Origin of the sequence: Psychromonas arctica (assembly GCF_036697365.1) — a bacterium.
GTDB classification, from domain to species: domain Bacteria; phylum Pseudomonadota; class Gammaproteobacteria; order Enterobacterales; family Psychromonadaceae; genus Psychromonas; species Psychromonas arctica_A.
This window is the reverse complement of record NZ_JBAHZA010000008.1, coordinates 1-57,671: the sequence shown is the minus strand read 5'-3', so window position 1 is coordinate 57,671 and position 57,671 is coordinate 1. Positions and strand designations below refer to the sequence as shown.

Genomic DNA, 57,671 nt, shown 5'->3' with positions numbered 1-57,671 from the left:
TTCAAAAATTGGCTCTGTAACTTATTTGGTTCAAGTGTAGTTTAAATAGGGAAAGCGCATCAGGTATATCACACAAAATCAAGAATATTAGATTAGGTAAAGATGTGATGTAGACCGATCATATTCATTAATTACTGTATTTGAAAATAACAGTAATGCAATTAAAAATTTTATTAACTAATTGTTTCTTATTTGGTTTTTATTGTTGGTTTCTTTATGATTAATTAACAATACTATTGAATGAATAATAATTAGGTAATGATAATATTGGGGTAATAATCAGTACAAGTTATGCCAGTATCATAGGTATGTTAGCTCGTATGCTGCATATGAATCTAAAAGTTTTTTTAGATTCAATTAGGATTCTCGTGCTCAATAGCACGAAAAAATCATCATAAAAAATGAGGTAATGGAAATGCAAAAAACGAAACTTATTAAAGCCCTTTCACTGACTGCTGGCTTAGTGTTATCTACCAGTGCGTTATCGGCTACTTGGAAAATGGCTGTAGGAGATGGTGGTGGTAGTGCTCAAGAAGAGCTAGGCATCAAGTTCTCAGAAGTATTAGCTGAAAAAACCAATGATAAATTTAAAACAACTATTTTTGTTAATGGTCAGTTAGGTTCTGAGCAAGCAACAGTAAATGATGTTGCATTAGGCACATTAGATATGTCTATTATTGCAGCTAATAACTTAGCACCATTTAGCCCATCAGTTGGCTTACTTTCTTTACCGTATATTTTTGAAGACATTGATCAAGCTGAAAAAGTAATTAACAGCGATATTGAAAAGCGTTTAACAGAAACGACGCTTAAACAAGCAAATGTACGTATTGTTGCTTGGAGCTACTCTGGTTTCCGTATGTTAACTAACTCAAAGCGTCCAGTTAAAAATTTAGACGACTTAAAAGGCCTATTTATCCGTGTCCCAAAAAGTGATTTGATCATCAAAACATATCAATCATTTGGTGTTAACCCAACGCCAGTCGCATGGTCTGAAACATTTACTGCATTACAACAACAAGTTGTTGATGGTCAAGAAACACCTTATGCAGCTATTCACTCTATGAAGTTTGCAGAAATCCAAAAATACCTAACAGAAACACACTATTTATTTGCTCTTGAGCCTTTAATTATGTCTGAGTCTCTTTTCCAAGACCAATCTAAAGAAGTTCAAGCAGCTATTTTAGAAGCAGGTAAAGCAGCAACTGAACACAGCCTTGCTTGGATTAAAGAACAAGAAGGTAGCATTAAAGCAGAGCTTGTTTCTAAGTACGGTATGGAGATTGACCAATTAGAAGATGAAGCTGAATGGGTTAAAAAAGCACAAGCAGGGGTATGGCCTGAGTTCTACGAGCAAGTTGGCGGTAAAGATAAGATTAATGAATTACTTGGCCTCTTAGGTCGAGACAAAATTTAAAAAGTAGTTTGAAAAGGGAGTGGAAACACTCCTTTTTTATTAGGCAGGCTACAACCGCATTACAATTTATTTTAAGAGCAAGGTGCTGCTCTCTTTTAAGGGAACAGGGACACAATGATGAAAATAATTTTTAAAATATTCGATAACTTAGAAAGTTATCTATGTAGAGCATTATTAGTAACATTTGTTACGCTACTTTTTGTTCAAATACTTTCCCGTGAGCTTTTTGGTCACTCTATTACATGGAGTGAAGAACTATCTGTTTACCTATTTGTATGGTTTGTTTTTCTTGGTTCAAGCTATGCGGCAAAATTGTCGGCACATAACCGTGTGACTTTTCACTACAAATGGCTACCACAAAAGCTCAGTACCTTTTTTGAATTGGCTTCTGATGTCTTATGGGTAAGCTTTAACAGCTACTTTATTTACTTAAGTTATGACTTTGTTTTTAATCGAATGAATTTATTTTGGAAGTCACAAACGCTTGGCATTCCGATGAAATATATATACTTAATTTTGCCAATCGCTTTTGTATTAATGACGATCCGCATCATACAAGTAAATTACTTGAAGTTTATTAAAGGGATGGAAGTTATTGACCCTGAATCACAAGAAATGAACGAGCTAATGAGTCATGAATTATCCTCTGATGAAGAAATTAACGACAAAACAGAGCAGAAAAAATCAACAGGGAAGATGGAGAATAACTTATGAGTGAAACATCCATTGTAATGGTTCTGTTTGGATCATTCTTAGCCTTATTAATCCTTGGTGCACCGGTAATGGTGTCATTAGGTATTGCTGCTTTAGCATCATTTTTTTACTTGGATGAAAACCCAATAAAGTTTGTACAAATAGCTTTTAATTCTGTGGGCTCATTCCCGCTAATGGCTTTACCTGCTTTTATTTTAGCTGGCGCATTGATGGAAGCCTCCGGGATATCCAAACGCTTAGTGACTTTAGCTGAAAGTTTCGCAGGACCAGTAACAGGTGGGATGTCTGCTGCTGCGATTTTAGCATGTATGTTTTTTGGTGCTATTTCAGGATCAGGCCCTGCAACAACTGCTGCGGTTGGTATGTTAATGATTCCTGCCATGGTAAACCGTGGCTATGATAAGGGTTATGCGTCTGCAGTAACTGCATCTTCTGGTGGGTTAGGAATTGTTATTCCGCCTTCAATTCCAATGGTTATTTTTGGCATTTCAGCACTTGGTTTAACTGTGCCTTTGGACGCCATTGCAAAACACGGTGAATTTCAAAGTATTTCCATTCCAAAAATGTTTATTGCAGGCTTTTTACCAGGTGTAGTGATGTCTGTTGGCTTAATGACTTTAAATTACATTCAGTGTCGTCGTTATGGTTTTAAAGGCAGCGGTGAAGGTTGGTCTGTTGCTCAAATTGGCAAAGCAGCTCGAAATGGCATTTGGTCTATTTTAGCGCCATTAGTGATTTTAGGTGGTATCTACTCAGGTTTCTTTACCCCAACTGAATCAGCGATTATTGCTATTTTCTACACGCTTTTTGTTGGTATCTTTATACACAAAGAATTGAAGATGAAAGATCTTATCCATTCTTTAGAAACAACGACTTGGTTGTCTGGGCGTGTTCTACTCATTTTATTTACTGCAACTGCTTTTGGTCGTATTTTGGTAGAAAATCAAATTCCAGGCATTGTAGCTGAATCAATGTTAAGTCTAACTGATAACTTGTATTTAATTTGGTTATTGATTATTGCTTTCCTATTGTTCGTGGGCATGTTTATGGAAACTCTGGCGGCAATTATGATTTTAACGCCAGTATTGTTACCTGTTGCTTATACACTAGGCATTGACCCAGTTCACTTCGGTATTGTAATGGTTTGTAGTTTATCAATTGGTTTTTCAACACCACCATTAGGTGAAAACTTATTTGTTGCTTCAGGTATTTCGGATACACCATTAGAAGAAGTGACCGCTAAAGCATTACCATTTGCGCTTGTCTCTACAATCATGGTTATTATCATTGCGTATATACCGCAAATAGCGTTAACCATGCCAAGCCTATTAGGCTATTAGATTGTTTAATCACCCACTTTAGGCAACTAAAGTGGGTTAGCAATAAAGGGATCGATTATGTTTCAATTTGATAAAATACTATACTGCACAGATTTATCGCAGGGCTCTAATGAGTGCTTTAAATATGCCGCTTTTTTAGCTAAAAAAACAGGTGCTGAAATACACGTATTACATGTTGTAGAAAAGCTTTCAAATGATGCAAAAATGGCCTTAGAAAGCTATGTGATGGACTCTGTACAACGCGCTGAAATGCTAGGGTCTCGCAAACGCCAAGCAAAAGCAAAACTGGCCACCAAACAAGAAGACTTTTGGGCACAAGTCACAGACGATGAAGATCTTGCGGTCAGAAAGCAGATTAAATCTATTAATATCATTGAATCTTTTCCAATGGAGGCCATTTTAAAAGCATCAAGGGAGAGAGAAGTGGACCTAATTGTAATGGGGACACATGAGAAAGGATTTGTTGAAACTTTTTTGGGCAGTGTCGCTAGAAATGTATTAGCTCGATCTCGTATTCCTGTATTAGTCGTGCCGCTTAAAGAGCGCAAAAGGTAATTTTTTAGTACATTAGCTAACAGATGATAAATAAAACCATCTACTGCTATTTAACAACTACAATAGACTCGTTTATTAATATCATTGCTATTAAAGCCAAGTTAATTGATTAACTTGGCTTTTTTATTGGCACCACGTGTTGTCAGAGACACTTAAGCAATTATCTGTTCATGCTCTTTCAGCTAAGTTATAGCACTTTCCAATAAACAGCTTATCTATTTACTTGTTAAAACAGCCGATTTTTTATTACAAATATAGATAATATATTTAATGCAATCTGGATTAATGAGGTTATCGTTACTAATAACATTAACTTATTCTTAACTGTATTTTTTTAAAGTGCCGCTAAAAATTGCTATGTACTTCTATTTATATCTTAAATTACGCTGTTTTATTACATGAAATGTAACTTATTTATTTAATATAATTGCTACTATCACTGCTTCGCTCTTTTACCTGGTAAGGTGACATATTATGGAAAATACATTCTCAATTTTCTCAACAGCTATTTTATTGTTTTTTATTTTAGACCCATTCGGTAGTGTTCCTTTGCTATTGAGCATCTTGAAAAACATAGACAAAAAAAGACACTCAAAAATCATTATTAGAGAAATGTTAATTGGACTAGCAATCTTGATTATCTTCTTGTTTTTTGGAGAGCAGTTCTTAAGCTTATTTCATTTAGAAACTCCCGCGATTAGCTTAGCTGGTGGCATAATTTTCTTCGTCATCGCCCTCAAAATGATTTTTCCTAGTCCCGGTGGTGGTGACTTATTTGCTACGAGTAAAGGCGAAGAGCCATTAGTTGTGCCAATTGCTATTCCAATGATTGCCGGCCCTGGTGCCTTAGCGACCTTGTTAGTGTTAGCCAAAACTAACGCAGAGCATGTTGGTGGATTATTTACTGCGCTGTTATTAGCTTGGGTGCTAGCTGTGGCTGTGTTGTTATGTTCACCACAGCTTTACAAAATCTTAAAAGATAAGGGGTTGAAAGCATTAGAACGTTTAATGGGGATGTTGTTATTAATGATGTCAGTACAGATGTTTATTGATGCTATTCGTGTTCTGTTACCTACGTTTAAATAGGTTATAAAAGGCGTTTAACAACTAAGTTGTTAAACTAACAAAGCTATTCGCCATACCCAATAATGCAACGACAACCATGATTGGTAAAGCAAAGCTTTTTAATGATGTTGGCGGTTTTTTATTAAATAGATACTGACCATATTTAACTGCGATGAGTGCAGGAAGGATTAAAATTAATACTGCTTTAGGGAGTGTACTGTCTGTCAACCCGCCACTGATTAAAGAGATAACAGCAAGCCCTTCACTAGCAATAAAGAATAAAATCATGGTTGCGCGTTGTGTACTGGTGCTTAAGTGACTTGAAAGCATATAATAAACTATCATTGGTCCTCCAATAGAAGCACTTGCAGTGCCTGCTCCAGAGGCTAAACCAAAACCTATTTTAGTACGATTCTTATCAGCGTTAAAAGGTCTAAAGCTAGAAAAAAGTAGCATTGCTAAGCCAAGAATGGCGACACAAATAAGTACTTTGAGGATCTCTGCCGGAATAAATAATAAGAAACAATAACCGATGGGGATCCCTAAAATGGCACCAAAAATAAGTTTACGTAATGTTGGGAAATCAGCTTGTTTTACGGCTTGCTTCCACAGGTTAATGCTACAAAGTAAATCAAGGGATAATACAATCGCGACACTTTGTTGAGGCTCAAAAAACAAATTCAAACCAACCACTGCAATCACGGCAAATCCAAAGCCACTATATCCGCGCACTATTGCTGCAAATATTACAATAGGCATTACGTACCAAATTTGTTCCACTTATCTTCCTTAATATTAGTCATCTTCGACATTACTATCCTGATATTTAATTAGTAAGAGTAGGGCCAGAAAAAATTAATCGTAGAGCCATATTTATCAATAAGTTTTAAGTTTTTCAGTTATCAAAACTGGTGCTATCAAATAATCATGTTGGCGCTAGGGGGAGATAAACTTTCTGAGTTAATGTGAAATGGACAGTATTTGCACATTATTCAAGGAGAAGGGTAGATGGAAACACAAACACGCACGTTAATTGAACAAGATCGTAATCATGTATGGCACCATTTAAGTCAACATAGTGTTTTAAAAAATCAAGACCCATTGGTGATGGTGAAAGGCGAAGGATCTCGCATTTGGGATGCAAAAGGGAACAGTTATCTTGATGCTTCTTCTGGTGGTGTTTGGTGTGTGAATGTAGGCTATGGTCGAACTGAAATTGCTGATGCGGTACGCGATCAAATCGCTAAACTTAATTTTTTTGCAAGTACTGCAGGTACTCAGCCAGTAGCTGAATTTTCTGAAAAACTTTTAGAAAAAATGCCAGGCTTGAGCCGCGTTTATTACGCTAGCTCAGGGTCTGAAGCAAATGAAAAAGCGTTTAAAATTGTACGCCAAATCTCTCAGCAAAAATATGGCGGCAAGAAACATAAAATATTATATCGTGAGCGTGATTATCATGGCTCAACGATTGGAGCGCTAAGTGCAACAGGGCAAGAAGAGCGTCGCCAACATTATGGTCCATTTGCATCAGGTTTTGTTGAATTTCCTCATTGCTGTGAATACCGTAGTCAGTTTGGAGACGTTACTGATTATGGCGTGTTAGCAGCCAAAGAATTAGAAAAAGTTATTTTACGAGAAGGTCCAGATACGGTTGGGGCTGTAATATTTGAACCAATAACTGCGGGCGGCGGAGTTATTACTCCTCCTGATGGTTATTGGCCAGCAGTCATGGATATCTGTAAAAAATATAACGTGTTGATTCATATCGATGAAGTAGTATGTGGAATGGGTAGAACCGGTGAGTGGTTTGGTTATCAGCACTACGGTATTAAGCCTGATCTAGTGACGTTAGCAAAAGGTGTGGCATCAAGTTATGCGGCAATATCATGTCTAGTGACCACCGAAGCTATTTTTGAAGAGTTTTTATCGGAAGGTGAAGATCGCGAAGTGTATTTTCGAGATGTTAGTACTTATGCTGGCTGCACTGCAGGCCCTGCTGCTGCGTTAGCAAACCTTGAAATACTAGAAAGAGAAAATCTAGTCGAAAATAGTGCCAAGATCGGGGAGTACTTACTAGAAAAATTTCATGGTCTTGCAGAAAAACATCATATTATTGGTGATGTACGCGGTAAAGGCTTGCTTTTAGGGATAGAGTTAGTGAGTGACCGTGCACTTAAAACACCAGTAGTGGAGGCAGTTACGGTTAAAATTGCTGGCGCATGTATGAAAAAAGGACTAATAATTGGACGAACCAATCGCTCATTTAAGTATCTCAACAATACTCTATGTTTTTGTCCGGTGCTAACGTTAACCAAGACAGAAGCTGATTTTATTGTTGATACATTAGATGCTGTATTGACGGAATTTACAGAACTGTAACTTTGTTCATTATTATTATCTTGATAGGATTAATAGCAAAATGGTAATGGTATATTTAACTGTACTTTACTGGTCTTTATTATAGTTGTTCAGGGCTTTATATTAATTAACTGAACCCTTTTTTATTTGTATTTTTAAGGAATCTCATATGACTGCATCACAACGTCCTGTAGTACTTATCACCGGTGCAACTGCTGGCTTTGGTTTAGCAACAGCGAAAAAATTTGCTCAGCAGGGTTATCCTCTTGTTATCACTGGCCGAAGAGAAGAGCGTTTAAAGGCATTAAGTGAAGAATTATCACCTTTAACTAGCGTTCATTATGCGGTATTGGATGTACGTAGCAGTGAAGCGGTTGCAGAGTTTACTAACAACCTACCTGAAGCGTTCAAGCAAGTTGCTATTTTAGTTAATAATGCTGGTCTTGCGCTAGGTGCTGAACCTGCTGATCAAGCAAGTCTATCTGATTGGCATACTATGATAGATACCAATGTTACTGGCTTAGTAAATGTAACACATAGCCTATTACCAACATTAAAAGCACAAAAGTCTTCTACTATTATCAACTTAGCAAGTATTGCAGGTAATTGGCCTTATCCTGGTAGCCATGTTTATGGGGCAAGTAAAGCATTTGTCGCGCAATTTTCTCGTAATCTACGTAGTGACTTTGCAGGTACAGGAGTACGAGTAACAAGCTTAGAGCCTGGTATGGCTGAGAGTGAATTTAGTTTGGTTAGGTTTAAGGGAGACCAAGATAAATACGATCAAATTTATCAAGGTGCGAATGCAATTCAACCAGAAGATATCGCTGATATTATTTTATGGATTGCCGAGCAGCCGGCCCATCTTAATATCAATAGCCTAGAAGTGATGCCAACATCACAGGCGTGGGACAACTTTAAGATTGTCAAAAAATAAATTGGTTAAACTATTGATAGACCTAAATGCTTTAGGTCTATCAAAAAATATTTATATCTGATTTTATATAATACTCTGCTTCCATTCACCAGAACTGACGTTAATTGGGGATATTAATTGTGGTGAGGTATTTTACTTCTTCCATGACTACATAAGTTTTAGAGCTCTTGATGTTAGGAAGTGATAGCAATGTTTCACTGAGTACTTTTCTGTAAGCTGACATATCTGCTACGCGAGTTTTCAGAAGGTAATCAAAATCACCAGAAACCAGATGACATTCTAAAATTGAATCTAGTTGTTTGGCCGCTTCGTTAAAGCGTTCAAATACATCGGGGCTAGAACGTTTTAACGTTAATTCGATATAGACTAATAAAGAGGCACCTAAATGCTCGGGGTCAAGTAGCGCGGTGTAAGACTGAATTACTTTTTGCTTTTCTAAGCGTTTAACACGCTCTAAACAAGGTGTTGGGCTTAATCCTATTTTTTGCGATAATTCTACATTCGAAATTCGACCATTTTTTTGTAACTCTCGCAATATATTTCTATCTATCCTGTCTAGTGACATAAACTGCTTCCTTTCAATATTGTAAAATTATTAACTGCAATAATACTTTTTTGTAAATTTATAATCTACATAAATGTTAATAAATAAAGAAATATAGGGGATAAAACTATTTATTAATCTTTATACTATCGATAACGCTTATTTATTAACCAAGTCACTATCATTCTAAGGAGCAGTATATGATTATCGGCGTACCAAAAGAGATTAAAGTTCACGAATACCGTGTAGGTATGACACCTGCTAGTGTAAAAGAAGTAACTTCAGCTGGGCATACCGTGTATATCCAACAATCAGCAGGTCAAGGAATTGCCTGTAGTGACCAAGAATACATTGATGCAGGTGCAGTAATACTTGCTACAGCTGAAGAGGTCTTTGCTCAATCAGAAATGATTGTAAAAGTAAAAGAACCATTAGCTGTAGAGCGCGCTATGCTTCGCCCTGATCAATTATTATTTACTTATTTACATTTAGCACCTGATCCGGCACAAACTCAAGATTTGATTAACAGTAAAGCTGTATGTATTGCCTATGAAACAGTCACTAGTGATAATGGTAGTTTACCATTATTAGCCCCAATGTCAGAAGTAGCTGGACGTATGTCTATTCAAGCTGGTGCTGCTTGTTTAGAGAAATCACATGGTGGCGTTGGCCTATTGCTAGGTGGGGTAGCTGGTGTGGCTCCTGCTAAAGTAGTTATTATTGGTGGTGGAGTAGTTGGGTGTAACGCAGCGCAAATGGCGATTGGCCTAGGTGCTGATACTACTATTGTTGATAACAATATTGATACTTTACGTAAAGTAAATGCTCAATTTGGATCGACTATTAAAACTGCTTACTCCAATAAATATAATCTTGAGTCTTTGGTTTTAGATGCAGATTTAGTCGTCGGTGGTGTATTGATTCCAGGCGCAGCAGCACCTAAATTAGTGAGTGCTGATATGATTAAAAAAATGCGTGCCGGTTCAGCTGTTGTTGATGTTGCCATTGATCAAGGTGGATGTTTTGAAACATCTAAAGCAACCACGCATAGCGACCCAACTTATATTATTGATGATGTGGTGCACTATTGTGTTGCAAATATGCCGGGAGCGGTTGCTAGAACGTCTGCATTCGCACTAAATAATGCGACACTACCGTACATATTACGTCTTGCTAAATTAGGTTATAAAGAGGCTTTATTAGCTGATGACCATTTGAAAAACGGCTTAAATGTAATACATGGTAAAGTGACTAACCTGAGTGTCTGTGAAAGCTTAAATATCCCTTATGTTGCAGCGGATGAAGCACTAGCAACACCTTTTTCTGCTTAAAAAATATGCCCACTTAAAGTGGGCATTTTCATTTTACTCTCATTAGTTTTAACGCTAATTTGTAATATTAACAACCACACGTCCGCGAACTTTACCTTGAATAAGTTGTTCAGCAGTATCAATAGTTTCTTCTAAGGTAATTTCTTTAGCAATATCACCAAAGACCGAAGCATCCAAAATATTAGCTAAACGATCCCAAGCCTCAACTCTATCTGCTGTTGGACGCATTACACTATCAATACCTGCTAAAGTGACGCCGCGCAGAATAAATGGCATTACTGTAGTGGGTAAATCCATACCCTGCGCTAAACCACATGCTGCTACTACGCCGCCATATTTAAGGCTGGCACAAACATTAGCCAAAGTATGGCTACCAGCTGTATCGATAGCAGCGGCCCAGCGCTCTTTAGTTAATGGACGACCTGGTTCAGTCAATAGTGCTCGATCAATTACTTCTGATGCGCCTAGTTTAGTTAGGTACTCAGCTTGATCCATACGGCCCGTTGAAGCCACCACTTGGTAACCTAACTTTGTTAAAATACTAATCGCAAAACTACCAACACCACCATTTGCACCGGTCACTAAAATCTCACCACTGTCAGGGGAGATACCATGTTTTTCTAATGCAATTACGCATAACATTGCGGTGTAACCAGCAGTACCAATAGACATTGCCTGACGAGCAGAAAAAGCGTTAGGTAAAGGAATCAACCAATCACTGTTTAAACGTGCTTTTTCAGCTAGCCCACCACAATGGACTTCACCTACACCATAACCGTTAAGTAAAACCTGATCGCCTACTTTAAATTTATTACTAGTCGTCTCTTCTACCGTGCCGACTAGATCTATTCCTGGTACCATCGGAAAATGACGGGCAACCGGTCCTTTACCGGTAATGGCTAATGCATCTTTATAATTCAGGGTGCTATATGCGACTTTGATAGTGACATCACCGTCCGGTAACACACTCTCTTCTATTTGTTGTAAAGCAGAACGGTATCCTTGTTCATCTTTTTCAATTAAAACGCCTTTGAACATATATTGCTCCTATTAGACCGATCGTCTATTAAGGTTTAAAATAAATTTTAGCGCGGTAATCCCGCCATAAAATGATAAAAATAGTTATCTATTGGTGTCGTATCTTGAGTTAAACGTGTTCGGCTTACAGCACCTTCCCAACCAATCCAGAAGTATTCTGCTAGCTTTTGCGTATCTGCACTTTGCGATAGATCATGGTTTGCTTTAGCAAGTTCTAAGCAGGCCGCGATACGATTCTGCCATGCAATAAAAACATCACTTAGAATAGGTCGGAAACTTTCAGGTAACAAATCAACTTCTTGCCCTAAATTACCAATTAGGCAACCGCGTTTAAACTGATGGTGTGCTAAGCCAGATTTAGCGTCCGCTACAAAGTTAGCAATGCGTGTTAATGCTGGATAACTATCATCTAATAGATGCGTATCCAGTTTGTGCGAAAAATAGTTTGCATAGCTATCAATTACTGCCAAACCAAAGGCTTCTTTGCTGTTGAAGTAATGATAAAAAGAGCCTTTAGGTACACCGACTTTCTTCAAGATAGGGTCAATCCCTGAAGCGGAGAATCCACTTTCAGTGAGTTGTTCGAGTCCACTACGTATTAATTCTGCACGTGTATCTCGGTTACCCGATTGATTTTTTGGTGGCCTACCACGACGTGGTTTAGTGATTGATATTGTCATATTCAATATAATAGACCGATCGTCTAGTTAATTCAAAATATTTATGAGGGAAGTGTAAGAATTTTAGAGTATCTATTGTAAACTCTCGCTGTTTATTAACTTGGCATATACTCTTTTAATAAAGTCTATTCATATTTAAATTGTCTAACCAGTTTGTTCAATTCGATTACATCCGCTTTAAGGTTTTCTCCAGTGGAATTCATCTTACTTATATTGTTTGCATTGGAATTAGAAGCTTCTGAGATCTTAACAATATTTTTTTCAACCTCAGAAACGACCTGATTTTGTTCAGCAGTAGCAGAAGCAATATGCGTATTCATTTGGTTTATATTTTTAATATTTTTTGAGATCACATTTAGTGAAGCAGATAATTCCTCTACTTGGCTATGTGATTGTTCTGCATTTTCTTTGCTCACTGAAAATGTATTAACAATTTCTCCTACATTTTCACGTAACCGACTTACTATATCTTGTATCTCTTGTGTTGACTCTTGAGAACGCCCTGCTAGTGATCTCACTTCATCGGCTACTACTGCAAAACCTCTTCCTGTTTCTCCTGCTCTCGCCGCTTCAATTGCTGCATTGAGTGCTAGTAAATTTGTTTGTTGTGATATTGCGACTATAACGTCTAACATACCTCCAATATTGGCACTATCATCGCCTAAACGTTTAACAACTTCTTGTGCGGATGACATTCTTTTAGATAGTTCTCCTATTTGCAATGTTGTAGTTTTGCAAATATTAATACCATTTTCTATATGTTCATTTACAACAATTGTTTCATTAGAAGCATCAACAGTATACTGAGCGACTTCTTTAGACGAAGCTGTGAGTTGATTCATTGCGTTTGTTGTTTGTTCTATTTCACATAGCTGAATATGCATGTTGTTTTTCGCATCGTTTGCAGAGTCTTGCAAAGACCCTGATGTTTGATTTAATTCTTTAATTGTTTCACTAACGGTTTTAATAACAGCCTGTGTTTTTTTAATGAAACTATTAATATGTAAAGACGCGATACCAAGCTCATCGTTATTCGATTCAGAAAGCCTTTTTGTTAAATTACCTTCTCCATTTGCTAATTCATTAGCCATATTCTTCATAGAATCTAATGGCTTTAATAAGCCTTTTAAAGTCATTATGTATATTATAAATAATACTGTTAAAAATAGAAAAGTTAGAAAGTAGATTGAAGATTTTATTTTGGCTGAGTTTTCGCTTTGTTTACTGAGATTTTTTTCTGAACGTTCTCTTGCCATCGACATTACTTGCTCTACTTGTGTTGTGATAGCTTCTGCAGTTGCATCGAAATTTGGCATTATTTTATTTCCACCTTCTGGTCCAAATTCTATATAAGCATTAGCCATTGCTTTACCAGTTATGAAATAATTCTCAAGAGTAGGTAGCATATCTTTATAAAATGTTGCATTGTCGTAGTCGATTATCGCTAATTCGGATAATAACTTTATTGCAACTTGACGATTTACTTCTGCGACTTCGATTCCGTCATTTAAGCCATCCATAGCTCTTGTTGCACTTATATCCGTTAGCCATTGTTGAACTTGAATCACTGCTATTTTAAGTTCATAGTTTTTGAAAAGAATAGGCTCAATGGTATTTGCTATATTGATCGATGCTTTATGAATTCGGTCACTCTGATAAAGCATAAATGCCGATTGAAAAATGACTACTGTTACTAAAAAAAATAAAACTAGGTACATTTTTCTTCTTATCGTCATGATTAACTTCGCTATATAGTTTTTAATTTAAGTATTAAGTTATGATATTTCAAAATATTAGTCTAATTTTTAAAAAAAACTAAGGACCTAGATCAAGTTAATACATAAGTGTACATTTATTTATAAAATAATTACTATTTGTTGATTTAAATTCTGAGATTTATCTATTTAGACCTGTGTCTCGGTTACAGGGATATTCGGAGGGCTTACAATGATCTGGTTTTGTAATTAATATCGCCATATTTACCAGGTATGGCTGCTCGACTATTTAATGGTAGGTGCAATTTATAATTGCGGGGGGGTCTAGGGATAAGGAACTAGGACTCAAGTCGGTAATTTTCTGTATAATCTAAGAACTTTTGACCTGGCATAGGTTTACTGAAGTAATAACCTTGTACGTAGTCACAACCCAACTCATTCAAAATATTAAGTTGTTCACTGATCTCTACGCCTTCAGCAACCACTTTTAAACCTAAGCTATGGGCTATTGCAATACTTGCTTTAACCAAATCCCGGTCTTCTTTGTTAATGGTAATACCATTGACGAAGCTTCTATCAACTTTAAGTACATCGAAGTGATATTGTCGTAAATAACTGAGTGATGAATAACCTGTACCAAAGTCGTCCATCGATAATTTTACACCTAGTTCCTGTAGCTCAATTAAGGCCTCTGTGATGTAAGATTGGCCTGTCATTAATACACCCTCAGTAATCTCTAACTCCAAATTGTCAGGGCTAAGGTTGGCATTTTTAAGTGCTTTTTTAATTACTTTAAGTAACTTTTTATCTCGAAACTGACGAGGAGATAAGTTGACAGCCATGACAAAGTCACCATTTTGCTGAGCTTGCCATGAACTTAAAAAATTAAGAGATTCGTTGATCACATATTGACCAATTGGAACAATTAGACCTGTTTGTTCAGCAATTGGGATAAATTCATCAGGAAAAATATTACCCAAGGCGGGGTTGTGCCAGCGTAATAAAGCTTCTGCTCCAATGACTTTCTGTGTCTTTGAATCAAATTGTGGTTGATAAAAGACCTCGAACTCATCGCGTTCAAGCGCGTTACGCATTTGCTCTTCTACTTCAAACCGACGGATCATTGCGGTATTCATCTCTTTTGTGAAAAAAGAGTAGGCATTCCGGCCTAAAGTCTTAGCTTGATACATAGCTGTATCTGCATTACGTAAAAGATCGGAAACTGTCTTACCATTATCTGGAGAAACTGCCACACCAAGGCTTAATGTAATAATTAATTCCCTACCATCGATATGAAAAGGTTGACGGAAGACTTCAAGTAAGTTTTGTGCAATGACTTTGATACTCATATCATCGTGTATACCTGGCGATAATAAAATAAATTCATCACCGCCTAATCTACCTACTGTATCTGTTTTGCGAATTGCTTTTGTTAAACGTTTAGCTGCCTCAAGTAATAGTTTATCGCCTACTTCGTGCCCTAAAGAGTCATTTACTTTTTTAAAGTCATCTAAATCAAGAAAGAAAACCGCCACATTTTCATTACTGCGCTCTGCTTCAGTGAGCATTTGCGATAATCTATCTAATGATAAAAAGCGATTAGGTAATGCTGTAAGCGTATCATAATAAGCATGTTGTCTGATTGTTTGTGATGTTTGATGCTGTTCAGTAATATCTCGAACAATAATTAATACTTGTTGATATTCAGACACGTAATTAATGCGTGCTTCAAAATAGGTTAAACCATGGGGCAGCATAAGTTCATATTCAAAAGTACATGGCTTTGTGTCTTTAATCACTTTGTTAATATATGTATGGTATTTTTTAACAACGTCGGCAGGTAATACTTCTTTTATTTTATAACCAATAAACTCTGAAGGCGGCTTGTATAAATTTTTACTGCTGCCTGCATAATAGTCAATGATTGTCCCGTCTTTCTCTATTAAGAAAAAAAGATCTGGAGTCGCTTCAAAAATGGTTTGTAACATGTGCTCTTTAAGTGACACTTGAGCCTGTGCACTTTTGGTTTCTGCCATATTAATATCTACACAATACATTTGTTTTTTACTGTGTTGATTGGTGAACATAACATGGCTGGAGAATACATCCACGTCGCAACCATCTTTGCCGTGGAGTGTAATTTCTGATGCGGGAATTTCTATGTTTTGTTTAACCCAAGCGCGATGCGCATTGATGACGAATTCACTCATATCTTTAGGTATAATTAGGTCTTCAATTTTTTGACCCAAGGCTTCTTGTTTTGTGAAGCCATAAAGAATCTCACTGCCTCTGTTCCAATAAATAACTTGACGATCTTCGTTGTAACCTTGAATAGAAATTGCCTCCACTGCATCAAATAGTTGATGTAATGGATCATTCAGAATTGCTTTTTGCAGAAGTTCGTACTTGTTTATTGATTTCATAGTTCTCGCAACAAAAACTCAGATCATAATAACACTATAGTTAATTGATTATTATTTTTCAGATTAAAGTGAAAAATTTATGAGCTAGGTTACTATACACTGGCCCAAAACATGAAATTGCGATGATACTTACTTTTAGGTACAAGGTAAACTAACCTTCTAATATTCTGATTGAAATAGCAGCTGCAGAAGTTCGATTATCCACTCCTAACTTCTTGAATATCTGTTCTAAGTGCTTATTTACAGTGCGTGGGCTCATGGTCAATATTTGAGATATCTCCCAACTGGTCTTACCATAGGAAACCCAATACAGCACCTCAGATTCACGTTTGGTAATAGGTAGCTTTAGCTGTAAGTCAGAAGCTGATTTTTGTGTTTTATTTTGCACTATTCTCAATAAATGCATTTGTTGCTGTTGGCGTTCATAGGCAATACTGAATTTGTTAGCGAAGCAATTAACTACTAATTCAGTATTCGTATCCGTCGCGAGCCACTTCTCTATTAATGGCGCGAGGGTTGCCCAAGGACTCGCATCTTTTTCAGAAACTTGATCAAGTAACTCATGAACATGTGGAGTTGCCCAAGATAAACGACCCAAAGGGCTAACACAAAAAACGGTCTTGCCTGCATGGTCTAATGCATCTTGGGCGCTGAGTGCTAGTTTAGCTGTTTCAATATGGCGTTTGATACGAACAATTACCTCATCAGGAGAGATAGGTTTAGTGACATAATCAACGCCTCCCGCTTCAATACCTTTTACGATATCTTCTACATCAGTTAACCCTGTCATAAAAATAATAGGCGTATTAGGCAATAATGTTTTTAAACGACGGCAAGTTTCAAAACCATCCATTTCAGGCATCATTGCATCTAATAAAATTACATCAGGTGGCACTTTCTCGGCTATTGCTAGTGCTTGTTGGCCACTTAATGCAACCAGTGCTGTGTAGCCTTGACTATTTAAAGCAACATTGAGCATACCTAATGATTCTGGTGAATCATCAACTACCAGTACTACATCACTACTATTATGATCCATCATTTAACTCATTTAAATATTCAATTATTTTAGGGAAATTACAAACTTCAACATATTCAATAATTTGTGACTCCCCGCCAGCGGGGTAGCGGTATTCACTTTTTATTTCTTCAAACTTATTCTTAAAGCCCGATAAATAGCCAATTTCTGCCATCGCAATTAAAGCTTCGTATTGTTCAGCACCTAGTTTAGGTTTGTTTAGTTGTGAGCCTTTATTTTCAAGGGCATTTTCAGTCCATTTATACTGCCATTGTAAATCTAATAATTGCGCTATTTTTCCTAATAATGCATCTAAATTGAGTGGTTTAGCAATATAACCGTCATGATATCCTTCTGCTTGTTGATTATATTCCGCATCTCGTGCATTGGCTGATAGCATCAATATTGGCATATGGTAATGTCGTTCGCGTAGCGTTTTGACCATTTCCCATCCATTGATATTAGGCATTTGTACATCCATTAAAATTAGATCAACGTTTTGCCGTTGTAGTTGTTGGTAACCCTGCTCTGCATCTTCAGCTAATAATATGTTAAAGCCAATTGGCGACAAAAGGTCTGCCATTAATTCTCGTTGATTGAGGTTGTCGTCAACCACTAGGATTGATTGTACTGGTCCATCGTAGCCAATTGCTTCTGATTTGGTTAATTCCGGTTCTTTTGGGTCTTTATGTAGTTTGAATAACATTAAGCGAAAATTAAAAGTACTACCTTGGCCGAGTTGGCTGTTTAAAGTTATTTCGCCTCCCATTAATTCTGCAAGAGAACGCGAAATAGTTAAACCCAACCCTGTCCCACCAGTTGCTGGAGATTGTGAGTGACGAATTTGCTCAAAGGGTTTAAAAATGATCTCTTGGTCATGAAGGGCAATGCCTGTACCACTATCAATCACACTGAAATTTGCAACTTCGCTACGATAGGTGACTTTAAAAGTGACCGATCCTTGCTCGGTAAACTTAATCGCATTAGAGATTAGGTTAATTAGAATTTGTCTAAATCGTTGTTTATCTGTCGCTACATAATCAGGTAAATTGGGACTACTGATATAATTAAACTTAATCCCTTTTTTACTTGCTTGCATTTGAAACATATCAACTAATTGCTGCAATATGGCTTTCAAATTAAATTCATCACGCTGTAACGTAACGCGACCAGCTTCAATTTTAGATACTTCTAGTAAACTCTCAATTAAATCAGCTAAGTGTTGGCCGTTACGACGGATAATAGCGATGGTTTCCTGTTGCTTAGGGGGTAAAGCTTGATCTCGTAATAACAGTTGAGCATAGCCTAACAGTACATTTAAAGGAGTACGAAGTTCATGGCTCAAGGCTGCTAAATAACGACTTTTTGCTTGATTCGCAGACTCTGCAACTTCTTTGGCGCTTTGCAAAGCTGAAGAAGTGGTTTCATGGGCATCCACCTCTTTTGCAAGCGCTTTAGTTTGTGAGCGAAGCTCTTTTAATGCATTTTGATTACCGTCTCGCGCGAGAATGAATAGCCAACTAATGATGCCAATAATAATGATTAACAGAAAAAATGTTTTAATCAGGGTGTTAGCAAACACCTGTTTTACCTGTTCATCTTCAAGCGGAACTTGTAGATAAACGAGAAATAAAATAGTGGCACTGATCAAGCTTAACACTAAGGTTAACGCAATAAACTGTGTTAACGGTGTGGTTAGCATTTTTAAGACCTTTTCACTGACAAATCGAGTAAAGAAATCGTGTGCCTGTTGTGAAATCGTTGCATGAGGGCGACACTGGTCTGCACAACGTACGTCTAGGCTGCAACATAAAGAGCAAATAGCTTTACCGTAAGCAGGGCAGAAGGTCATATCTTCTTGGTCAAAGCTATTTTCACAGATATGACATTCACAAAATTGCGTAATCTGTAACTCTTGATTATCAGTTAAATAGTATTTCCCCTGCGTTAACCAGCCAATTAAAGGCACGGTAATAAAAGGCAAAAAACAGGCAATAAAAGAAGCTAATGCTTCCGCTGTTTCACCATATAAACCCATATGTGCAGTGAAACCAGCAATCGACGCTAGTAACATCGAGCCAACACCCACTGGGTTAATGTCGAATAGGTGTGAGCGTTTAAATTCAATATGTTTAGGACTGATCCCTAAGGGTTTATTAATAATTAAATCAGCAACTACTGAGCTTAACCAGGCTAATACCAAAACGGAATAAACTGATAGCATACTGGCAATAGTCTGATAAATACCTAACTCCATTAATAAAAGTGCAATAGCGACATTAAACACCATCCACACTACACGTCCGGGGTGATTGTGAGTGACGCGTGAGAAAAAGTTAGACCATGCTAAAGATCCTGCATAAGCGTTAGCTACGTTAATTTTTAATTGGGATAAAATAACAAAAGTACAAGCCACAATCGCACTCATAGTTGGGTTATCAAACACATAACCATAAGCCAATTGATACATATGTGCTGGATCGCTTGCAAGGTTCGCGGGGACGCCTTGCTGTAAAGCAAAATAAGCGAGAAAGGAACCTAAAAATAGTTTTAATGCGCCAAAAAACATCCACCCTGGCCCACCGACTAGTAATGCGATCCACCAGCGGCCTGATTTATGTTGAGGCTTTTCAGGTAAAAACCGTAAAAAATCCACTTGTTCGCCAATTTGTGCCACTAAGGCTAATAATACTGCCGAAGCGCCACCAAACAGTAATAAATTAAAATCACCACCAGTAGCCCCTGCATTACCGTTAAAAGAGATCCATTCATTGAACTGGCTATCACTATGAGTAAAAACATAAAACAATGGTAATAATTGTAAAGCGACCCAAATAGGGGATGTCCATACTTGAAAACGACTAATATAGGTAATGCCGTGTGTCACTAAGGGAATAATAATAATAGTACTCAGGATATAACCTACGGGTAAGGGGACAGCAAATAGAATTTTTAAAGCCATTGCCATGATCGCGGCTTCAAGAGCAAAAAAGATAAAAGTGAAAGATGCATAAATGAGTGAAGCAATACTTGAACCGATATAGCCAAAGCCAGCACCCCGACTAAGCAAGTCAATATCAACACCATATTTAGCGGCGTAATAACTGATTGGTAGACCGGTTAAAAAGACTACCAAGGTGACTGCAAGAATAGCCCAAGCTGCATTGGTAAATCCAAACTCTAAGGTTATCGCTCCTCCGATTGCTTCTAATACTAGAAACGACACAATCCCTAAAGCTGTCATGGAGATGCGATTTAAAGACCACTTTCTGGCTCGCTTGGAAGTAAAGCGTAAAGCAAAATCTTCCATCATCTCATTAGCAACTAATTTATTATAGGTACGGCGCGCTTTTAGTATTTTTTGGTTTGATTCCATGGTGATTGATTATTCCCTTAATCATCTTGTTTCCATCCTAGCGTATCTTAATCGCTTTACCATCTTTGTTTAAGTTTAATAGCTTTGTTGATTTTGGTTGAATGAGATTTTTCATATTTTACTGGGCAATACCTTTTTTATATATGCGCATAATTACGTAGTCCATTGCGCGCTTCTGCGCATTCTTTCCTTGCCATTATTCCTAGATACTAACCTCACTTGGAAAAGGGCGTGATTGATACATTTGCCAAGTACAAATACTAATCACTAAAGACTAAAAGGAAAGGAATTACCTATGAAACTGAAGAAGCTAATAGTTGCAAGTTCGATTGTTGCAACAGGTTTAATGACTAACTTTGCGTATGCTGCAGACACTATTAAAGTTGGTGTTTTACATTCTTTATCAGGCACGATGGCGATCAGTGAAACGACACTGAAAGATACAGTCTTGATGATGATTGAAGACCAAAATGCAAACGGTGGTCTATTGGGCAAAAAAATTGAACCTGTGGTTGTTGACCCAGCTTCAAATTGGCCTCTATTTGCGGAAAAAGGACGTGAGTTATTAGCGAAAGATAAAGTGGATGTTATCTTTGGTAGCTGGACTTCAGTTTCACGTAAATCTGTATTGCCAGTATTAGAAGAGCTAAATGGCTTAATGTTTTATCCAGTGCAATATGAAGGTGAAGAGTCATCTAAAAATGTATTTTACACAGGTGCAGCGCCTAACCAACAAGCTATTCCAGCAGTTGATTACTTAATGAATGATATCGGTGCTGAACGTTTCGTTTTACTTGGTACTGACTACGTTTACCCGCGTACAACTAATAAAATATTAGAAGCTTATTTAATGGCAAATGGCGTTAAAGCTGAAGATATCATGATTAACTACACGCCATTTGGTCACTCGGATTGGCAAAGTATCGTTTCTGACGTTAAACGCTTTGGTTCAGAAGGTAAACAAACTGCCGTTATCTCTACTGTAAACGGTGATGCAAACATCCCATTCTACAAAGAGCTAGGTAACCAAGGTATTTCAGCTGAAGATATTCCAGTTATCGCATTTTCTGTTGGTGAAGAAGAGTTATCTGGTTTTGATACAAAACCTCTGGTTGGTCACTTAGCTGCATGGAACTACTTCCAAAGTGTTGATACTGAAGAGAATGCTGAATTTATTGCAAAATGGAAAAAATACATTGGCGATGATAAGCGTGTAACCAATGATCCAATGGAAGCCACTTACATTGGTTTCAAAATGTGGGTTAAAGCGGTAGAAAAAGCCGGTACTACTGATGTTGATGCTGTTGAACAAGCGATGATTGGTGTTGCGGTGCCTAACTTAACTGGTGGTATTGCTGTAATGAACGCAAACCATCATTTATCTAAGCCTGTCCTAATTGGTGAAATCCAAGAAGATGGTCAATTTGAAGTGGTTTGGGAAACGCCAGATACAGTAATTGGCGATGCATGGTCAGACTTCTTACCAAGCTCTAAAAACCTAGTATCTGATTGGACTGCTCCAATTAAATGCGGCAACTTTGATGTAACAACAGCAAAATGTTCTGGTCAAAAATTTTAATCATAAGATAACTTTTTAACCACCTAATGGGAGGGTTCTCCTCCCATTTTAAGCACCTGAATAAATATAAAGGAACAGCTAATGTTGCGTCTATTTCCCCTGTTATTTTTCTTTGTCTTATCATTTAACGCGTCACATGCTGTTAGTGATACTCAAGGTGAATCAGCTCTTCCTGCACTGATAGAGCAGTTACCTTCTACCAAATTAAATAAAATGGCGCCGCTTATTGAGAAAATAGCGGCGACATCTGCACCACAAGTAAGTCAGCTACTAAAGCCACTAATGACTGGTGACTTATATTATTTAAAAACGAATAAACAAGTCGTTACAGCTTATAAAAATGAGCAAGGACAATATGATTTAAAAGACGTATTTACGGGTGAGCCTCTTGCTTCAGTAAAAAAATCAGCGATTAAGAAAGTAAGGACCAATAACCGTTTACGTGGCCAAATTCGAGATTTACTCGGTAACTTAGATCTAACGAGTCAAGATGACGATGTTCGAGTTGCGGCATTAAAATTATTATTAGATAAACCTAATCAAGCAGGCTTAACTTCTGTTAATCAATTATTTAAAGGCGAGCAAAATGAAGAAGCTCGCGACCTAATGTCAGCTATTTTATTAGTAGATCAATTAAAAACTGGTTCATTAACAGAGCAATTATCGGCGACAAAACAACTATCAGGCCGTTTAGAACCAACGGTAAAAAATGCACTTGTTAAACAGTTAGCTAACCTACCTGAAGAAGAGCAAACAAAAGCATTACGAGCAGAGTTAACCAATGCCATCGATGATATTGAACAACAAGCCAGCGTATTTAGCTTGGTAGAAAATCTTTTCTTTGGATTAAGTTTGGGCTCAGTTTTATTACTCGCTGCAATTGGCCTTGCTATTACCTTTGGTGTGATGGGCGTTATCAATATGGCTCATGGTGAAATGATGATGTTGGGCGCATACACCACTTATGTTATTCAACAGACATTTCCAAATTTAATTGAATATTCTTTATTAATGGCAGTACCTGCTGCTTTCTTAGTCTCTGGTTTTGTTGGAGTCTTGATTGAGCGTGGCGTTATTCGTTTCTTAAAAGGTCGCCCTCTAGAAACACTATTAGCAACGTTTGGTATTAGTTTAATTTTACAACAGTTAGTGAGAAGTGTTTTCTCTCCACTCAATCGTCAAGTTGAAGCTCCGTTATGGATGAGTGGCTCTCTAGAAATTAACCCGATCTTATCTATTACCTATAACCGCTTATATATCATCATATTCTCATTGATGGTGTTCTTTTCATTATTGATGATTTTGAAAAATTCATCGTTAGGGTTACATGTTCGTGCAGTTTCGCAAAACCGGGATATGGCAAGAGCATTGAGTGTAAAAAGCTCATGGGTTGATGCTATCACTTTTGGTTTAGGGTCTGGTATCGCGGGTGTAGCAGGTGTTGCATTGAGTCAATTAACTAACGTAGGACCTAATCTAGGACAAGCTTATATTATTGATTCGTTCTTGGTAGTGGTATTCGGTGGAGTAGGTAACTTATGGGGAACCTTAGTCGCAGCAATGACAATGGGGACATTTAATAAAGTATTAGAGCCATCAATGGGGCCAGTACTAGCCAATATTATTGTGTTAGTAAGTTTAGTGTTGTTCATCCAAAAACGACCTAAAGGACTATTTCCACAAAAAGGGAGAGCGGCAGAATAATGAATACTTTATTTGATTCACCTAACGTGAAAAACATTTTTAAAAAAATGAGCAGTTTACATACTGTAATAGCAATATTATTTATATCCACTTTATATGTGACTATTTGTAATTTGTTATTCCCAGAAGGCTCATTTTTACACGTCAGTAATTATACGGTTAGTTTATTAGGTAAATACCTTTGCTATGCATTACTTGCGTTAGCCGTTGACCTTGTTTGGGGATATTGCGGCATATTAAGCCTAGGACATGGTGCTTTCTTTGCACTCGGTGGTTATGCAATGGGCATGTATTTAATGCGTCAAATCGGTGACCGCGGTGTTTATGGTAACCCTGAACTACCTGACTTTATGGTGTTCTTGAATTGGACTGAACTACCTTGGTATTGGGCTGGTTCTGATAATGTCTTAGTCATGATTTTGTTAGTCTTTGCTGGCCCTGGTTTATTAGCATTCATTTTTGGCACATTAGCGTTTCGCTCTCGAGTAAGTGGTGTTTACTTATCGATCATGACGCAAGCGATGACTTATGCTTTGTTGCTTTCTTTCTTTCGTAACGAAATGGGCTTTGGTGGTAACAATGGCTTAACTGACTTTAAAGAGATATTTGGCTTCTCATTACAATCACCAGATACTAAGTTAGCTTTATTTATTGCGACTGCTGTGATGCTTGCAATCGGATATGCAATTAGTCACTTCATTGTTAACTCAAAAATGGGGCGTGTGGTAACAGCAATTCGTGATGCTGAAAATCGAGTTCGTTTTGCTGGCTATAAGCCGGAACATTATAAAGTATGGATCTTCGTGGTATCAGCTATGTTAGCTGGTGTGGCTGGTGCACTTTATGTTCCGCAAGTAGGGATTATTAACCCAGGTGAATTCTCTCCATTAAATTCAATTGAAATTGTTATTTGGGTCGCTATTGGTGGTCGAGGGACTTTATATGGTGCATTGATTGGTGCGATTGTCGTTAGTTACGCAAAAACACGTTTTACTGCAATTATGCCTGAAGCTTGGTTATTTGGTTTAGGTGGATTGTTTGTACTCGTTACATTATTACTGCCTAAAGGACTTGCTGGCTTAGTGATGGACCTGATGGATAAAGTAGAGTCATCTGCGAACAAACAAGCTACACCAGCAAAGATTGAAACTACTGCGGAGAAAAAATAATGATAGTTGATAAAAATGGTTCTCCGCTTACATCAGCAGATAACTTAAGCCCAGATACTCGCCACGGAATGATTTTATATGTGGAGGATGTCAGTGTTAGTTTTGATGGTTTTAAAGCGCTTAATGATTTAAATCTCTATATCGGAGATGGCGAATTGCGTTGTTTAATTGGCGCCAATGGGGCAGGCAAAACGACCTTGATGGATGTAATTACTGGAAAGACTCGTCCTGACACAGGTAAGGTTAGTTTTGGACAGCAAATTAACCTGCTTGAATTAGATGAGTCTGAAATCGCGCGAGCAGGTGTTGGACGAAAATTCCAAAAGCCAACCGTATTTGAAGCGTTGAGTGTATTTGAAAATATTGAACTCAGTCTTTCTGGTGATAAAGGGATCTGGACATCTTTATTCCACAAACTAAGTGGCGAACAAAAAGATAAAATTGATGAAGTATTAAATACTATTGGTTTAGAGGCGGAACGTAATTATCCCGCTGGTCGTTTATCTCATGGGCAAAAACAATGGTTAGAAATTGGTATGTTGTTAGCTGCGGAACCAAGATTGTTATTAGTTGATGAACCTGTGACAGGGATGACAACTCAAGAAACTGAACGAACAGCAGAATTATTAACTTCACTTGCGGGTAAGCATTCTGTGGTGGTGGTCGAACATGACATGGCCTTTGTGCGTTCCATTGCCCGTAAGGTAACCGTATTACACCAAGGTACGGTATTAGCGGAAGGTTCAATGGATGAGGTTCAGGCCAATAAAGATGTAAGGGAAGTTTATTTAGGCGAGGAGCAAGACTAAGATGATTGAGTTAACATCAGTAGATCAAAAATATGGTGATACCCAAATCCTATGGGATCTTAACCTGAAAATAGAAAAAGGCTCTCGTACTTGTATCATGGGACGCAATGGCGTCGGTAAAACAACGTTATTAAAAACCATTATGGGGCTGTTACCTATTAGTGCTGGTAGCCTTGTTATCAATGATATTGATATGGGACGTAGTAGTGTTGAGAAACGCCCTGAGATTGGTGTTGGTTATGTTCCTCAAGGACGCCATATATTCCCTCAGCTAACAGTCGAAGAGAATTTGAAAATTAGCTTAAATTGCTCAAGACAAAAAAGTAAAACAATACCGCATCATGTTTACAAATTGTTCCCTGTTTTAAAAGAGATGTTGCACCGTCGTGGTGGTGATTTATCTGGTGGGCAACAGCAACAGCTCGCTATTGCTCGTGCATTGGTGTTAAACCCGGATATTTTAATTCTTGATGAGCCCAACGAGGGTATTCAGCCTAACATAGTACAATTAATCCGAGATGTGTTATTAAAACTAAATAAAGAAGAGGGGATGACCATTATTTTGGTAGAGCAAAAACTGCCTTTTGCTCGTGCAGTTGGAGAAAATTTCCATATAATGGAAAAAGGACAAGTTGTTGCATCTGGCTTAATGGATGAGCTCAATGACGAGATAGTAGGTAAATACTTAGCGGTATAATACAAACTAGTTTAAGGAAAAAATGAATACAATAGTCGAAGTCCCTATTACTTCAGCAGTAAAAGCGCCATTGAAAAATCAATGGTTTGCTCATCTAGCGTTAGAGTTTGGCTACACCTCGATTGGTACGCAATTAACGCGCACTCAACGTAAAGGCCCGCTTTCTGTTCAAAAAGCGTTTTATCCAGAAGGGCGCGATTGTGCACATATTTATTTGCTGCATCCTCCTGCTGGCATTGTCTCTGGTGATGAGTTGCGCATTAGTGTCGCTGTGAAAGAAAAAGCGCACCTATTGTTTACTACACCTGGAGCAGGGCGTTTTTATCGAGCTCGAACCAACCTTGATATTGGTGATACAAAGCAAACACAAATCACTCACTTTGCACTTACAGCTGATGCTAAGTGTGAAAATTTCCCGCAAGAAACCATTGTTTACGAAGGTGCTGATGGCTTTAATACAGTGGATATCGAGCTAACTAGTAGCAGTGCTTATTTAGGCTGGGATATCACTTGTCTTGGACTGCCTGATTCAGCACAACCATTTGTTGAGGGTAAATACTGCCAACTCAACCGTTTATTTTGCGATGGCAAATTGATTTATCATGATCGTATCGCTTTATCACCTGCTAACCAATTATTAACTCACCCTGCAGGCTTGGCTGGTCAGAGTGTGTTTGCGACTTTTCTTGCTTATGCCCCAGAGAAATTAAGCAATAAACAACAACGCACAGAGTTAGTTGATCTACTACGTCAAAAAGTCATTGATGTAGATGCTCAAAGTACAATTAGTATCACCGATATTGAAGGCCTAATAGTGATCCGCTATCTCGGTTCTCACGCACAACAATGTAAACAGCTTTTTATCCATTTATGGGAAATATTACGCCCTGTATTAATAGGGAAAGCGGCAAATCAACCAAGAGTTTGGCATACATAAGAAGAGATTATTATGGATTTATTACCAAGAGAAAAAGACAAGTTATTGCTTTTTACTGCGGCATTACTAGCAGAGCGTCGATTAAAGCGAGGCGTAAAACTTAATTACCCAGAAGCAATGGCATATATTTCTATGGAGATCATGGAAGGCGCTCGTGATGGTAAAACTGTCGCTGAAATGATGGATTACGGCCGTACTCTATTAACGCGAGATCAAGTGATGGATGGTATTGCTGAAATGATTCCTGAAGTGCAAGTAGAAGCAACTTTTCCTGATGGTACAAAGTTGGTAACAGTTCACAACCCAATCATTTAATGGAGTAAAGCTTATGATTCCAGGTGAAATTATAACGGATAGTGGTGATCGAGAGTTAAATATTGGTTGTGAAAAAATAACCGTGAGTGTTGCTAACTCAGGTGATCGACCTATTCAAGTCGGATCGCATTATCATTTTTACGAAGTCAATAAAGCTTTAATTTTCGAGCGTGAAATAACTAAAGGTTATCGTTTAGATATTACTTCAAGTACCGCTGTACGTTTTGAGCCAGGGCAAAAAAGAGACGTTACTTTAATTGCTTATCGCGGTAAGCGTCGTGTATTTGGTTTCCGAGGCGAGATTCAAGGAGATATTCAAAGCGGTTCAGAGGGAGATAGATAATTATGGCAACGATAGATAAACATGCTTATGCGCATATGTTTGGTCCAACAGTGGGTGACCGCGTCCGTTTAGCTGACACTGACTTGTGGATTGAAGTAGAAAAAGATTTTACTGAATATGGCGAAGAGGTCACTTTTGGTGGTGGTAAAGTTATTCGAGATGGCATGGGGCAAAGCCAAGCGTCATGTTCGGAGACCGTTGATTTAGTGATCACTAATGCATTAATTCTGGATCATTGGGGAATTGTCAAAGCGGATGTCGGTATTAAAGATGGACGTATCGCTATTATTGGTAAAGCAGGCAATCCTGATATTCAAGATAATATCGATATCGAAATAAGCGCTGGTACTGAGGTTATTGCAGGAGAAGGACAAATTCTAACGGCTGGTGGTATAGACGCTCATATTCATTTTATTTGCCCACAACAGATCGAAGAAGCACAAATGTCAGGTGTGACTACTATGATCGGTGGTGGTACTGGACCTGCAACGGGAACTAAAGCGACAACCTGTACGCCTGGACCTTGGAATATTCATAAAATGTTGCAAGCCACCAATGACTTTGCAATGAACTTTGGTTTTTTAGGTAAAGGAAACGTCAGTTTACCAAAAGCTATTGAAGAGCAAATTGAAGCTGGAGTGTGTGGGTTAAAACTGCACGAAGATTGGGGAACTACCCCAGCAGCTATTGATAATTGTTTATCGGTTGCTGAGCGATATGATGTACAAGTTGCTATTCATACTGATACTTTGAATGAATCTGGTTTTTTAGAAGATACACTCGGTGCATTTAAGGGCCGTACTATTCATACTTACCATACTGAAGGTGCTGGTGGTGGCCATTCACCAGATATCATCCGCGCTTGTGGCGAGCCCAATGTCTTACCTTCATCAACAAACCCAACAAGACCTTATACGGTTAATACCATTGATGAACATTTAGATATGTTGATGGTTTGTCATCATTTAAACCCTTCTATTCCTGAAGATATTGCCTTTGCCGATTCACGTATCCGTAAAGAGAGTATTGCTGCTGAAGATATCATGCATGATTTAGGGGCTATCAGCATGATTTCATCTGACTCTCAAGCGATGGGGCGTGTTGGTGAAATGATTACGCGTACTTGGCAGACTGCCCATAAAATGAAACAACAACGAGGTCCATTATCACCTGATACAGAAAGAAATGATAACTTCCGAGCAAAACGATACATCGCTAAATACACTATTAATCCAGCCATTAGTCATGGGGTTAGCCATGAAGTTGGTTCGATTGAAGTCGGTAAAATGGCTGACTTAGTGTTGTGGAAGCCGGCATTTTTTGGAATTAAGCCCTCAATGATCATTAAGTCGGGTTTTATTGCTGCAGCCCCAATGGGCGATGCAAACGCTTCAATTCCAACACCTCAACCCGTTTATTACCGTCCAATGTTTGGATCATTTGGCAGCGCAGCAGCTAAAACATCAATGACTTTTTTATCGCAAGCAGCCGTTGACAAGAATGTTCCGGAGGCCGCGGGTATGACGCGTTTAGTCGGTGTATGTAAAAATACGAGAAATGTTGGCAAAAAAGACATGGTTCATAATGATTGGATGCCGAATATTGAAGTTGACTCGCAAACTTATGAAGTACGCGCGAATGGGGAACTATTAACTTGTGAGCCTGCGACGGAGTTACCGTTAGCACAGCGTTATACCTTGTTCTAATTTATTACGTGCGTTATAAAAATCACAATAAAAACAAGATAATAGGAAACTGGTAAACAATGTTACAAGTATTTGAAAGGTTGGATCATACTCATGAACCAATAAATGATTCGATTACATTGGATCATGATACGCGTAAGAAATCACGCATTAAAGGTGTTACAGATAAAGGCCTCGATATTGGTATCTTTGTAGAGCGAGGCCACCCGTTGTTAGTAGGAGAGATTCTTAAAACAGAGTGCGGCTTATTAATCGAAGTGAAAGGTCAAACTGAAGAAGTGTCTACTGCAATAGGTCAAGATTGGTTAACCTTTAGCAAGGTTTGTTATCACCTAGGTAATCGCCATACTACATTACAAGTTGGTGAATTATGGGTACGTTTTAAACCTGATCATGTGTTAGAAGAGCTCGCTGAAAACTATGGGTTAACTATTGATAAAACACCTGCAGTTTTTAAACCTGAAAATGGAGCCTATGGGAAACGAAATGGGCATGCCCATAGCCATTCTCATAATCATAGTAGCCATCATCATGAGCATTAATATGGAAAATCCTATTAAGCTTAACCGTTTATTACAATTATGCAGTGCTAACTTACCTGTTGGTGGATTCTCTTTCTCACAAGGATTGGAATATGCAACTGAAGTAGGCTGGGTAAACAACCAAAAAAGTACTTTTGATTGGATTAAGTTAAATCTTAACGAATCTATTGCTCGCACTGATTTAGCACTATTAAAAAGGTTGTATCAAGCATTAGAGCAAGATGATTTCGCAAGCTTTATAACCCATAATCAACATCTTATTGCTTGTCGTGAAAGCAGTGAATTACGTCTTGCAGATGTTGCAATGGGCAAAGCATTAATTCGTTTATTAAAGCAATTAGATGGTATTGATAGCGATCCTTACAACGAGCTATTTACACAGTCAGATAGCAGTTTTGTCAGTATTTTTGCAATTGCTGCTTACCTTTGTGAATTGGATTTAATTTCTGCACAAAGCGGGTATTGCTGGACATACCTAGATAATCAAGTGGCGGCAGCGACTAAGTTAGTGCCATTAGGGCAAACCCAAGCACAAAATTTACTTTTTGAATTAAGCGACAAAGTCTCTGACGCAATCAATATCGCCAATCAGCTTGATGATGTGGATATTGGTGCAAGTTTACCACGACTAGCGATGGCTAGTGCTTGGCATGAAACGCAATATACACGCTTATTTCGTTCTTAATACCTGATTTGAAATTGATAAAAGTACTTTAGAAAAGTGAGAAAAATGCAATGAGAAAGAAACAATTACTACGTATCGGAGTCGGTGGTCCTGTCGGCTCTGGTAAAACGGCTTTATTGAGTCAATTATGTTTAGCGCTACGTGATAAATATGAAATGGCAGTGGTAACAAATGATATCTATACCCATGAAGATGCACAGTTTCTAACACGTAATGATGCACTCTCTGCTGATCGTATTATGGGAGTGGAAACGGGTGGGTGTCCACACACTGCTATTCGAGAAGATGCTTCTATGAACTTGGCGGCGATCGATGAGTTACATGAACGCCACCCCGATCTAGATTTTGTTTTAGTGGAAAGTGGTGGTGATAATTTAAGCGCAACCTTTAGTCCAGAATTATCGGATTTAACTTTATATGTTATCGATGTTTCTGCGGGTGACAAAATTCCACGTAAAGGTGGTCCTGGCATAACTAAATCAGACTTGTTGATCATTAATAAAATAGATGTGGCGGATTTAGTAGGCGCTTCGTTGGAAGTGATGGATCGAGACGCGAAAAAAATGCGTGGAGATAAACCGTTTATTTTTAGTAATATGAAAACACAGCAAGGTTTAAATGATATTATCGACTTTATTGAAACACAGGGAATGCTGAAATAGCGTTCTTTTTAAAATTAACAAGGAAAATACATGAAATTTTTAACTTTTATCTTTAGCTTATTATTAACCTCTCAAGCTTTTGCACATGCAGACCATGCATTAGGCGATGGTGCTTTGCATATGCTTTATCATGCTGTTTTTTGGGCGTTATTTGCAGTAGTTGCGGTAAAAGCATTTACTTACTTTAAAGCTAAAAAGAAACAAAACAGTAAATAATCAAAGAGCATGACTACCTTTAAAGTCAGTTTAAAGGTAGTTCGCTGGACAAGCTTAGCTGAATGAAAATAGCGTAATAAAATAGGATTTATCGTAAACATTAGTTGACTTAAGTAAGGGTTCAGATACTATAAAGGTCAGCAGAAATAAAGCCTATTGTTTACATTCTCCATTTCGTTGTTTTAGTTATAATACCTCGTTTGTAGTTTTTAAGTTCCAGCCTAATTTACGCTACGCAAGCCTATTAAAGGCAGTTTTCAAATATACAAACAGGATAATTATTATGTCTAAAGTTCAAGGTACAGTTAAATGGTTCAACGAATCTAAAGGTTTTGGTTTCATCGAGCAAGCTGCTGGTCCAGACGTATTCGCACACTTCAGTGCAATCGTAAGCGAAGGTTTCAAAACTTTAGCTGAAGGCCAAAAAGTAGAATTCACAGTAAGCCAAGGTCCTAAAGGTCCTCAAGCTGAAGGTATCGTAGCACTTTAAGTTGCTGTGATATTTTAGCCGCTACAATAAGCTGCTAACTATTCTAAGAAAATGGTAAATCCGCAAGGGTTTACCATTTTTTTTGCGCAAAATTTAGAGCTTTTATTTAATACTAATTGTATTAAATAAGTGTTCTAAATTTTGCGCAGGAAAAATGACTTAATTCAGGCGTAATTTAAGCCTTTCATCGATTAACTTCGTTAATAGTCTATCGGAGAATTAGCGGTAAGATGTTAATTCTTTAATCGTTGTTCTATTTGCGAAAATTACTTCGTGTGATTGGTATTACTTGGAGGATCTTGGAAAGTGAAGGTTTTATTGTGCTACTTCAGATAAAAGCAGCACATTAATTTTTGCACATTTTGAATGGTGCGAGTCTTATTAAGTGATAACTTGATAAGTGCTTTTGAGAAAGCTAATAAGGTTAGAGGCACCTTATACTATTTGCATATTAAATCTTGCTTCAACTGATATTCTTTAATCAGTTTGATGTTAACCGAGCGGGGCTAATCTGCTCTTGTTAAAGTCTTTATTATATTGCTTAATTTTGTGCTGCTACTTCTTTCTCTTTTATTACTTGTTGGTTTTCATCTTTGTTAAGTTGGAACCAAAATCTTTTTCTACCTGTAGAACGAGCCATATATTTTCCTTATGGTTTTATACCAAAACACTTAACTTGGCTATTTTACTTGTTAAAAAAATTTACTTTTTGTTTTAAGTTTCGTTAAAAGAACAGTTCTTCCTTTCAACTCACGCCTTAATAAAATTATTTCTATTACGTAAAATTTAGCTTCGTTATTTAATAAGCTTGGTATTATTTCCCATCACTTTATGTAAAGTAATTGGGACAAAATCGTTACTGTACTTAATTTATTACCGTACAAACGAAAAGTTAATTGCAAAATTGCATACACTGAATTGGGGATTATTGAATGATTTTTATCAAGCTGAGGGAAATACTAAGGACAACGAAAACGATGTAGCAGAGGATATCTTGGACTTTATTTTGACATTAATAACGCTTTAATTTCAGAGCGAAATTCATCATAAGTGATTTAAATATATAATACTAGTAATATCTGCATTTTATTTAAACAAATAGTGCTAAAAATTTATACCTTCATTGATAACTGATAATTTTTTATTATTACTTTCCTATTACTTTCCTATTAGTAATAGTGCTCGTGGTGATCTTTTACAGATCACCAGACTGATAACGTTAATGTTAGATTTTATCTAGCGGTAACCAATCAACGGTTACACCTGATTGATTAAACATATCTTCACTGAGCTTAATCTTATCACCCCAACGGGATAAAAAGTCTTCACTTTGCGCTGGGCAATGCACTGCCTTAATACCTGTTTGAATAATTTTAGCTGCGCAATTAGGGCAAGGAAAATGAGTGACCCAGATTTCACAACCATTCAAATCACGTTTTGCATAAAGGATAGCATTTTCTTCTGCATGTAATGTTTTAAGTAATTTAATTTCACGTTGATCTGTTTCCGCACTATCCGAAATACCTTGAGGGTAACCATTAAAGCCTAATGACACGATGCGATTTCGCTCTGTGATCACCGCACCTACTTGTGTTGACGGATCTTTACTCCAAGACGCAACTAATTCTGCCATTTGAATGAATCGAGGTGCCCATTTAGAAATCATATTCAAGTTAATCCTTATGCTGGTAGGTTATTATCTTGTGTTCAGTTTTTATTAACCTTTGATTAAATTCTTTCGAATATACTTAATCTTGGTGCTTTTATATTATCTGCTATTCAAATTAGGAGGTAATGATGATTAGTGATATTAGCAAAATACAATGTAATAAACATATTATTCTATTCGCTGTTGTTGGCGCTCTATGCTTATCTCCTATTATCTCATCACCAATCGCACTAGTGTTAGGTTTTACACTCGCTACTCTAGGGTTTGTACCAACTCAAATTGATATTGCTTTGTTAACAAAACGTCTATTAGCTATTTCTATTGTTGGTTTAGGCTTTGGTATTAATGTTGATCAAGCTATCCAGGCAAGCTCGGGTAATATCGGCTTAATTGTTGGTTCTATTTTTAGCACTTTGTTAATTGGTACTTTATTGTCTAAAGCATTTAAAATGGATGCTAAAACAGGACATTTAGTCTCATCAGGAACCGCTATTTGTGGAGGAAGTGCCATTGCAGCAGTGGCTCCTGCTATTCAAGCCAATAACGAACAAACCTCCCATGCATTAGCTACTGTGTTTATTTTAAATAGTATTGCGTTATTTGTATTTCCATTAGTTGGCCATGCTTTAGGAATGAGTCAATATAACTTTGGTTTGTGGAGTGCTATCGCGATTCATGATACCTCATCTGTCGTAGGTGCTGCATCAGCCTATGGTGATGAAGCTTTAGAGATTGCTACAACGGTTAAGTTAGCGCGTGCTTTATGGATTGTACCTGTGGCTTTTATCAGTGCATTTATTTTTAAAGGTGATAGTAAAAAAGTGTCAGTACCAATGTTCATTGTGTATTACTGCATTGCTATTGCCATTGCACATTTTTTACCGCAATTTCACGGGGTATATCAAGAGGTATTCTTCATGGGTAAACGTTTATTAGTGGTTTGTTTATTCTTGATTGGCTGTGGGATAACAATAAAAACGATTAGAAATGCTGGATATAAACCAATGTTACTAGGTATCTTATTGTGGGTCAGCGTGGCATCTGTGGTGTTAGGATATATTCAATTTACGTTGGCATAATATGCCTAGACTCTTTATCTGATTCCTTTTATGCTAGCCCTAATTATTTCTTAGGGCTTAATTTATGACAAATAACGATCAAAACAATCCGAGTAAAACTGAATTGAGTGGTTTAGAACGCCGTTTTTATGAAATTCGCAACAACAAGGTATTTGAGTTGTTTGTGATTGCGATCATCATTTTTTCTGCATTAATGATCGGAGCAAATAGCTATGAAGTCTCTGCGACAACGTTGCAGGTTTTATCAGTATTAGATATTGCTATTACCGTTATCTTTTTGGCTGAAATCATTATTCGTTTTATTGGTGAACCTAATAAAAAACGCTTCTTTTTCAATGCATGGAACGTCTTTGACACCTTTATTGTATTGGTAAGCTTAATCCCTATTGAAGACAGCGAGCTAGCGGTATTAGGACGATTGGTACGTATTTTCAGGGTATTACGTATGGTTTCTATTATTCCTGAATTACGTATCTTGATTAATTCATTAATTAAAGCATTACCGCAGCTAGGTTACGTAATGTTGCTGATGTTTATTATCTTCTATATTTATGCGGCTATCGGTACGACTTTCTTTGCTGCTATCAACCCGACTTTATGGGGCGATATTGCGGTTAGTTTATTAACCTTATTCCGAGTGATGACCTTTGAGGACTGGACTGATGTTATGTATGAAACCATGGCTGTCTACCCATTATCATGGAGCTTTTATTTAACTTTTATTTTCTTTACTGCATTTGCTTTTTTAAACATGGTGATTGGTATTGTGGTTAATGTATTGGAACAAGAAAGGCAATTAGAAGCGGATTTAGAAAGCGATAAAGCCAATCAACCAAGCTTGGTTGATCTGCAACAGGAACTAGCTGAAATTAAAGCTTTATTACAGAAAAAGTAATAATGATGGATTATTCTTGTGGCGGCTTAGTATCTTGTTGAGTTGTCACAAAATAGAATAGTAGGGCAAAGGCAAGTAATGAAAAGGCCGCGGCAATGATCCCTTGGCTTAACACAGCAATGACTAAGGAGAGCATAACTAGACTAATGATAACGGGTGCTTTCACTTGTGTTTCCTATTAGTGTTAAAGAGTAAGCCTATTATTCACAACTGTTGTAAAAAGAGATAATAAATAAATCTTCTATCTAATAGCCGTTTCCGCTTAACTAACCTCCTTATAAAAAGATTAAGAGTTTGAAATGAAGAAAAGTGATAAAAAAATTGAAAAGCAATTGTGTAAAACACTAACTGAAGTTTGTGAGTTTGCATTAGAAGATATCAATGGCTACCAATGGATAACTCATACGGTGAAGTTTGATAACTTTCCGAAATCGTTAGTGGTGACATGTGCCTTCGCTAGTCAAAAGCATATTGATGAGTTAATAGAATCAGGACAAGCTGCATTATTAAAAAAATTAATTATGCAAAAGCTAAACGATGTAAATATTAAAATAGGTGATGTTAATAAGCAGATTAAGTGGATGGTTGAAGCATAAAAATAGCCCAATAAGTAAAAATTATTGGGCTATTTGAGTACTTTAAAGCAGCTATTTATTATTGTGTAAGTGTATTAGCCTTTATATATTTTAGGGTTAAACACATCACGTAACCAATCACCTAATAAGTTGATTACTAGTACTAAGCTGATTAATACAATCCCTGGGAAGATAGTTATCCACCACGCGCCCGAGAAGATGTATTTAAAGCCAATACTAATTAATGCACCTAATGATGGCTGATCGACTGGCAAACCTAACCCTAAGAATGACAGGGCTGCTTCTGACATGATTGCATTGGCTACCTGAACTGTTGATATAACCAGAATCGGCGATAAACAGTTTGGTAGGATATGTCGGAACATAATACGCATCGATTTAAAGCCCATAACTTGTGCAGCTTCAACATACTCTTTTTTCTTTTCTGCTAATACAGAAGCGCGAATAGTACGTGCATATTGCGGCCACTCTGCAATACCAATGATCACTACCAGCATGATGACTGCATATTCAGCAAAGAACTCGGCACCAAAACTCGCTTTAAAAATAGCGGTAATAATAATAGCCACCATCATAGTAGAGAATGATAGTTGTACATCGGCAACTCGCATCAGTAGGCTATCGACACGACCACCAAAGTAACCCGCAGATAACCCAATAACGATACCAAATACTAACTGTACAGCAACTGCCAAGAAACCAATTGTCAGTGACAACCGCGAACCGTAAAGTATGGTTGATAGGATATCTCGCCCTTGGTCATCGGTACCTAAAAGAAAACGTTCTTCACCATCTTCTAACCATGATGGGGGTAATTCAGAATCCATTAAATCAACTGATGTTAAGTCGTAAGGATTAGTAGGGGAAATAATTGGCGCAAATAAGGCAGCAATAAAAAACGCTAAGAAAACTGCAAAACTAAACATCGCTACTTTATCGCGTTTAAAGTGGTAGATGAAATCAGAGTCTTTAAAACGCTGTAGACGAGATGGAGCTTGGTTTTGTTCAATCACATTAGACATATTATGCTCCTTTCCCTGTGATATTTACGGTTGGATTAACCACACCATACAATAGATCAACGATGGTATTGGTTACTACAAAAATTAACCCAACAAAGATAACGTAGGCGGTAATTAATGGCGTATCAACACGGTTGATTGCTTCTAAGAATAAGAAACCAGTGCCAGGCCATTGAAAGACTGTCTCGGTTAATATGGTGTAAGCGACCATAGTACCAATTTGTACGCCACCTACAGTTAATACCGGTAACATAGTATTTTTAAGAGCATGTTGATAATAGATTTTATTCATTGCTAAGCCTTTAGCCGTAGCAAATTTCACATATTCAGAGCTTAATGCTTCAAGCATTTCAGAACGCACTAAACGAATAAATAAAGGCAACATAATGGAAGCGAGTGAGATACAGGGTAATACCAGGTGTAATAGCCCATCGGTGGTTAAATAACCGGTTTCCCAGCCTAGTATATTGAGTGTTTCTCCTCGACCGTAAGACGGCAACCATTGCAGCTCAATGGCAAATACATACATTAAAATAATAGCGGTTAAAAACACGGGAATAGAGATACCAATGCTACTAAATGCCATAATCGCCTTTGTCCATATACTCTTGGGATTAATAGCGGAATATACGCCAAGTGGAATAGAGACTAAAACAATAATAATCGAAGCACCGAGCACTAACTCTAGTGTCGCCTCCAATTTATCTAAAATGACGTCTACAGCAGGGCGCTTAAAGAAATAAGAGTCACCTAAATCGCCTTGTACAGCATTGCTAATAAAGCGAGAGTACTTAGTGATATAAGGGTCGTTTAATCCTAAATCATCACGTAGCACTTGTCGTTCTGCTTCAGATACGGATTGGCCTACCATTTCTCGAAGTGGATCGCCTAAGTTATCTTGGATTGCAAATGCGACTAGGCTGATCACAAACATTACTATCAATGCTTGAAAAATTCGCTGGACCAAAAAGGTAAACATGGAGTTGTTTCCTATAAAGTTAATAACGACCCAAGGGCTGGGTCGTTTTATTATGGTGGTAAATGGTTAGTTAAGTTGTTTATTTAACAACTAGATCGCCAAGGTATGGGAAGTTCATTGCATTCACTACAGGTGAAAGATTTAAACTAGATTTTGCACCCCAAGCTAGGTTTTGCCAGTGTAAAGGCACAAATGCAGCTTCGTTGTATAAGATATCTTCAACTTCTTTCAGCATCTCAGCACGTTTTACTGGATCTGTTTCTGAATTTGATTGATTAACCAGCTCATCTACTTTCGGGTTTGAGTAATGACCACAGTTGTAAGCACCTTTACCGGTCTCAGCATCACGTGTCATGGTTAAGAATTCAGAAAAGTTAGCTGAATCTTCGGTATCTGAATGCCAGCCTATCATCATGATGTCTGCTGCACATTTATCAAACTCAGGCCAGTATTGTGCTTTAGGCATAGTTTTTAAATCAACAGTAATACCAATCTTAGCTAGCATAGAAGCCGTTGCTTGTGCGATTTGAGCATCGTTTACGTAGCGGTTGTTTGGCGCCATCATTGACAGTTTAAAGCCATCTTCATAACCTGCTTCTTTCATCAATGCTTTGGCTTTTTTCAGGTCGTAACGAGGTACTAAATCCGCATCGTAACCCGCGTAACCTTCAGGACCTTGTTGGCCTGCCGTAGTCGCAAAACCTTTCATGATTTTTTTCACAATTGCTTCATTGTTAATCGCGTATACAATCGCTTGACGAACACGTACATCTTTTAATGCTTCATTTGAGCTTTGGTTCATTTGTAGTGTGATGATACGAGTACCTGAAATAGTCGTTAACTCAATGTTTTTAGTATCGATAACACGCTTTTGATCATTAGGTGCAACTGGATAAATCATATCAACATCGCCAGAAAGTAATGCAGCAACACGTGTTGCATTTTCTTTAATTGGCACTAGCGTTAACTTATCAACGTTACCTGGAGATTGTTTATCCCAGTAGTCATCAAAACGATCAAATACAATCTTTACGCCTTGTTCACGAGATTCAATAATAAATGGGCCTGTTCCTGATACATGCGTTGAAGCAAAAGAATTACCGTGCTTAATAATTTCAGATTTATCTTTGCCATCCATGTCACCCGAATAGAACTTGCTGTCCATTGGGAATAGGTAAGTCGCTGTTTGTAAAACTAATGGGTAAGGCTTGTAAGACACAAGCTCAATTGTATAATCATCAATTTTAACAAGTTTTTCGTAAGGAGAAAAAACAGCTTTAAAATCTTGAGAGTCTTTTAAACGATTAAATGTCCATACTACGTCGTCAGCAGTCATGGTATTACCAGAATGGAATTTCACACCTTGGCGAAGGGTAAAGCGGAAAGTATTATCATCAACACGTTCCCATTTTTCTGCTAAACGTGGTTCAAAATCATAGCTTTGCGTAAAGCGAACTAGTGGATCAAATAGCATGTGCGACATCTGTAATACACCACCAGACAGTTGCTCATGTGGGTCAAGTGTTACTGGGTCTGAGTCATATGCAACAGTAATGTCTGCCGCTGATGATGCAAAGCTTAAACCGGTAGCAAGTAAAGCAACGGCTAGTTTGGTTTTTAGAAACTTCATTTAAAACTCCTTTTATGAAAATACTTATTTAACGTTAATGTTCTAATGGTGAAACGGCATTAGAGACTGTTCCGTAACCCTTTAAATTCAGGCATTAAAGAAATCAAATGCTTACTGTAAGCATGTTGAGGTTGAGTAAATAATTGCTCACTCTCATTCACTTCTAATAATTGCCCTTGTTGCATTACCCCAATACGGTCACAAACCTGACGTATTACTGGTAAATCATGGCTAATAAATAACATGGTTAAATTTAGCTCATCCTGTAAATCTTTTAATAGATTTAAAATTTGTGCTTGTACCGATACATCTAACGCCGAAGTTGGCTCATCGCAAATTAATAAACGAGGGCGAGTTGCTAATGCTCGAGCGATAGAGATTCGTTGACGTTGACCACCAGAAAACTCATGTGGGTATTTAACACCAGCCATTTTTCCTAAACCAACATGGTCTAGTAGATCGAATACAATTTGTTGAATTTGCGATTCAGAGGAAGCTAGTTTATGAAAGCGAATTGGTTCTGCAATGATGTCATAAATCTTCATACGAGGATTCATTGACGTATAAGGATTTTGGAAAACCATCTGCATTTGACGGCGGAAAGGGCGACGCTCACGTTCTGATTTTATCGCCGTTAAATCGATTCCTTCAAAGGTGATCTTACCTTCATTAGGTGGATATAAACCGGTAATAACACGTGCAATCGTTGACTTGCCTGAGCCTGATTCACCTACCAGACCAAAGGTTTCACCTTCATTAATACTGAAACTAACATTCTTGTTAGCTTGTACATACTCTCGTTTGCTTTCAAAAAATGAATCCTTCGTTACAAAACGTAAACTAACGTTTTCAACATTTAATAGCGGCCCTTGATAGTCACGTTGCTGTTCTCTTTGTCCTAACCAATGATTTTTGATATCCAAGGCTTGTAGTTCATTAGCTTCTTCAATGTAGCTCACCAGAGGAAATCGATTAAGTTTACGGTCTGAACGAGGTACTGCTGAAATAAGGCTGCGAGTGTATTCATGGTCAGGATCTGTGAGAACTTTGCTTGTTTCTCCAAATTCGACAAGGTCTCCTCGATACATGACTGCCACTTTGTCGGTCACGTTCGAGACTACGCCCATATCATGGGTAACCAACATGCAGCCAACATTTTTTTCGAGACACAAGTTACGAATTAAAGTTAGGATTTGATCTTGAATCGATACATCTAAAGCAGTTGTTGGTTCATCAGCGATGATTAAATCAGGTTCACCTGCGAGAGCAATAGCAATAACAACACGTTGACGCATACCGCCTGAGAATTGATGAGGGTATTGTTTAATACGTACTTCTGGCTCTGGAATTCCTACTTGTTGCATAAGATTAATAGCACGTGCTATCGCATCGCCTTGTGAAACATTTAGATTCGCATGAATAGTTTCCAAGAGCTGTTGTTCAACAGTAAACAATGGATTTAATGAGGTCATTGGATCTTGGAAGATAAAGCCGATTTTATTGCCTCGTACTTTGCGCATTTCATCCAATGTTAAACCTGAGATCTTCTGACCATCCAAAAATACATCACCTGCAGCGATCACTCCAGGTGGACTGAGTAAATCGATAATAGCATTACCGACAGTAGATTTTCCTGCACCTGACTCACCTACAACACCAACGATCTCTCCTCGATTAATTGAGAATGATAGTGACTTTACTGCTGCGTGTACGCCAAATCGAGATGGATACTCAATACGTAGGTTGCTAACTTCTAATAATGACATTTAATAATCCCTTATTGTTTTTAAGGATTTAAGCTTTAAAAACGATTGAGTAAATTGATTTTTTTGTGACATAGAACGCATCCATTGCTTCCTTTGGGTGACTTAATGTCATAAGTATTGAGCAGATCACATTAATTTATGTGACCTATGCCCACAATTATTAAATACAATTTGTGCTGCATACTTCAAAATAACAGTATTTTTATCGTATATTAAGTAACCAAAAGTAACATATTTAAGCAATGTTAACTGCTGACAACCTTGATGTAGATTAAAGTACGGTGCAATTTGGACTAAGTTAATGAGTCTAGATATGACTATAATTAGCATAAACCTGATTAAGTGGTCAACTTGTTGATGTCAGAGGCGACATAACATTCTGTTTTTTGATGCGACTGTTATACTTTTAATGGAAGCTGGATAATGTTTTTGCTTTTTTAAGTAGATAACAGCGCTAGTTTAAGGCTAATACTTCGATCCATGACTGATCAATGTTATATTAACAGCTCTATTTTCGATGCTAGGCTGATTATGAAACACCAACAGGCGGTTTTTTTACAAGAAATGGGGATCACTCATTGGCAAGTAAGAAAACCTGCGTTATTTAAAGCTGAAGAAGTTCATAAGCAGCTAAATTTATCGTATTGTGAATTATTGGTTGTGTGTACTAAGGAAGATCAACAACATCCATTAATGGAAGCCATTCTTAATGCATTTGAGATTGATAAAGATAAAGTCACTTATTGCTCTTTAGCGCAATTTGAAAATCAGCAAGGAACATTACCGATGCTGATATGGTCAACCATTGGCCAAATTGAAGTTGCACCTGGTCATCAACTTTTACATTCCCCTGCGTTAGTAACGCTAGCCGAACAACGTCAAGCTAAACAAATATTATGGAAACAATTCTGTGCCTACCATCAATAATCCAGAAAGCACGTCTATTATTGCGATGGCCATTAGTGACTTACCTGAAGTATTAACCATCGAAGCAGCCGCACATAGCCATCCCTGGTCAGAAAAACTATTTATGAGTAATTTTGGCAAGCGTTATATTAACCATGTATTACTTTTCAACGGAAAAGTAGCTGGCTATTTTGTTGCAAGCTATGTGGCGGGAGAAGTAACTCTGTTGAATATTGCAATTGCCCCTGAATACCAAGGGCAAGGGTTGGGGAATCTCCTATTGGGGTATTTACAACGTTTCTCCACAGAGTTAGCACAGCAGGAGATTTGGTTAGAAGTACGCGCATCAAATCTTGCTGCTATTAAGTTATATCAAAAGTTAGGTTTCGTTGAAGTTGATATTCGACCTGCGTATTACCCCACCGATAATGGTCGTGAAGATGCGATTATTATGTGTTGTTATTTATAATTGGAAAAAACATGATTTCTAAAAATCAGTTAAAACTCATACATTCTTTAGAGCTTAAAAAGCAACGTAAAAAATTAGGTTTGTTTCTTGTTCAAGGTGAAAAAAATGTTGGTGAATTATTTCAATCTGATTTTGAGATCGTTAATTTATTTGCGACTACCGACTACATTAACAAACAAGCGAAGCAACTGACTGAGTATCAATTAATTGCTAAAACTGTTGAAAGTGGTGAAGAAGAGTTGAAAAAGGCTGGCACTTTAAAAACCAATAATAGTGTTATTGCTGTCGTTAAGTGCAAAGTATTTACCCCTCCTGAGCAGCAAGCCGGTTTAGTATTGGTACTAGATCAAGTAGGAGACCCTGGAAATCTAGGCACGATTATTAGAGTTGCTGATTGGTACGGCATTAAACATGTTGTATGTAGCCCAGATTGCGCAGATCTTTACAATCCAAAGGTAATTGCTGCAACCATGGGGTCTTTTGCTCGTGTTCAGGTGAGTCATGCACAGTTAACCGAGTATTTAAACGAACAGAACAAACCAATATTTGGCGCATTTTTAGAAGGTGATAATATCCATCAATGTCGCTTGCCAAATAGCGCATTTATCGTAATGGGCAGTGAATCCCACGGGATTTCAGATGCAGTGGCAAAATTGATTACTGATAAAATAACGATTCCTAATTTTGGTCAAGCTGAATCATTAAATGTGGCGATGGCAACTGGTATTATTCTGGATAACTTCAAAAGATAGTGAGCAAGTTAACATTTTTCACTTTTTAAAAATCCGATCTTTGTATCGGTTTTTTTATGTCTACGTTTTATAACTTCAACTTTTTACCTTTCTTTAATCATTTTGTTAATGAATAAAAATCAAACAAAACAATAAGATAGTTACTAGTCATTTTACCGAATAAAAAACAGTCAAAAAATTAATGATAGATTTAAAAAATTCTTGATGAGGATTACTGACTAGTGTTCAATAAATTTTTTAAAATTATTGATTTTATTTGTTGACAGATAATAATGATATCTATTATCATTTAGTTGTTAGCAGAGATAGTGGCTATTAAGTTGACTGAATTTATGAAGTAATCATCCTGTCCAGATGATGAAACATAAAAAGGAGTAAGTCCTTAGTAGGTGGTAAACCCGTTGTTTCTGTAGGGAGTAAAAGAATCGTCCTATTCTTCAATACTTTCTATAACGCAGACTTATGCTGATAACGCACATTGTTAGTATAGGTTAAAATGAATCTTGTATCGCACAATGCAAGGTTCAGTAATAGATAAGCTTTTCCATGAAAGTTTATCTACACCATGGGATAAGCCACCCATCGGTGAATTGGTAAAATTAATATTGCAGCCTATAAAGGCGGGGGGTTGGAGTAGTCTGCAATATTAATCCACACTTAACTCTTTTTTATAAACTTTTTCAATTATCAACTTCAACCGCTATTAATGCAGACTTACATTGCCGACATAAATAGGTTGTACCTTTCTTAATTTTATTGTGGCGCCGGATAGTTAATTGATGCTCATTACACTCACAGCGATAAGTAAACAGTTTCCCTTGTACATCAGAGACATCTAATTGATGCGTGGTTGAAGCTGGGAGCTTAAAAACCTGGGTCATCATGTTTTGCCACTCTTTACCGTGAGGTCGCACTTTGCCGAACAATTGGTAGGTGATTAAGTGCGCTATTTCATGGGCAACAACTTGTTCAATAAATATTTGTTTATTTTGGGAATAAAGTACCGGATTAAATTTAATGATGTTCTTTTGCAGGTGTGCTGTGCCAGCGCTTCGACCTCGTTGGTTGAAGAAGTAGGTGGGCCTTGGAAAATGGCGATCAAAAAAGCACTCGGCTATGATGAAACAATCTTCACCTTTTGCAGCAAGTGCTTTTTTATCTTCAAGTGTTAGCATTAATCTGTGGTCGTTAAACTCGGATTAAAATGCAGCTGCTTTTAAAGCTTCTACTTTATCTAGCGATTCCCAAGGGAATTGCTCGCGACCAAAGTGACCATAAGCTGCTGTTTCTTGGTAGATTGGTTTAATCAGGTCTAACATTTCGATTAAGCCATATGGGCGAAGGTCAAAGTGCTCACTTACTAGGCTTACGATTAAGCCTTTTGCCACTTTTTCAGTACCGAATGTTTCTACACTAATTGATGTTGGCTCAGCAACACCAATGGCATAAGAAACTTGAATCTCACAACGGTCAGCTAAACCAGCAGCAACTATGTTTTTTGCTACGTAACGTGCTGCGTATGCGGCACTACGGTCAACTTTTGATGGATCTTTACCTGAGAATGCACCACCACCGTGACGAGCAGTACCGCCATATGTATCAACGATAATTTTACGACCTGTTAAACCACAATCACCTACTGGACCACCAATAACAAAGCGACCTGTTGGATTGATATGGAATTTAGTACGTTCAGATAATAGATCTGCTGGTAGTACTGGTTTAATAATCTCTTCCATTACTGCTTCAACTAAGTCTGATTGCTTAATATCTTCACGGTGCTGTGTTGATAATACAACCGCATCGATACCTACAATTTTACCTTGATCATAAGCAAAAGTTACTTGGCTTTTTGCATCTGGGCGTAACCAGTCTAGTTGACCACTTTTACGTACTTCAGCTTGTTTTTTAACAAGACGATGTGCATAAGTAACAGGAGCTGGCATGTAAACTTCAGTTTCATTAGTCGCATAACCAAACATTAAACCTTGGTCACCAGCACCTTGCTCACGTGGGTCAGAGCGATCAACACCTTGGTTGATATCTGGCGATTGTTTACCAACTACATTTAATACAGCACAAGAATCTGCATCAAAACCCATTTCCGAACTAGTGTAACCAATATCACGTACTGTTTTACGTGTAATTTCTTCAATATCTACCCAAGCATCAGTAGTTATTTCGCCACCTACCATGACCATGCCTGTTTTTACGTAAGTTTCACAAGCAACACGTGCTTTAGTATCTTGTTCTAAAATTGCATCAAGTACCGCATCAGAAATTTGATCGGCGATTTTATCTGGATGACCTTCAGAAACTGATTCTGAAGTAAATAAGTCACGTGACATGTGAACTCCTATTCGGGGTATTTAAATTAAAAGTTTTGGAAGTTTTTACATCTAGACGTCCATAATACATTTTTTTGTAATGGATAACACCCTATTATTTTTAAATAAGATAGAACTGTTTTCATACTTTAATAGTCGTAAAACAGTAAAATTGCTGTTTATTTGTCTTAAATATAGTTTTTCTATGGGTTATACTTGCAACTATTTAAATTTTGCGGTTATGTTTTCCCCTGTCTAATCGAGATCGTTTATGTCTTTGTCGCTCCAATGTAAAATCATGTTTAAAAAAGCACTTTTCTTTGTAAATAATTTACCCCGCTTACATTTTTGGGTAATTATTTCTTTATTTCTATTTTTACTTATTATTAGCTTTATCCCCACTCATGGAGATAAAAATAAAAAGATCAAACGAGAGCTGTCATTACCTATTAGTGAAGCAGCTAAAGGTGATTATGCTGCAGCTGAGCCCCTTGATGTTCTCAACGAAGGCGGTGAAAAGCTGTTTCCTGAGTTCTCTGGCAACCGAGAGGTTCAAAAGACCATTTCCGCTGGCGATACATTAAGCGAGATATTCTCTGATGAAGGGATTTCTGCCGCTGTGCTACAGGAATTATTAGAAGCGGATACAGAGTACCTGCGTTTAGCTAATTTATTGCCAGGCCAAGAAGTACAATTATTAATCAGTCCTGATAATCAGTTATTAGCATTAAAGGTGATTATTGATCGTGCAAATACCCTTAGTTTTGTATTAAAGGATGGTGCTTATGCATCAAAGTTAGATATAAAAAAGGGCGAATGGCGTAATAGCTATTACCAAGGCAGCGTCACTGGTAGCTTTTACGTTAGTGCAAAAAAAAGTGGATTATCTGCTAGTCAAATTCAACAAGTATCAAGTGCCTTACAAGATCAGTTTGATTTCAATCGTCAATTACGGGTAGGCGATACTTTTCATGTGCTAGTCGCTAAACAATATATCGAAGGCGCTTATAGTTTCGATAGTGAGGTGTTGGCGGTCATCATTAAAACAAAGTCGCGTAATTACACTGCCTTCTTAAATGAAGATGGGCGTTATTACGATAAAAACGGCAAAGGATTAACTAAAGCCTACCGTCGTTATCCGGTCAATGGGCATCCTAGAATTAGTTCTCGCTTTAATCCGCGTCGATTACACCCTATTACTAAACGTATTAGCCCTCACAATGGAACCGACTTTGCTGTACCTGTTGGTACAAATGTCTATGCAACCGGAGATGGTGTTGTGGTTCGTGCTGGATATCACCCTGCTGCAGGTAACTACATAGTGATTAAGCATGGTCGTAAATATACAACGCGTTTCTTACACTTAAGTAAAATTCTTGTTCGTAAAGGGCAACGAGTTGAAATGGGTAAGTTGATTGCTAAGTCTGGTAATACAGGGCGCTCTACTGGAGCTCATTTACATTATGAATTCCATGTTTACAATAAACCTGTAGATGCTATGAAGGTGAACTTACCTTTGTCGCAGAAAGTACCTGAAAAAGAACGCAAAGCCTTTAATGAACGTCGTGATCTATCATTACGCGAAATGGGCGAACTGTAATTATATTCTAATCATGCTTAATTTCGTGCTACACGGCATTAAGCATATTATTTTTAGATAGAGAAAACATGTTATGTTATTAAAAAGTGATGCATACGATGCATGCATTGGTTATTTTGCTGATAATCTAAGTATCTTTGAAGGTAGTACTAGACCCGCTACAGGTGAAGTCATTGCAGATATTGTACTAGATGAAGTATCCCAGTTATTAATGAGTTTTTGCGAGCAACAACCACAATTAAGTAATGAAACGCGCTTAATGATCGTCGCTGAAGGGGATAAGTTAGCTGAAGATATTGAACAAATATTAGGGAAGTGTTGGGAATATAAAGCTTCTCAAGCTCAAGTTGAATTTATAAAAGAATATTTCCTACTAGTAAAAAACAGTTTGGATTCACAAGTACCTTACCTATAAATAATTCAAATCTACAATCAAGCTAAAACTAATGAAGTAGTTTTTAGCTTGATTTAAATCCATTATATTCTTATTTAAATAGTGTTATGCAAAGGTATGATGTAAATGTACCACCTCTAATAGCTTATCTTCACGTTCAAATCGGCTTTCTATTACTTGTCCTAATTCAGATAAATCTTGGTCGAAGTTTAGTAAAGTTTGGTCTGATGCATTTTCTGCATAAGTATCATTGAAATTAAGAGCAGTATCCGTAGTGCTGGTTATTTTTGAGTAGAGCTCTTGTGCTTTTTTTAAATTTTCTTCACCATCAAGTTTTGATTTCTCAATAATTTGTTCATAAATTTCAAAGTGCCCCGTAGAGGCATAGTCTAACAGTACTTGGCAAAACTCAGTAATAACTGCTTGTTCAGGTAAACCTCGTTTTTCTTGCTGGTAGGGAGGAAGCCCTGCTAATTTACAATATAAAATAACTAATACTTGTCGTTCATCTAACCAGTTATCTAAGATGGACAACGTTCCACCCCATTCTTCTTTTGCCTGCTTTAGTTTTTTAAGCATGAAACCTCCTGTAAGTGAATCGTCGTCAATGACGTAAGTTAATAAACTAATACCAATCACACTAAGTAACTGATCTATTTTGCTTGTTAAAATAACTTATTTCTTCGTTGTAACTTTCGTAAATAGAACAACTATTTAACTTAAGTTACGCCTTAAACTAAGTCATTTTTCCTGCGCAAAATTTAGATCACTTATTTAATGCAATTGGTATAATTAACGTTAAATAGATATTTAGTTTATGCCACTTGTCAATGATTTAATGTGAACTTATGCTCAATTACCTAATGTATAAGCACAAAATATATATATTTATAGGTGTTTGTATCATTACTGATAATAGTTGAAATGGCTACATTTATTTGATGTTTTTGATGGGCAATTAGTCACGAGCAGGGTTGTTTAATGGCTATGTAATGTTGCATTATACCTAATCATTTTTACAAGAGTAACGTTATGCCTGAATTGACTGTAAAAGAAGATGAAAATGCTTGGTGGTTTCTTTTATCAAAAGGAAAGTTAGTTGCTTTAGATAAAGGTGACTTGATCCCTTTTGGTTGCATCAGCGAATTACCTTTCCCTGGGGACCTCACTAACAACAAACGATTATTAGGTAAGTATCAAGACCAACCATGTTATCTCGTTGATTTACCAGAACCAGTCGACGTTGGCATTGGAGAATATGTTGGATTACGTTCGTTACTAGGGCGTATTGATGATCTACTTTTTGATATGGCAGGTCGTGCCTTTCAAATTAGTCTTTTTTATAAAACTCACCAATTTTGCGGGCAATGCGGGCAAAACATGAATCCCATTGACTGGGAAATTGCAATGAAGTGTTATCATTGTCAGCATCGAGCTTACCCTCGGGTATCGCCTTGTATTATCGTTGCAATTAGGAATAAGAAAAAAATATTACTAGCCTTGCATAGTCGTCATCATAAAGATAATTATCCTGTTTACACGACCCTTGCTGGTTTTACTGAAGCTGGAGAAAGTTTAGAGGCTTGCGTAGAAAGAGAAGTATTTGAAGAGGTAGGTTTAAAGGTAAAAAATATTCAATATGTGAGTAGCCAGCCTTGGCCATTCCCACATTCATTAATGATGGGTTTTATTGCTGATTATGCTTCAGGAGAAATTATTGTCGATCCACATGAGTTAGTAGAGGCAAACTGGTACGACATTGATAATTTACCTCTCGTACCAAAGCATGGCACAATTGCGCGAAAATTAATTGAAAAAACATTAAAACGATGTCGTTAAGCTAGGGCTTAGGTATCGAAGTGATAGGTAATACCAAATTCATTTTTGAAGAAAAGAACGGTATATTCTATCAATAATTTAGAATTATCGTGTAAAAGCTATTAATAGCTAAAATAGAAAAGGTTACTAATGACAGATTTAAAAAACGATCGCTATATTCGTGCTTTGTTAAAGAAAGAAGTAGATAAAACACCTGTCTGGATGATGCGCCAAGCTGGACGCTATTTACCAGAATATAAAGCGACTCGTGCTCAAGCTGGTGATTTTATGTCGTTATGCCGTAATGCTGATTTGGCATGTGAAGTAACCTTACAGCCTTTACGTCGATTTGATTTGGATGCTGCTATTTTATTTTCTGATATTTTAACTATTCCTGATGCAATGGGATTAGGTTTGTATTTTTCTGAAGGTGAAGGTCCGCGATTCGAGCGACCTATTAGCTGTAAAAAAGACGTTGATAACCTTATCATGCCTGATCCTGAAGGTGAGTTGCAGTATGTGATGAACGCGGTTCGCACTATTCGCCGTGATTTGAAAGGCGAAGTGCCATTAATTGGTTTTTCTGGCAGCCCATGGACATTAGCAACTTATATGGTGGAAGGGAGCGGTTCAAAGTTTTTCACTAAAATTAAAAAAATGGCATTTGCTGACCCACAAATTTTACATACATTATTAGACAAGTTAGCTGATTCAGTGATCAGTTACCTTAACGCACAAATTAAAGCGGGTGCACAGTCGGTAATGGTTTTTGATACTTGGGGTGGTATTTTGTCGCCGCGTGATTACCAAGATTTCTCATTACAATATATGCATAAAATTGTTGATGGTTTAATTCGTAATCATGAAGGACAGAAAGTACCTGTTACTCTATTTACTAAGAATGGTGGTCAATGGATAGAGAAGATCGCTGATACAGGTTGTGATGGTATAGGTTTAGATTGGACTATTGATATTAAAGAAGCAAAACAGCGCGTAGGATCACGTGTTGCGCTACAAGGTAATATGGATCCATCTATGTTATATGCCTCACCTGAACGTATTCGAGAAGAGGTGGCGACCATCTTGGAAGGCTATGGTAAGGGCACTGGACATGTGTTTAATCTTGGTCACGGCATTCATTTAGACGTACCGCCAGAAAATGCTAAAGTGTTTGTTGATGCGGTACATGAGTTAAGCACACCTTACCATCAGTAAGCATAAACGTTGTGTAGATTGACCTTATAAAACATGCTTCGGCATGTTTTTTATTTTGCATTGATCTCTCATTTTTAACCCAATAGAGTTAGTTGTTTAATTTTTGAACGATATGATGAAGTCTCATTTATTATTAATGAGGTTAATATGTCTTTGTTTATTGAGTATCAGCAACTAAGCGTTCGCCCTTTCACTGCAGAAGACAAACAAGATTTTGTGCGGCTAGTTCAACACCCTTTATGTATGAAATATAGCATTACAGGAATCTTGTCTGAACAACAGGCGAATGACTGCTTTGATACTTTGCTCAATAATAAAAAACATAAAATGTACGCTATTCAATGTGTTAATAGCGGTTTTGTCATTGGTTGCACGGGGTTACAAGATTGCTTTATTGATGAGCAAATAGAACCTTCCTTCATTATTCGTTTATTACCTGACTTCCATCATCATCAAGATTTACTACCCACCTTGGGATTGCTCGTTAAGCAGCTTCTAGTTGTGTATAAACTATCGGAATTGCAGACTGTCATTTCACAAAATAATCAATTTAATATGCAATTAATGGCTGCGTTAAATTTTGAAAAAACTAAAGAAGTGACATGTCGTGGTATTGCAAGTTACCTTTATAAAATAAAATCATGATCACGGTTATCAGTGAATGACCAAAATTCCTGTCTTTTTTTGATTTTTTATCTAACAAAGTGAATAAAATGCTTTCGATTCGGGTAGAATGCGCGCAAGTTCAACTTTTTGGAAAAGCCAATCAATTGAATGTTTCACCGATGAAAACATTAACCGAGGAATGTGAAAGATAATGGAAAATAGCCGAACAATTAAACGAGCACTGATCAGTGTTTCTGATAAAACTGGTATTGTAGAATTTGCACGTGAATTAGCCGACAAAGGCGTTGATATTCTATCAACTGGCGGTACATGTAAATTACTTGCAGAAAATAATATTAAAGTGACAGAAGTTTCTGATTACACTGGTTTTCCAGAAATGATGGATGGTCGTGTAAAAACATTACATCCTAAAATTCACGGTGGCATTCTTGCTCGTCGCGGTATCGATGAAGATATTATGGCAAGCAATGACATTCAAGCGATTGATATGGTAGTGGTTAACTTATACCCATTCGCAGCAACAGTGGCAAACCCTGATTGCACATTAGAAGACGCTATCGAAAACATCGATATCGGCGGACCAACGATGGTACGTGCAGCGGCAAAAAATCATAAAGATGTTGCTATTGTTGTAAACGCTTCTGACTACGGTCGCATTCTGTCTGAAATGAATGAAAATGATGGAAGCTTAGTTTACAAAACACGTTTTGATTTAGCGATTGCTGCTTATGAGCACACTGCGCAATACGACGGTATGATTGCTAACTATTTCGGTACTATGGTTCCAACTTACGGCGAGAACAATGAAGGCGATGAGGAATCTAAATTTCCACGTACTTTCAACGCTCAATTCCAGAAAAAACAAGATATGCGCTATGGTGAAAACTCTCACCAAGCAGCAGCTTTTTATGTTGAAAACAATATTCAAGAAGCCTCTGTTTCAACAGCAACACAGTTACAAGGTAAAGCTTTATCTTATAACAACATCGCTGACACTGATGCAGCACTAGAATGCGTTAAAGAATTCTCTGAACCAGCTTGTGTGATAGTTAAACACGCAAACCCATGTGGTGTTGCTGTTGCAGGTACTATTCTTGATGCTTACGAAGGTGCGTACAAAACAGACCCAACGTCTGCATTCGGCGGTATCATAGCTTTTAACCGTGAGTTAGATGCAGTTACCGCAGAAGCAATTACTTCACGTCAATTTGTTGAAGTGATTATTGCACCTTCAGTGAGCAAAGAAGCTGCTGAAATAGTGGCAACGAAAAAGAACTTACGCTTATTAGAATGTGGTGAATGGGCTGAGCAAACAACTGAGTTTGATATCAAACGTGTAAACGGTGGTTTATTAGTACAAGATCGTGACCAAGGTATGGTCGGACTAGATGACTTGAAAGTTGTGTCTAAACGTCAACCGACAGAATCAGAAATGAGCGATTTACTGTTTAGCTGGAAAGTCGCTAAGTTTGTTAAATCAAACGCTATTGTATACGTTAAAAACAGTACAACAGTAGGTGTAGGCGCAGGTCAAATGAGCCGTGTTTACAGTGCTAAAATTGCCGGTATTAAAGCATCTGATGAAAACCTAGTGGTTGAAGGTTCAGTAATGGCTTCTGATGCATTCTTCCCATTCCGTGACGGTATTGATGCCGCTGCTGAAGCGGGTATTAGTTGTGTTATCCAACCAGGCGGTTCAATGCGTGATGACGAAGTTATCGCGGCTGCCGATGAACATAATATGGCAATGGTGTTTACGGGAATGCGTCACTTCCGTCATTAATCTCGCTGGGTGTCGCACTTATTGTCTGAACTCCGCATTTGCGCCTGATTTCAGAAAAGTTGCTTAACCCAAACAAGATTAATCTATTTGAATATTGCAAGGCGAACCTATGTTCGTCTTTATTCTTTTAAAGAAAATATTTTAAGGTTTCTAAAATGAATATATTGATTATTGGTAATGGCGGTCGTGAACATGCATTAGCATGGAAAGCGGCACAAAACCCTGAAGTTAAAAACGTGTTTGTTGCTCCTGGTAATGCAGGTAGCGCACTAGAAGATAAAGTCTCTAACGTTAATATTGGCGTAGAAGATATCGATGCATTGGTGGCCTTTGCTCAAGAAAATAATGTAGAGCTAACGATTGTTGGCCCTGAAGCACCTTTAGTTATTGGTGTGGTTGATGCTTTCCGTGAAGCAAAATTAGCGTGTTTTGGGCCTACTAAAGGCGCAGCACAGCTAGAAGGCTCTAAAGCTTTCACTAAAGACTTTTTAGCGCGTCATGATATTCCAACGGCTTGGTACGAAAACTTCACTGAAATTGAGCCTGCTTTGGCTTATGTTCGTGAGAAGGGCGCACCTATTGTTATTAAAGCCGATGGTCTTGCTGCTGGTAAAGGCGTAATTGTAGCGATGACGTTACAAGAAGCTGAAGATGCGATTCAAGATATGTTAGCGGGTAATGCCTTTGGTGAAGCTGGACACCGTGTGGTGATCGAAGAGTTTCTTGATGGTGAAGAAGCGTCGTTTATTGTTATGGTAGACGGTGAAAATATTGTACCAATGGCTACTAGCCAAGATCATAAACGTGTTGGTGATGGGGATACTGGTCCAAATACTGGCGGTATGGGGGCTTATTCTCCCGCTCCAGTAGTAACTCAAGAAATGCATGATCGTATTATGGATCTAGTGATTCGCCCTACAGTACAAGGAATGGCTGCTGAAGGTAATACTTACACTGGTTTCTTATATGCGGGTCTTATGATCATGGCTGATGGCACGCCTAAGGTGATTGAATATAACTGCCGCTTTGGTGATCCAGAAACTCAACCTATTATGCTACGCATGAAGTCTGATATCGTTACTTTATGTTTAGCAGGTGTTAATGGAGAGCTTGATGGTATGGTTGCAGAGTTTGATACTCGTGCTGCCATCGGGGTGGTATTAGCTGCAGGTGGTTACCCAGCTGATTACTCTAAAGGCCATGTTATCTCTGGTATTCCAGAGGCCGCTGAAGGGCTTAAAGTGTTCCATGCCGGTACAGCAGAAAAAGATGGTCAAGTAGTGACTAGCGGCGGTCGAGTACTGTGTGCAACAGCATTGGGCAATACAGTTACAGAAGCGCAACAGAAGGCTTATGAATTAACTAAGAAAATTAGTTGGGATGGTATGTTCCATCGTAATGATATTGCTTACCGTGCAATTGCACGTGAGAATGAGAAGTAATTATTCAATAAGTAAATAGCTGATTATAAAAAGCCCCGTTATCAATCCAGATAACGGGGCTTTTTTATAGATGATTGTATAAATATCTAATTGAAACTATTAAGAAGCAATACGAATAGGTGAAAGTACGTATCTATTTGCCCATGCCGCAATAACATCTGCTGCATATTCAGCATCTTCTTTTTTCGTTAACAAATGATCTGCGTTATCTAAGCTTACAAAGCTCTTAGGATGTAATGCTGCTTGGTAGATTTTTTCAGCTTCCTTTATGCTAACCGTATTATCAATAGGTGAGTGCATAACTAATAGAGCGCGCTTCAGTTTGCTAATATGACTGTTTCCATAACTATTAATATCATCTAAAAATTGTTTTTGTATAGTGAAATCACGCCCTGCTAAGTTAACCTTTGCAGCACCTTTTGTGTTGATCTCATCGATATGTTCAGAAAAGTTATGCGCAACGTGTGCTGCATCTGAAGGAGCGCCTATAGTCACTACTGCAACTGTTTCTAGTAATTTATTTGCAACACCTAATACAGCTGCACCGCCTAGACTATGACCGATCAATAGCTTAGGAGCTTCATACTCGGTACGTAAGAAATCAGCTGCTGCCACTAAATCACGAACATTAGATGAGAAGTTAGTATTTGAGAAATCCCCTGCACTACTGCCTAGCCCAGTAAAATCAAAACGGAAAACAGCAATCCCTTTTGCTGTTAATGCTTTACTGATACGCGATGCTGCTGCGACATCTTTACTACAGGTAAAACAGTGAGCAAATAGCGCGTAAAATTTAATGTCAGATGCTGGTGTTTCTAAAACACCGCTAAGCATGTTACTTCCATTAGTAAATTCTACCTTTTGGCGCATGCCGGACTCCTTATGAGTAATAAATTATGTTGATAAATAGAAATGCATATTAGATCACATTTTTAGTGAAATTAACATGAATATTGACATTATTTAACATTTTTGAAACAAAAAGATTGCAGATAGAAAATATGGGGAAGGTGTACATAAAAAAACCCTCTAAAAAGAGGGTTTAATATAATTAAACATTAACAATAAGTCATAGGCGCTATGACAAAAATAATGATTATTTGTTTACAGATTCTTTAAGCGCTTTGCCAGCAACAAAAGCAGGAACGTTAGCTGCTTTAATTTCAATGTCTGCACCAGTTTGTGGGTTACGACCTGTACGTGCTGCACGATGATTTACTTTGAATGTACCAAAGCCGATTAGTTGAACTGGTTCGCCATCTTTTAGACTGTCAGTAACACTAGCTAAAATTTGTTCTAAAGCTGCTTTAGCTTGTACTTTAGTTAGGTCTGCTTTTTCTGCGATGTCTGCTACAAGTTGAGTTTTGTTCATTATTTGACTTCCGTTAGTATAAAAATATGCGTAAGAATTTAAACACTTATTTAATGTATTGCATTCATTCCTTGCAAGTAAAGCATAATCACTTTAAAAATGAAGAAACGAGCAATTTATTTAGCTTAATGTGTTAAAAATCACAAAATTATAATGATTTCGCGCGATTCTACAGCGTTGAGATACCAATGCTAGTACTTTCTAACGCCTTGATATGGACTCTTATTGATTTAATAAGTTCAGGACTACGTTCATTTTCTAACATATCAAGTAAAGTCTCTTGCAGCGCTAGTTGCTCAATAAATAATGGCTCTTGTAGTAACTCTTCTTCGTTAATCTCTTGATCCGTTTGTAATTCAATGAAGCTAGCAATAGTTGCAAAGCTAGTTTGGCTTGCATTAAGTGCTTCTTCTTTTGATTTTGTAGTAAAAGAGTTAAAGATGCATTGCGTGATAACACAATAGTCAACGGCCGGATAAACACCATAAAAATCGTAATCACTCGTTTCAGGGATAATGGCATTAAAATTTTCTTCTTGAATCGTAAAATTAATTTTTGCACCTTTTACGGTCATTTTTTCCCAAAATAGTTGTAGGATATTTTCAGCGATACTAGCATTTTCGCTTTCAATTGCTTGGCTAAACATAGTGAAATGTGTGATATTTTGCTCTGCTAAAGCCATACAGAATACGCTTTGTTGCCAAGCTTGTAGATTCGTCAGGCGGTCATTAATGGAAAGCGATAACATAATCGTCCTATTGGTACTTTCAAAATAAGTTAAGATTATAGGCAAATCAACAATCTGTCTTTATATATTTGATTCTTTTAATGAATAGTTGATTTGAAAATGATCAGGTTCATCTCTGAGAATAGGTTAATTTAAGAAATTGTCCCGTCCTGATATAGGTTGACAGTATTTTAATTAAAACGCCTGGTGTACTTCATCGGGCGTTTTATATTTTAAG

At 37.5% G+C, this 57,671-nt stretch carries 54 protein-coding genes and 1 pseudogene; 35 read left to right on the top strand and 20 right to left on the bottom strand.

All coding sequences use genetic code 11. The annotated features are described in order from the left end of the window. The first annotated feature begins 415 nt into the window (after positions 1-415). The 5 genes from V5290_RS10630 to V5290_RS10610 all read left to right on the top strand — a co-directional run bounded on the left by V5290_RS10630 (position 416) and on the right by V5290_RS10610 (position 5,112). The gene (locus V5290_RS10630; RefSeq protein ID WP_333385206.1) at positions 416-1,417 is read left to right on the top strand and encodes a TRAP transporter substrate-binding protein; all 1,002 of its coding nucleotides are present in this window, start codon (positions 416-418) and stop codon (positions 1,415-1,417) included. Positions 1,418-1,531: 114 nt separating this feature from the next. After that, positions 1,532-2,131 (top strand): TRAP transporter small permease, encoded by a 600-nt coding sequence (locus V5290_RS10625; RefSeq protein ID WP_333385204.1) that lies wholly within the window; start codon positions 1,532-1,534, stop codon positions 2,129-2,131. Further along, positions 2,128-3,471 carry a TRAP transporter large permease gene (locus tag V5290_RS10620; RefSeq protein ID WP_333385201.1) on the top strand — a complete coding sequence of 448 codons (1,344 nt, stop codon included), beginning with the start codon at positions 2,128-2,130 and terminating at the stop codon, positions 3,469-3,471. The genes V5290_RS10625 and V5290_RS10620 overlap by 4 nt, the downstream gene beginning before the upstream one ends. Positions 3,472-3,528: 57 nt before the next feature. Further along, complete coding sequence (locus V5290_RS10615) at positions 3,529-4,026, top strand: universal stress protein (protein WP_333385198.1); 498 nt, start codon at positions 3,529-3,531, stop codon at positions 4,024-4,026. Between the two features lie 474 nt (positions 4,027-4,500). After that, complete coding sequence (locus V5290_RS10610; RefSeq protein ID WP_333385196.1) at positions 4,501-5,112, top strand: MarC family protein; 612 nt, start codon at positions 4,501-4,503, stop codon at positions 5,110-5,112. A gap of 21 nt (positions 5,113-5,133) precedes the next feature. Here V5290_RS10610 and V5290_RS10605 read toward each other — a convergent pair whose 3' ends face one another. Next, positions 5,134-5,871, bottom strand: a complete 738-nt coding sequence (locus V5290_RS10605) for a sulfite exporter TauE/SafE family protein (RefSeq protein ID WP_333385194.1) — start codon at positions 5,869-5,871, stop codon at positions 5,134-5,136. Between the two features lie 228 nt (positions 5,872-6,099). Here V5290_RS10605 and V5290_RS10600 point away from each other — a divergent pair, with 228 nt between their 5' ends. Both V5290_RS10600 and V5290_RS10595 read left to right on the top strand, forming a co-directional pair. Further along, complete coding sequence (locus V5290_RS10600; protein WP_333385191.1) at positions 6,100-7,470, top strand: aspartate aminotransferase family protein; 1,371 nt, start codon at positions 6,100-6,102, stop codon at positions 7,468-7,470. 148 nt (positions 7,471-7,618) lie between these two features. After that, positions 7,619-8,386 (top strand): SDR family NAD(P)-dependent oxidoreductase, encoded by a 768-nt coding sequence (locus tag V5290_RS10595; protein WP_333385189.1) that lies wholly within the window; start codon positions 7,619-7,621, stop codon positions 8,384-8,386. Positions 8,387-8,486: 100 nt separating this feature from the next. On the opposite strand, the gene lrp is transcribed toward V5290_RS10595, so the two are convergent. After that, complete coding sequence (lrp, locus tag V5290_RS10590) at positions 8,487-8,969, bottom strand: leucine-responsive transcriptional regulator Lrp (protein WP_333385509.1); 483 nt, start codon at positions 8,967-8,969, stop codon at positions 8,487-8,489. Positions 8,970-9,130: 161 nt separating this feature from the next. On the opposite strand from lrp, the gene ald reads away from it, so the two are divergent. Then, on the top strand, positions 9,131-10,261 hold the full coding sequence (gene ald / locus V5290_RS10585; RefSeq protein WP_333385186.1) for an alanine dehydrogenase: 1,131 nt from the start codon (positions 9,131-9,133) through the stop codon (positions 10,259-10,261). A 54-nt stretch (positions 10,262-10,315) separates the two neighbouring features. Here the strand turns inward: ald and V5290_RS10580 are convergent, their stop codons facing one another. From V5290_RS10580 to V5290_RS10555, 6 genes are all read right to left on the bottom strand, one after another. Next, positions 10,316-11,299 carry an MDR family oxidoreductase gene (locus V5290_RS10580; RefSeq protein WP_333385184.1) on the bottom strand — a complete coding sequence of 328 codons (984 nt, stop codon included), beginning with the start codon at positions 11,297-11,299 and terminating at the stop codon, positions 10,316-10,318. A 47-nt stretch (positions 11,300-11,346) separates the two neighbouring features. Continuing rightward, entirely contained in the window at positions 11,347-11,979 is a 633-nt protein-coding gene (locus V5290_RS10575; RefSeq protein ID WP_333385507.1) for a TetR/AcrR family transcriptional regulator, read from the bottom strand. Positions 11,980-12,104: 125 nt separating this feature from the next. Next, on the bottom strand, positions 12,105-13,697 hold the full coding sequence (locus V5290_RS10570; RefSeq protein WP_333385180.1) for a methyl-accepting chemotaxis protein: 1,593 nt from the start codon (positions 13,695-13,697) through the stop codon (positions 12,105-12,107). Positions 13,698-14,032: 335 nt separating this feature from the next. Beyond that, entirely contained in the window at positions 14,033-16,117 is a 2,085-nt protein-coding gene (locus tag V5290_RS10565; protein ID WP_333385178.1) for an EAL domain-containing protein, read from the bottom strand. Positions 16,118-16,268: 151 nt separating this feature from the next. Continuing rightward, complete coding sequence (locus V5290_RS10560) at positions 16,269-17,156, bottom strand: response regulator (protein ID WP_416351613.1); 888 nt, start codon at positions 17,154-17,156, stop codon at positions 16,269-16,271. Continuing rightward, positions 17,146-20,511: an ATP-binding protein gene (locus V5290_RS10555; RefSeq protein ID WP_333385173.1), complete on the bottom strand. Its 3,366-nt coding sequence runs from the start codon at positions 20,509-20,511 to the stop codon at positions 17,146-17,148. The genes V5290_RS10560 and V5290_RS10555 overlap by 11 nt, the downstream gene beginning before the upstream one ends. A gap of 295 nt (positions 20,512-20,806) precedes the next feature. On the opposite strand from V5290_RS10555, the gene urtA reads away from it, so the two are divergent. The 14 genes from urtA (at position 20,807) to V5290_RS10485 (ending at position 32,365) form a co-directional block, all read left to right on the top strand. After that, on the top strand, positions 20,807-22,090 hold the full coding sequence (urtA, locus tag V5290_RS10550; protein ID WP_333385169.1) for an urea ABC transporter substrate-binding protein: 1,284 nt from the start codon (positions 20,807-20,809) through the stop codon (positions 22,088-22,090). Positions 22,091-22,171: 81 nt separating this feature from the next. Continuing rightward, positions 22,172-23,794: an urea ABC transporter permease subunit UrtB gene (urtB, locus tag V5290_RS10545; protein WP_333385167.1), complete on the top strand. Its 1,623-nt coding sequence runs from the start codon at positions 22,172-22,174 to the stop codon at positions 23,792-23,794. Continuing rightward, positions 23,794-24,963 carry an urea ABC transporter permease subunit UrtC gene (urtC, locus tag V5290_RS10540; RefSeq protein WP_333385164.1) on the top strand — a complete coding sequence of 390 codons (1,170 nt, stop codon included), beginning with the start codon at positions 23,794-23,796 and terminating at the stop codon, positions 24,961-24,963. Before urtB ends, urtC begins: the two co-directional genes overlap by 1 nt. Next, positions 24,963-25,772, top strand: a complete 810-nt coding sequence (gene urtD / locus V5290_RS10535; protein WP_333385161.1) for an urea ABC transporter ATP-binding protein UrtD — start codon at positions 24,963-24,965, stop codon at positions 25,770-25,772. Before urtC ends, urtD begins: the two co-directional genes overlap by 1 nt. 1 nt (position 25,773) lies before the next feature. Then, complete coding sequence (gene urtE, locus V5290_RS10530; RefSeq protein WP_333385158.1) at positions 25,774-26,469, top strand: urea ABC transporter ATP-binding subunit UrtE; 696 nt, start codon at positions 25,774-25,776, stop codon at positions 26,467-26,469. Positions 26,470-26,491: 22 nt separating this feature from the next. After that, on the top strand, positions 26,492-27,406 hold the full coding sequence (locus V5290_RS10525) for an urease accessory protein UreD (protein ID WP_333385155.1): 915 nt from the start codon (positions 26,492-26,494) through the stop codon (positions 27,404-27,406). Between the two features lie 12 nt (positions 27,407-27,418). Beyond that, entirely contained in the window at positions 27,419-27,721 is a 303-nt protein-coding gene (gene ureA, locus V5290_RS10520; protein ID WP_113817803.1) for an urease subunit gamma, read from the top strand. A gap of 13 nt (positions 27,722-27,734) precedes the next feature. Beyond that, positions 27,735-28,064 (top strand): urease subunit beta, encoded by a 330-nt coding sequence (locus V5290_RS10515; protein ID WP_333385150.1) that lies wholly within the window; start codon positions 27,735-27,737, stop codon positions 28,062-28,064. A gap of 2 nt (positions 28,065-28,066) precedes the next feature. Further along, the gene (gene ureC, locus V5290_RS10510; RefSeq protein ID WP_333385147.1) at positions 28,067-29,770 is read left to right on the top strand and encodes an urease subunit alpha; all 1,704 of its coding nucleotides are present in this window, start codon (positions 28,067-28,069) and stop codon (positions 29,768-29,770) included. Between the two features lie 59 nt (positions 29,771-29,829). Further along, positions 29,830-30,312: an urease accessory protein UreE gene (ureE, locus tag V5290_RS10505; protein WP_333385144.1), complete on the top strand. Its 483-nt coding sequence runs from the start codon at positions 29,830-29,832 to the stop codon at positions 30,310-30,312. A 1-nt stretch (position 30,313) separates the two neighbouring features. After that, on the top strand, positions 30,314-30,997 hold the full coding sequence (locus V5290_RS10500; RefSeq protein ID WP_333385142.1) for an urease accessory protein UreF: 684 nt from the start codon (positions 30,314-30,316) through the stop codon (positions 30,995-30,997). A 50-nt stretch (positions 30,998-31,047) separates the two neighbouring features. Continuing rightward, complete coding sequence (gene ureG / locus V5290_RS10495) at positions 31,048-31,659, top strand: urease accessory protein UreG (RefSeq protein ID WP_333385139.1); 612 nt, start codon at positions 31,048-31,050, stop codon at positions 31,657-31,659. Between the two features lie 30 nt (positions 31,660-31,689). Further along, the gene (locus tag V5290_RS10490; protein WP_333385136.1) at positions 31,690-31,875 is read left to right on the top strand and encodes a hypothetical protein; all 186 of its coding nucleotides are present in this window, start codon (positions 31,690-31,692) and stop codon (positions 31,873-31,875) included. Positions 31,876-32,158: 283 nt separating this feature from the next. Continuing rightward, complete coding sequence (locus V5290_RS10485) at positions 32,159-32,365, top strand: cold-shock protein (RefSeq protein WP_113817810.1); 207 nt, start codon at positions 32,159-32,161, stop codon at positions 32,363-32,365. Between the two features lie 1,225 nt (positions 32,366-33,590). Here the strand turns inward: V5290_RS10485 and V5290_RS10480 are convergent. Further along, positions 33,591-34,031, bottom strand: coding sequence for a cytidine/deoxycytidylate deaminase family protein (locus V5290_RS10480; RefSeq protein ID WP_333385133.1), 441 nt, complete (start codon positions 34,029-34,031; stop codon positions 33,591-33,593). A gap of 131 nt (positions 34,032-34,162) precedes the next feature. Here V5290_RS10480 and V5290_RS10475 point away from each other — a divergent pair, with 131 nt between their 5' ends. Both V5290_RS10475 and V5290_RS10470 read left to right on the top strand, forming a co-directional pair. Further along, the gene (locus V5290_RS10475) at positions 34,163-35,113 is read left to right on the top strand and encodes a YeiH family protein (RefSeq protein ID WP_333385130.1); all 951 of its coding nucleotides are present in this window, start codon (positions 34,163-34,165) and stop codon (positions 35,111-35,113) included. A gap of 64 nt (positions 35,114-35,177) precedes the next feature. After that, positions 35,178-36,008 carry an ion transporter gene (locus tag V5290_RS10470; RefSeq protein WP_333385128.1) on the top strand — a complete coding sequence of 277 codons (831 nt, stop codon included), beginning with the start codon at positions 35,178-35,180 and terminating at the stop codon, positions 36,006-36,008. A 10-nt stretch (positions 36,009-36,018) separates the two neighbouring features. Here V5290_RS10470 and V5290_RS10465 read toward each other — a convergent pair whose 3' ends face one another. Further along, positions 36,019-36,174: a hypothetical protein gene (locus V5290_RS10465; protein WP_333385125.1), complete on the bottom strand. Its 156-nt coding sequence runs from the start codon at positions 36,172-36,174 to the stop codon at positions 36,019-36,021. A 133-nt stretch (positions 36,175-36,307) separates the two neighbouring features. Between V5290_RS10465 and V5290_RS10460 the strand changes: the two genes are divergently transcribed. Continuing rightward, positions 36,308-36,604: a Fis family transcriptional regulator gene (locus tag V5290_RS10460; protein ID WP_333385121.1), complete on the top strand. Its 297-nt coding sequence runs from the start codon at positions 36,308-36,310 to the stop codon at positions 36,602-36,604. 74 nt (positions 36,605-36,678) lie between these two features. Here the strand turns inward: V5290_RS10460 and V5290_RS10455 are convergent, their stop codons facing one another. From V5290_RS10455 to V5290_RS10440, 4 genes are all read right to left on the bottom strand, one after another. Continuing rightward, entirely contained in the window at positions 36,679-37,626 is a 948-nt protein-coding gene (locus V5290_RS10455; RefSeq protein WP_333385118.1) for an ABC transporter permease, read from the bottom strand. Between the two features lies 1 nt (position 37,627). Next, entirely contained in the window at positions 37,628-38,605 is a 978-nt protein-coding gene (locus tag V5290_RS10450; RefSeq protein WP_333385116.1) for an ABC transporter permease, read from the bottom strand. Between the two features lie 79 nt (positions 38,606-38,684). Then, a complete protein-coding gene (locus tag V5290_RS10445; RefSeq protein WP_333385113.1) occupies positions 38,685-40,235 on the bottom strand; it encodes an ABC transporter substrate-binding protein in 1,551 nt (516 codons plus the stop codon). A gap of 59 nt (positions 40,236-40,294) precedes the next feature. Beyond that, positions 40,295-42,001, bottom strand: a complete 1,707-nt coding sequence (locus V5290_RS10440) for an ABC transporter ATP-binding protein (protein WP_333385110.1) — start codon at positions 41,999-42,001, stop codon at positions 40,295-40,297. A 531-nt stretch (positions 42,002-42,532) separates the two neighbouring features. Between V5290_RS10440 and V5290_RS10435 the strand changes: the two genes are divergently transcribed. Genes V5290_RS10435 through V5290_RS10425 form a run of 3 tightly spaced genes read left to right on the top strand, consistent with a single transcriptional unit; the run spans position 42,533 to position 44,128 of the window. Continuing rightward, on the top strand, positions 42,533-42,928 hold the full coding sequence (locus tag V5290_RS10435) for a DNA polymerase III subunit psi (protein ID WP_333385107.1): 396 nt from the start codon (positions 42,533-42,535) through the stop codon (positions 42,926-42,928). Further along, the gene (gene rimI / locus V5290_RS10430; protein WP_333385104.1) at positions 42,912-43,376 is read left to right on the top strand and encodes a ribosomal protein S18-alanine N-acetyltransferase; all 465 of its coding nucleotides are present in this window, start codon (positions 42,912-42,914) and stop codon (positions 43,374-43,376) included. The genes V5290_RS10435 and rimI overlap by 17 nt, the downstream gene beginning before the upstream one ends. Before the next feature lie 11 nt (positions 43,377-43,387). After that, positions 43,388-44,128, top strand: a complete 741-nt coding sequence (locus tag V5290_RS10425) for an RNA methyltransferase (RefSeq protein ID WP_333385101.1) — start codon at positions 43,388-43,390, stop codon at positions 44,126-44,128. Between the two features lie 680 nt (positions 44,129-44,808). Here V5290_RS10425 and V5290_RS10420 read toward each other — a convergent pair. Both V5290_RS10420 and metK read right to left on the bottom strand, forming a co-directional pair. Continuing rightward, positions 44,809-45,303, bottom strand: coding sequence for a SprT family zinc-dependent metalloprotease (locus tag V5290_RS10420; RefSeq protein WP_333385099.1), 495 nt, complete (start codon positions 45,301-45,303; stop codon positions 44,809-44,811). 24 nt (positions 45,304-45,327) lie between these two features. Further along, complete coding sequence (gene metK / locus V5290_RS10415) at positions 45,328-46,476, bottom strand: methionine adenosyltransferase (protein ID WP_333385097.1); 1,149 nt, start codon at positions 46,474-46,476, stop codon at positions 45,328-45,330. A 250-nt stretch (positions 46,477-46,726) separates the two neighbouring features. Between metK and mepM the strand changes: the two genes are divergently transcribed. Continuing rightward, the gene (gene mepM / locus V5290_RS10410; RefSeq protein ID WP_333385094.1) at positions 46,727-48,055 is read left to right on the top strand and encodes a murein DD-endopeptidase MepM; all 1,329 of its coding nucleotides are present in this window, start codon (positions 46,727-46,729) and stop codon (positions 48,053-48,055) included. 73 nt (positions 48,056-48,128) lie between these two features. Further along, on the top strand, positions 48,129-48,470 hold the full coding sequence (locus tag V5290_RS10405; RefSeq protein ID WP_333385091.1) for a DUF3802 family protein: 342 nt from the start codon (positions 48,129-48,131) through the stop codon (positions 48,468-48,470). An 84-nt stretch (positions 48,471-48,554) separates the two neighbouring features. Here the strand turns inward: V5290_RS10405 and rsd are convergent, their stop codons facing one another. Then, complete coding sequence (gene rsd, locus V5290_RS10400; protein WP_333385088.1) at positions 48,555-49,028, bottom strand: sigma D regulator; 474 nt, start codon at positions 49,026-49,028, stop codon at positions 48,555-48,557. Between the two features lie 453 nt (positions 49,029-49,481). On the opposite strand from rsd, the gene nudC reads away from it, so the two are divergent. The 5 genes from nudC to purD all read left to right on the top strand — a co-directional run bounded on the left by nudC (position 49,482) and on the right by purD (position 55,334). Beyond that, complete coding sequence (gene nudC, locus V5290_RS10395) at positions 49,482-50,288, top strand: NAD(+) diphosphatase (RefSeq protein WP_333385084.1); 807 nt, start codon at positions 49,482-49,484, stop codon at positions 50,286-50,288. 129 nt (positions 50,289-50,417) lie between these two features. Next, on the top strand, positions 50,418-51,482 hold the full coding sequence (gene hemE / locus V5290_RS10390; RefSeq protein ID WP_333385083.1) for a uroporphyrinogen decarboxylase: 1,065 nt from the start codon (positions 50,418-50,420) through the stop codon (positions 51,480-51,482). Positions 51,483-51,629: 147 nt separating this feature from the next. Further along, positions 51,630-52,127 (top strand): GNAT family N-acetyltransferase, encoded by a 498-nt coding sequence (locus tag V5290_RS10385; protein ID WP_333385080.1) that lies wholly within the window; start codon positions 51,630-51,632, stop codon positions 52,125-52,127. Positions 52,128-52,299: 172 nt separating this feature from the next. Further along, entirely contained in the window at positions 52,300-53,892 is a 1,593-nt protein-coding gene (gene purH / locus V5290_RS10380) for a bifunctional phosphoribosylaminoimidazolecarboxamide formyltransferase/IMP cyclohydrolase (RefSeq protein ID WP_333385077.1), read from the top strand. Positions 53,893-54,047: 155 nt separating this feature from the next. Further along, a complete protein-coding gene (gene purD, locus V5290_RS10375) occupies positions 54,048-55,334 on the top strand; it encodes a phosphoribosylamine--glycine ligase (RefSeq protein WP_333385074.1) in 1,287 nt (428 codons plus the stop codon). A 126-nt stretch (positions 55,335-55,460) separates the two neighbouring features. Here the strand turns inward: purD and V5290_RS10370 are convergent. The 3 genes and pseudogenes from V5290_RS10370 to V5290_RS10360 form a co-directional block, all read right to left on the bottom strand. Then, positions 55,461-56,204 (bottom strand): annotated as a pseudogene (locus V5290_RS10370) (alpha/beta hydrolase family protein); the annotation flags it as partial. A 226-nt stretch (positions 56,205-56,430) separates the two neighbouring features. Beyond that, the gene (locus V5290_RS10365; protein ID WP_113820039.1) at positions 56,431-56,706 is read right to left on the bottom strand and encodes an HU family DNA-binding protein; all 276 of its coding nucleotides are present in this window, start codon (positions 56,704-56,706) and stop codon (positions 56,431-56,433) included. Between the two features lie 169 nt (positions 56,707-56,875). Next, positions 56,876-57,454, bottom strand: coding sequence for a YjaG family protein (locus tag V5290_RS10360; RefSeq protein WP_333385070.1), 579 nt, complete (start codon positions 57,452-57,454; stop codon positions 56,876-56,878). Positions 57,455-57,671: the final 217 nt, after the last annotated feature.

Excerpts from the sequence above, each read along its gene's own strand:
- V5290_RS10485 (WP_113817810.1), top strand. The coding sequence starts at position 32,159 with ATGTCTAAAGTTCAAGGTACAGTTAAATGGTTCAACGAATCTAAAGGT.
- V5290_RS10610 (WP_333385196.1), top strand. The coding sequence starts at position 4,501 with ATGGAAAATACATTCTCAATTTTCTCAACAGCTATTTTATTGTTTTTT.
- urtE (WP_333385158.1), top strand. The coding sequence starts at position 25,774 with ATGATTGAGTTAACATCAGTAGATCAAAAATATGGTGATACCCAAATC.
- V5290_RS10445 (WP_333385113.1), bottom strand. The coding sequence starts at position 40,235 with ATGAAGTTTCTAAAAACCAAACTAGCCGTTGCTTTACTTGCTACCGGT.
- V5290_RS10625 (WP_333385204.1), top strand. The coding sequence starts at position 1,532 with ATGATGAAAATAATTTTTAAAATATTCGATAACTTAGAAAGTTATCTA.
- urtA (WP_333385169.1), top strand. The coding sequence starts at position 20,807 with ATGAAACTGAAGAAGCTAATAGTTGCAAGTTCGATTGTTGCAACAGGT.
- V5290_RS10365 (WP_113820039.1), bottom strand. The coding sequence starts at position 56,706 with ATGAACAAAACTCAACTTGTAGCAGACATCGCAGAAAAAGCAGACCTA.
- purH (WP_333385077.1), top strand. The coding sequence starts at position 52,300 with ATGGAAAATAGCCGAACAATTAAACGAGCACTGATCAGTGTTTCTGAT.
- V5290_RS10515 (WP_333385150.1), top strand. The coding sequence starts at position 27,735 with ATGATTCCAGGTGAAATTATAACGGATAGTGGTGATCGAGAGTTAAAT.
- V5290_RS10470 (WP_333385128.1), top strand. The coding sequence starts at position 35,178 with ATGACAAATAACGATCAAAACAATCCGAGTAAAACTGAATTGAGTGGT.
- V5290_RS10615 (WP_333385198.1), top strand. The coding sequence starts at position 3,529 with ATGTTTCAATTTGATAAAATACTATACTGCACAGATTTATCGCAGGGC.
- purD (WP_333385074.1), top strand. The coding sequence starts at position 54,048 with ATGAATATATTGATTATTGGTAATGGCGGTCGTGAACATGCATTAGCA.
- V5290_RS10580 (WP_333385184.1), bottom strand. The coding sequence starts at position 11,299 with ATGTTCAAAGGCGTTTTAATTGAAAAAGATGAACAAGGATACCGTTCT.
- nudC (WP_333385084.1), top strand. The coding sequence starts at position 49,482 with ATGCCTGAATTGACTGTAAAAGAAGATGAAAATGCTTGGTGGTTTCTT.
- V5290_RS10630 (WP_333385206.1), top strand. The coding sequence starts at position 416 with ATGCAAAAAACGAAACTTATTAAAGCCCTTTCACTGACTGCTGGCTTA.
- V5290_RS10575 (WP_333385507.1), bottom strand. The coding sequence starts at position 11,979 with ATGACAATATCAATCACTAAACCACGTCGTGGTAGGCCACCAAAAAAT.
- V5290_RS10555 (WP_333385173.1), bottom strand. The coding sequence starts at position 20,511 with ATGGAATCAAACCAAAAAATACTAAAAGCGCGCCGTACCTATAATAAA.
- ald (WP_333385186.1), top strand. The coding sequence starts at position 9,131 with ATGATTATCGGCGTACCAAAAGAGATTAAAGTTCACGAATACCGTGTA.
- V5290_RS10525 (WP_333385155.1), top strand. The coding sequence starts at position 26,492 with ATGAATACAATAGTCGAAGTCCCTATTACTTCAGCAGTAAAAGCGCCA.
- V5290_RS10500 (WP_333385142.1), top strand. The coding sequence starts at position 30,314 with ATGGAAAATCCTATTAAGCTTAACCGTTTATTACAATTATGCAGTGCT.
- V5290_RS10360 (WP_333385070.1), bottom strand. The coding sequence starts at position 57,454 with ATGTTATCGCTTTCCATTAATGACCGCCTGACGAATCTACAAGCTTGG.
- V5290_RS10425 (WP_333385101.1), top strand. The coding sequence starts at position 43,388 with ATGATTTCTAAAAATCAGTTAAAACTCATACATTCTTTAGAGCTTAAA.
- V5290_RS10480 (WP_333385133.1), bottom strand. The coding sequence starts at position 34,031 with ATGATTTCTAAATGGGCACCTCGATTCATTCAAATGGCAGAATTAGTT.
- V5290_RS10440 (WP_333385110.1), bottom strand. The coding sequence starts at position 42,001 with ATGTCATTATTAGAAGTTAGCAACCTACGTATTGAGTATCCATCTCGA.
- hemE (WP_333385083.1), top strand. The coding sequence starts at position 50,418 with ATGACAGATTTAAAAAACGATCGCTATATTCGTGCTTTGTTAAAGAAA.
- V5290_RS10600 (WP_333385191.1), top strand. The coding sequence starts at position 6,100 with ATGGAAACACAAACACGCACGTTAATTGAACAAGATCGTAATCATGTA.
- V5290_RS10450 (WP_333385116.1), bottom strand. The coding sequence starts at position 38,605 with ATGTTTACCTTTTTGGTCCAGCGAATTTTTCAAGCATTGATAGTAATG.
- urtC (WP_333385164.1), top strand. The coding sequence starts at position 23,794 with ATGAATACTTTATTTGATTCACCTAACGTGAAAAACATTTTTAAAAAA.
- mepM (WP_333385094.1), top strand. The coding sequence starts at position 46,727 with ATGTCTTTGTCGCTCCAATGTAAAATCATGTTTAAAAAAGCACTTTTC.
- V5290_RS10490 (WP_333385136.1), top strand. The coding sequence starts at position 31,690 with ATGAAATTTTTAACTTTTATCTTTAGCTTATTATTAACCTCTCAAGCT.
- V5290_RS10620 (WP_333385201.1), top strand. The coding sequence starts at position 2,128 with ATGAGTGAAACATCCATTGTAATGGTTCTGTTTGGATCATTCTTAGCC.
- V5290_RS10420 (WP_333385099.1), bottom strand. The coding sequence starts at position 45,303 with ATGCTAACACTTGAAGATAAAAAAGCACTTGCTGCAAAAGGTGAAGAT.
- ureE (WP_333385144.1), top strand. The coding sequence starts at position 29,830 with ATGTTACAAGTATTTGAAAGGTTGGATCATACTCATGAACCAATAAAT.
- V5290_RS10595 (WP_333385189.1), top strand. The coding sequence starts at position 7,619 with ATGACTGCATCACAACGTCCTGTAGTACTTATCACCGGTGCAACTGCT.
- ureC (WP_333385147.1), top strand. The coding sequence starts at position 28,067 with ATGGCAACGATAGATAAACATGCTTATGCGCATATGTTTGGTCCAACA.
- V5290_RS10570 (WP_333385180.1), bottom strand. The coding sequence starts at position 13,697 with ATGTACCTAGTTTTATTTTTTTTAGTAACAGTAGTCATTTTTCAATCG.
- urtB (WP_333385167.1), top strand. The coding sequence starts at position 22,172 with ATGTTGCGTCTATTTCCCCTGTTATTTTTCTTTGTCTTATCATTTAAC.
- ureA (WP_113817803.1), top strand. The coding sequence starts at position 27,419 with ATGGATTTATTACCAAGAGAAAAAGACAAGTTATTGCTTTTTACTGCG.
- V5290_RS10460 (WP_333385121.1), top strand. The coding sequence starts at position 36,308 with ATGAAGAAAAGTGATAAAAAAATTGAAAAGCAATTGTGTAAAACACTA.
- urtD (WP_333385161.1), top strand. The coding sequence starts at position 24,963 with ATGATAGTTGATAAAAATGGTTCTCCGCTTACATCAGCAGATAACTTA.
- ureG (WP_333385139.1), top strand. The coding sequence starts at position 31,048 with ATGAGAAAGAAACAATTACTACGTATCGGAGTCGGTGGTCCTGTCGGC.
- V5290_RS10385 (WP_333385080.1), top strand. The coding sequence starts at position 51,630 with ATGTCTTTGTTTATTGAGTATCAGCAACTAAGCGTTCGCCCTTTCACT.
- V5290_RS10455 (WP_333385118.1), bottom strand. The coding sequence starts at position 37,626 with ATGTCTAATGTGATTGAACAAAACCAAGCTCCATCTCGTCTACAGCGT.
- V5290_RS10475 (WP_333385130.1), top strand. The coding sequence starts at position 34,163 with ATGATTAGTGATATTAGCAAAATACAATGTAATAAACATATTATTCTA.
- metK (WP_333385097.1), bottom strand. The coding sequence starts at position 46,476 with ATGTCACGTGACTTATTTACTTCAGAATCAGTTTCTGAAGGTCATCCA.
- V5290_RS10435 (WP_333385107.1), top strand. The coding sequence starts at position 42,533 with ATGAAACACCAACAGGCGGTTTTTTTACAAGAAATGGGGATCACTCAT.
- V5290_RS10560 (WP_416351613.1), bottom strand. The coding sequence starts at position 17,156 with ATGGATCATAATAGTAGTGATGTAGTACTGGTAGTTGATGATTCACCA.
- V5290_RS10565 (WP_333385178.1), bottom strand. The coding sequence starts at position 16,117 with ATGAAATCAATAAACAAGTACGAACTTCTGCAAAAAGCAATTCTGAAT.
- V5290_RS10405 (WP_333385091.1), top strand. The coding sequence starts at position 48,129 with ATGTTATTAAAAAGTGATGCATACGATGCATGCATTGGTTATTTTGCT.
- rsd (WP_333385088.1), bottom strand. The coding sequence starts at position 49,028 with ATGCTTAAAAAACTAAAGCAGGCAAAAGAAGAATGGGGTGGAACGTTG.